Origin of the sequence: Ensifer sp. LC384 (assembly GCF_001695865.1) — a bacterium.
Taxonomy (GTDB): Bacteria; Pseudomonadota; Alphaproteobacteria; order Rhizobiales; family Rhizobiaceae; genus Ensifer.
Genome location: NZ_MBST01000056.1, coordinates 223,960 through 280,015 on the forward strand (window position 1 = coordinate 223,960; position 56,056 = coordinate 280,015).

54 protein-coding genes (2 of these 54 running past the window's edge) are annotated in these 56,056 nt (G+C 62.6%); 26 read left to right on the top strand and 28 right to left on the bottom strand.

The genetic code is table 11. The features are described 5' to 3' along the window. The 6 genes from BC363_RS28670 to BC363_RS28695 form a co-directional block, all read left to right on the top strand. Positions 1-397: the 3' portion of a F0F1 ATP synthase subunit delta gene (locus tag BC363_RS28670; RefSeq protein ID WP_065780744.1), read on the top strand. It extends 170 nt beyond the left edge of the window; only the last 397 of its 567 coding nucleotides appear in the window; its start codon lies beyond the left edge, outside the window; it ends in the stop codon at positions 395-397. Next, positions 397-1,926 carry a F0F1 ATP synthase subunit alpha gene (gene atpA / locus BC363_RS28675; protein WP_025425066.1) on the top strand — a complete coding sequence of 510 codons (1,530 nt, stop codon included), beginning with the start codon at positions 397-399 and terminating at the stop codon, positions 1,924-1,926. The genes BC363_RS28670 and atpA overlap by 1 nt, the downstream gene beginning before the upstream one ends. A gap of 27 nt (positions 1,927-1,953) precedes the next feature. After that, complete coding sequence (locus BC363_RS28680) at positions 1,954-2,835, top strand: F0F1 ATP synthase subunit gamma (protein WP_065780746.1); 882 nt, start codon at positions 1,954-1,956, stop codon at positions 2,833-2,835. A gap of 24 nt (positions 2,836-2,859) precedes the next feature. Next, positions 2,860-4,374, top strand: a complete 1,515-nt coding sequence (gene atpD, locus BC363_RS28685; RefSeq protein WP_065780748.1) for a F0F1 ATP synthase subunit beta — start codon at positions 2,860-2,862, stop codon at positions 4,372-4,374. A 125-nt stretch (positions 4,375-4,499) separates the two neighbouring features. After that, on the top strand, positions 4,500-4,904 hold the full coding sequence (locus BC363_RS28690) for a F0F1 ATP synthase subunit epsilon (RefSeq protein ID WP_065780824.1): 405 nt from the start codon (positions 4,500-4,502) through the stop codon (positions 4,902-4,904). A gap of 288 nt (positions 4,905-5,192) precedes the next feature. After that, positions 5,193-6,620 carry a mannose-1-phosphate guanylyltransferase/mannose-6-phosphate isomerase gene (locus BC363_RS28695; RefSeq protein ID WP_065780752.1) on the top strand — a complete coding sequence of 476 codons (1,428 nt, stop codon included), beginning with the start codon at positions 5,193-5,195 and terminating at the stop codon, positions 6,618-6,620. A 149-nt stretch (positions 6,621-6,769) separates the two neighbouring features. Here BC363_RS28695 and BC363_RS28700 read toward each other — a convergent pair whose 3' ends face one another. Beyond that, a complete protein-coding gene (locus BC363_RS28700) occupies positions 6,770-7,873 on the bottom strand; it encodes a saccharopine dehydrogenase family protein (protein ID WP_065780754.1) in 1,104 nt (367 codons plus the stop codon). A gap of 126 nt (positions 7,874-7,999) precedes the next feature. On the opposite strand from BC363_RS28700, the gene BC363_RS28705 reads away from it, so the two are divergent. Further along, the gene (locus BC363_RS28705; RefSeq protein WP_065780755.1) at positions 8,000-8,431 is read left to right on the top strand and encodes an Lrp/AsnC family transcriptional regulator; all 432 of its coding nucleotides are present in this window, start codon (positions 8,000-8,002) and stop codon (positions 8,429-8,431) included. Positions 8,432-8,543: 112 nt separating this feature from the next. Here BC363_RS28705 and BC363_RS28710 read toward each other — a convergent pair whose 3' ends face one another. The 3 genes from BC363_RS28710 to BC363_RS35650 are packed head-to-tail and all read right to left on the bottom strand — an operon-like array spanning position 8,544 to position 9,828. Continuing rightward, positions 8,544-9,464, bottom strand: a complete 921-nt coding sequence (locus BC363_RS28710; protein ID WP_065780756.1) for a DUF6030 family protein — start codon at positions 9,462-9,464, stop codon at positions 8,544-8,546. Further along, the gene (locus tag BC363_RS35645; RefSeq protein WP_202618632.1) at positions 9,461-9,613 is read right to left on the bottom strand and encodes a hypothetical protein; all 153 of its coding nucleotides are present in this window, start codon (positions 9,611-9,613) and stop codon (positions 9,461-9,463) included. The genes BC363_RS28710 and BC363_RS35645 overlap by 4 nt, the downstream gene beginning before the upstream one ends. Beyond that, positions 9,613-9,828 carry a LysR family transcriptional regulator gene (locus BC363_RS35650; RefSeq protein WP_065780757.1) on the bottom strand — a complete coding sequence of 72 codons (216 nt, stop codon included), beginning with the start codon at positions 9,826-9,828 and terminating at the stop codon, positions 9,613-9,615. Before BC363_RS35650 ends, BC363_RS35645 begins: the two co-directional genes overlap by 1 nt. 99 nt (positions 9,829-9,927) lie before the next feature. On the opposite strand from BC363_RS35650, the gene BC363_RS28720 reads away from it, so the two are divergent. Next, complete coding sequence (locus tag BC363_RS28720) at positions 9,928-10,179, top strand: hypothetical protein (RefSeq protein WP_065780758.1); 252 nt, start codon at positions 9,928-9,930, stop codon at positions 10,177-10,179. 23 nt (positions 10,180-10,202) lie between these two features. Here the strand turns inward: BC363_RS28720 and BC363_RS28725 are convergent, their stop codons facing one another. From BC363_RS28725 to BC363_RS28740, 4 genes are read right to left on the bottom strand one after another with little or no spacing between them, the layout of a single operon-like run. Beyond that, positions 10,203-11,054 (bottom strand): metal ABC transporter permease, encoded by an 852-nt coding sequence (locus BC363_RS28725; RefSeq protein WP_065780759.1) that lies wholly within the window; start codon positions 11,052-11,054, stop codon positions 10,203-10,205. Continuing rightward, positions 11,051-11,911 (bottom strand): metal ABC transporter permease, encoded by an 861-nt coding sequence (locus tag BC363_RS28730; protein ID WP_065780760.1) that lies wholly within the window; start codon positions 11,909-11,911, stop codon positions 11,051-11,053. The genes BC363_RS28725 and BC363_RS28730 overlap by 4 nt, the downstream gene beginning before the upstream one ends. Then, positions 11,908-12,843 (bottom strand): manganese/iron ABC transporter ATP-binding protein, encoded by a 936-nt coding sequence (locus BC363_RS28735; RefSeq protein WP_065780761.1) that lies wholly within the window; start codon positions 12,841-12,843, stop codon positions 11,908-11,910. The genes BC363_RS28730 and BC363_RS28735 overlap by 4 nt, the downstream gene beginning before the upstream one ends. Further along, the gene (locus tag BC363_RS28740; RefSeq protein ID WP_065780762.1) at positions 12,840-13,745 is read right to left on the bottom strand and encodes a metal ABC transporter substrate-binding protein; all 906 of its coding nucleotides are present in this window, start codon (positions 13,743-13,745) and stop codon (positions 12,840-12,842) included. Before BC363_RS28740 ends, BC363_RS28735 begins: the two co-directional genes overlap by 4 nt. Before the next feature lie 121 nt (positions 13,746-13,866). Here BC363_RS28740 and BC363_RS28745 point away from each other — a divergent pair, with 121 nt between their 5' ends. Continuing rightward, positions 13,867-14,295 carry a Fur family transcriptional regulator gene (locus tag BC363_RS28745; protein WP_053249270.1) on the top strand — a complete coding sequence of 143 codons (429 nt, stop codon included), beginning with the start codon at positions 13,867-13,869 and terminating at the stop codon, positions 14,293-14,295. 65 nt (positions 14,296-14,360) lie between these two features. Here BC363_RS28745 and BC363_RS28750 read toward each other — a convergent pair whose 3' ends face one another. Both BC363_RS28750 and BC363_RS28755 read right to left on the bottom strand, forming a co-directional pair. After that, positions 14,361-15,272, bottom strand: coding sequence for an EamA family transporter (locus BC363_RS28750; RefSeq protein ID WP_065780763.1), 912 nt, complete (start codon positions 15,270-15,272; stop codon positions 14,361-14,363). 160 nt (positions 15,273-15,432) lie between these two features. Continuing rightward, a complete protein-coding gene (locus tag BC363_RS28755) occupies positions 15,433-16,917 on the bottom strand; it encodes a nucleobase:cation symporter-2 family protein (protein ID WP_065780764.1) in 1,485 nt (494 codons plus the stop codon). 383 nt (positions 16,918-17,300) lie between these two features. Here BC363_RS28755 and BC363_RS28760 point away from each other — a divergent pair, with 383 nt between their 5' ends. Then, a complete protein-coding gene (locus BC363_RS28760) occupies positions 17,301-17,762 on the top strand; it encodes a hypothetical protein (RefSeq protein ID WP_141690466.1) in 462 nt (153 codons plus the stop codon). A 54-nt stretch (positions 17,763-17,816) separates the two neighbouring features. Here the strand turns inward: BC363_RS28760 and BC363_RS28765 are convergent, their stop codons facing one another. After that, positions 17,817-18,728 (bottom strand): LysR family transcriptional regulator, encoded by a 912-nt coding sequence (locus BC363_RS28765; protein ID WP_065780766.1) that lies wholly within the window; start codon positions 18,726-18,728, stop codon positions 17,817-17,819. A 160-nt stretch (positions 18,729-18,888) separates the two neighbouring features. Between BC363_RS28765 and BC363_RS28770 the strand changes: the two genes are divergently transcribed. Beyond that, complete coding sequence (locus BC363_RS28770; protein WP_065780767.1) at positions 18,889-19,254, top strand: antibiotic biosynthesis monooxygenase; 366 nt, start codon at positions 18,889-18,891, stop codon at positions 19,252-19,254. Between the two features lie 110 nt (positions 19,255-19,364). Beyond that, a complete protein-coding gene (locus tag BC363_RS28775; RefSeq protein ID WP_244519969.1) occupies positions 19,365-20,585 on the top strand; it encodes an MFS transporter in 1,221 nt (406 codons plus the stop codon). A gap of 104 nt (positions 20,586-20,689) precedes the next feature. On the opposite strand, the gene BC363_RS28780 is transcribed toward BC363_RS28775, so the two are convergent. The 8 genes from BC363_RS28780 to BC363_RS28815 all read right to left on the bottom strand — a co-directional run bounded on the left by BC363_RS28780 (position 20,690) and on the right by BC363_RS28815 (position 29,126). Continuing rightward, positions 20,690-22,411, bottom strand: coding sequence for an ABC transporter substrate-binding protein (locus BC363_RS28780; RefSeq protein ID WP_065780768.1), 1,722 nt, complete (start codon positions 22,409-22,411; stop codon positions 20,690-20,692). A gap of 79 nt (positions 22,412-22,490) precedes the next feature. Beyond that, entirely contained in the window at positions 22,491-22,772 is a 282-nt protein-coding gene (locus BC363_RS28785; RefSeq protein WP_065780769.1) for a DUF2160 domain-containing protein, read from the bottom strand. A gap of 12 nt (positions 22,773-22,784) precedes the next feature. Beyond that, on the bottom strand, positions 22,785-23,609 hold the full coding sequence (locus tag BC363_RS28790) for a carbohydrate ABC transporter permease (protein WP_053249279.1): 825 nt from the start codon (positions 23,607-23,609) through the stop codon (positions 22,785-22,787). Between the two features lie 21 nt (positions 23,610-23,630). Continuing rightward, entirely contained in the window at positions 23,631-24,497 is an 867-nt protein-coding gene (locus tag BC363_RS28795; RefSeq protein WP_065780770.1) for a sugar ABC transporter permease, read from the bottom strand. Between the two features lie 2 nt (positions 24,498-24,499). Beyond that, complete coding sequence (locus BC363_RS28800; RefSeq protein WP_065780771.1) at positions 24,500-25,570, bottom strand: ABC transporter ATP-binding protein; 1,071 nt, start codon at positions 25,568-25,570, stop codon at positions 24,500-24,502. Between the two features lie 21 nt (positions 25,571-25,591). Then, the gene (locus BC363_RS28805; protein WP_065780772.1) at positions 25,592-26,662 is read right to left on the bottom strand and encodes an ABC transporter ATP-binding protein; all 1,071 of its coding nucleotides are present in this window, start codon (positions 26,660-26,662) and stop codon (positions 25,592-25,594) included. Between the two features lie 51 nt (positions 26,663-26,713). Continuing rightward, positions 26,714-28,231, bottom strand: a complete 1,518-nt coding sequence (gene glpD / locus BC363_RS28810; RefSeq protein WP_065780773.1) for a glycerol-3-phosphate dehydrogenase — start codon at positions 28,229-28,231, stop codon at positions 26,714-26,716. 130 nt (positions 28,232-28,361) lie between these two features. After that, positions 28,362-29,126: a DeoR/GlpR family DNA-binding transcription regulator gene (locus BC363_RS28815; RefSeq protein ID WP_065780774.1), complete on the bottom strand. Its 765-nt coding sequence runs from the start codon at positions 29,124-29,126 to the stop codon at positions 28,362-28,364. A gap of 174 nt (positions 29,127-29,300) precedes the next feature. On the opposite strand from BC363_RS28815, the gene BC363_RS28820 reads away from it, so the two are divergent. From BC363_RS28820 to BC363_RS28850, 7 genes are all read left to right on the top strand, one after another. After that, entirely contained in the window at positions 29,301-30,068 is a 768-nt protein-coding gene (locus BC363_RS28820) for an SDR family oxidoreductase (RefSeq protein WP_065780775.1), read from the top strand. 10 nt (positions 30,069-30,078) lie between these two features. Next, on the top strand, positions 30,079-30,975 hold the full coding sequence (locus tag BC363_RS28825; protein WP_065780776.1) for a LysR family transcriptional regulator: 897 nt from the start codon (positions 30,079-30,081) through the stop codon (positions 30,973-30,975). Between the two features lie 169 nt (positions 30,976-31,144). Further along, positions 31,145-31,624, top strand: a complete 480-nt coding sequence (locus BC363_RS28830) for a formate dehydrogenase subunit gamma (protein WP_065780777.1) — start codon at positions 31,145-31,147, stop codon at positions 31,622-31,624. Between the two features lie 5 nt (positions 31,625-31,629). Then, positions 31,630-33,186 carry an NADH-quinone oxidoreductase subunit NuoF gene (locus BC363_RS28835; RefSeq protein WP_065780826.1) on the top strand — a complete coding sequence of 519 codons (1,557 nt, stop codon included), beginning with the start codon at positions 31,630-31,632 and terminating at the stop codon, positions 33,184-33,186. 11 nt (positions 33,187-33,197) lie between these two features. After that, positions 33,198-36,077: a formate dehydrogenase subunit alpha gene (gene fdhF / locus BC363_RS28840; protein ID WP_065780778.1), complete on the top strand. Its 2,880-nt coding sequence runs from the start codon at positions 33,198-33,200 to the stop codon at positions 36,075-36,077. Positions 36,078-36,082: 5 nt separating this feature from the next. After that, positions 36,083-36,937 carry a formate dehydrogenase accessory sulfurtransferase FdhD gene (gene fdhD, locus BC363_RS28845; RefSeq protein WP_065780779.1) on the top strand — a complete coding sequence of 285 codons (855 nt, stop codon included), beginning with the start codon at positions 36,083-36,085 and terminating at the stop codon, positions 36,935-36,937. After that, positions 36,927-37,157, top strand: a complete 231-nt coding sequence (locus BC363_RS28850; RefSeq protein ID WP_065780780.1) for a formate dehydrogenase subunit delta — start codon at positions 36,927-36,929, stop codon at positions 37,155-37,157. Before fdhD ends, BC363_RS28850 begins: the two co-directional genes overlap by 11 nt. A 351-nt stretch (positions 37,158-37,508) precedes the next feature. On the opposite strand, the gene BC363_RS28855 is transcribed toward BC363_RS28850, so the two are convergent. From BC363_RS28855 to rocF, 4 genes are all read right to left on the bottom strand, one after another. Then, positions 37,509-39,293: a PAS domain-containing methyl-accepting chemotaxis protein gene (locus tag BC363_RS28855; RefSeq protein ID WP_065780781.1), complete on the bottom strand. Its 1,785-nt coding sequence runs from the start codon at positions 39,291-39,293 to the stop codon at positions 37,509-37,511. Between the two features lie 448 nt (positions 39,294-39,741). Further along, a complete protein-coding gene (locus tag BC363_RS28860) occupies positions 39,742-40,221 on the bottom strand; it encodes a chemotaxis protein CheW (RefSeq protein ID WP_025425030.1) in 480 nt (159 codons plus the stop codon). A gap of 299 nt (positions 40,222-40,520) precedes the next feature. Beyond that, the gene (gene rocD, locus BC363_RS28865) at positions 40,521-41,726 is read right to left on the bottom strand and encodes an ornithine--oxo-acid transaminase (protein ID WP_065780782.1); all 1,206 of its coding nucleotides are present in this window, start codon (positions 41,724-41,726) and stop codon (positions 40,521-40,523) included. 25 nt (positions 41,727-41,751) lie between these two features. Next, positions 41,752-42,675, bottom strand: coding sequence for an arginase (gene rocF, locus BC363_RS28870; RefSeq protein WP_065780783.1), 924 nt, complete (start codon positions 42,673-42,675; stop codon positions 41,752-41,754). A 140-nt stretch (positions 42,676-42,815) separates the two neighbouring features. Between rocF and BC363_RS28875 the strand changes: the two genes are divergently transcribed. After that, on the top strand, positions 42,816-43,250 hold the full coding sequence (locus BC363_RS28875) for an Lrp/AsnC family transcriptional regulator (protein ID WP_065780784.1): 435 nt from the start codon (positions 42,816-42,818) through the stop codon (positions 43,248-43,250). Between the two features lie 113 nt (positions 43,251-43,363). Further along, positions 43,364-43,861, top strand: a complete 498-nt coding sequence (locus BC363_RS28880) for a VOC family protein (RefSeq protein WP_065780785.1) — start codon at positions 43,364-43,366, stop codon at positions 43,859-43,861. 37 nt (positions 43,862-43,898) lie between these two features. On the opposite strand, the gene BC363_RS28885 is transcribed toward BC363_RS28880, so the two are convergent. Further along, entirely contained in the window at positions 43,899-44,690 is a 792-nt protein-coding gene (locus BC363_RS28885; protein WP_065780827.1) for an APH(3') family aminoglycoside O-phosphotransferase, read from the bottom strand. A gap of 198 nt (positions 44,691-44,888) precedes the next feature. On the opposite strand from BC363_RS28885, the gene BC363_RS28890 reads away from it, so the two are divergent. The 3 genes from BC363_RS28890 (at position 44,889) to BC363_RS28900 (ending at position 46,083) form a co-directional block, all read left to right on the top strand. Then, the gene (locus BC363_RS28890) at positions 44,889-45,353 is read left to right on the top strand and encodes a MerR family transcriptional regulator (protein WP_065780786.1); all 465 of its coding nucleotides are present in this window, start codon (positions 44,889-44,891) and stop codon (positions 45,351-45,353) included. A gap of 78 nt (positions 45,354-45,431) precedes the next feature. Then, a complete protein-coding gene (locus BC363_RS28895; RefSeq protein ID WP_065780787.1) occupies positions 45,432-45,674 on the top strand; it encodes a hypothetical protein in 243 nt (80 codons plus the stop codon). A gap of 10 nt (positions 45,675-45,684) precedes the next feature. Beyond that, complete coding sequence (locus BC363_RS28900) at positions 45,685-46,083, top strand: hypothetical protein (RefSeq protein ID WP_065780788.1); 399 nt, start codon at positions 45,685-45,687, stop codon at positions 46,081-46,083. Positions 46,084-46,225: 142 nt separating this feature from the next. On the opposite strand, the gene BC363_RS28905 is transcribed toward BC363_RS28900, so the two are convergent. The 4 genes from BC363_RS28905 to BC363_RS28920 all read right to left on the bottom strand — a co-directional run bounded on the left by BC363_RS28905 (position 46,226) and on the right by BC363_RS28920 (position 54,439). Further along, the gene (locus BC363_RS28905; RefSeq protein ID WP_065780789.1) at positions 46,226-50,401 is read right to left on the bottom strand and encodes a translocation/assembly module TamB domain-containing protein; all 4,176 of its coding nucleotides are present in this window, start codon (positions 50,399-50,401) and stop codon (positions 46,226-46,228) included. Positions 50,402-50,514: 113 nt separating this feature from the next. Then, entirely contained in the window at positions 50,515-52,428 is a 1,914-nt protein-coding gene (locus BC363_RS28910; protein ID WP_065780790.1) for an autotransporter assembly complex family protein, read from the bottom strand. Between the two features lie 281 nt (positions 52,429-52,709). Next, positions 52,710-53,939 (bottom strand): MFS transporter, encoded by a 1,230-nt coding sequence (locus BC363_RS28915; protein WP_065780828.1) that lies wholly within the window; start codon positions 53,937-53,939, stop codon positions 52,710-52,712. A gap of 242 nt (positions 53,940-54,181) precedes the next feature. Beyond that, the gene (locus BC363_RS28920) at positions 54,182-54,439 is read right to left on the bottom strand and encodes a glycine zipper family protein (RefSeq protein WP_065780791.1); all 258 of its coding nucleotides are present in this window, start codon (positions 54,437-54,439) and stop codon (positions 54,182-54,184) included. A 436-nt stretch (positions 54,440-54,875) separates the two neighbouring features. Between BC363_RS28920 and BC363_RS28925 the strand changes: the two genes are divergently transcribed. Together BC363_RS28925 and BC363_RS28930 are read left to right on the top strand one after the other, a co-directional pair. Then, positions 54,876-55,364 (top strand): (2Fe-2S)-binding protein, encoded by a 489-nt coding sequence (locus tag BC363_RS28925; protein ID WP_065780792.1) that lies wholly within the window; start codon positions 54,876-54,878, stop codon positions 55,362-55,364. A gap of 83 nt (positions 55,365-55,447) precedes the next feature. Next, on the top strand, positions 55,448-56,056 hold the start of the coding sequence (locus BC363_RS28930; RefSeq protein WP_065780793.1) for a xanthine dehydrogenase family protein molybdopterin-binding subunit. Its footprint extends 1,740 nt past the window's final position; 609 of the gene's 2,349 nt are visible here — the first part of the coding sequence; the start codon lies at positions 55,448-55,450; its stop codon lies beyond the right edge, outside the window.

Below are 56,056 nucleotides of genomic sequence, written 5' to 3' on the forward strand. Positions count from 1 at the left end.
CCCCGTCTTTTCTGCCGACGACCAGTTCAAGGCCATTTCGGCGATCGTCGCCAAGGCCGGTATCTCTGGTATCGTCGGTAACTTCCTCAAGGTTGTTGCGCGCAATCGCCGCCTCTTTGCGCTGCCGGGCATGATCAAGGCGTTTCGCCTGATCGCCGCGCGCCACCGGGGTGAAATCTCCGCCGACGTAACGTCGGCCCATGCGCTCACCGCAGCGCAGGAAACTGAATTGAAGGCGACGCTCAAGGGCGTCACCGGCAAAGACGTGGCGGTCAACGTCACCGTCGACCCGTCTATTCTTGGAGGTCTGATCGTCAAGGTCGGGTCTCGCCAGATTGACACTTCCCTTCGCACCAAACTCTCTACCCTTAAGCTTGCACTGAAAGAGGTCGGCTGATGGATATCCGCGCCGCGGAAATTTCCGCAATTCTTAAAGATCAGATCAAAAATTTCGGCCAGGAAGCAGAAGTCTCCGAAGTCGGCCAGGTGCTTTCCGTCGGTGACGGTATCGCCCGCGTCTACGGCCTCGACAATGTTCAGGCAGGCGAGATGGTCGAATTCCCGGGTGGAATTCGCGGCATGGCGCTGAACCTCGAAGCCGACAACGTCGGTGTCGTTATTTTCGGTTCGGACCGTGACATCAAGGAAGGCGACACCGTTAAGCGGACCGGCGCCATCGTGGACGTTCCGGTTGGTCCGGAACTGCTCGGTCGCGTCGTCGACGCGCTCGGCAACCCGATCGACGGCAAGGGCCCGATCAACGCCAAGCAGCGCTCGCGCGTTGACGTCAAGGCTCCCGGTATCATTCCGCGCAAGTCGGTGCATGAGCCGATGTCGACCGGCCTCAAGGCCATCGACGCCCTCATCCCGGTTGGCCGTGGCCAGCGCGAGCTCGTCATCGGCGACCGCCAGACCGGCAAGACCGCGATCATTCTCGACACGATCCTCAACCAGAAGGCCATTCACGACAATGGTCCGGAAGGCGACAAGCTCTATTGCGTCTACGTCGCAATCGGCCAGAAGCGTTCGACGGTTGCCCAGTTCGTGAAGGTTCTGGAAGAGCGTGGCGCTCTTCAGTACTCGATCATCGTTGCGGCGACCGCATCCGACCCGGCTCCGATGCAGTACCTCGCTCCGTTCGCGGGTTGCGCGATGGGCGAATACTTCCGCGACAACGGCAAGCATGCCCTGATCGGCTACGACGACCTGTCCAAGCAGGCCGTTTCCTACCGTCAGATGTCGCTCCTGCTGCGCCGCCCGCCGGGCCGCGAAGCTTACCCGGGCGACGTTTTCTACCTGCACTCCCGCCTGCTCGAGCGCGCTGCAAAGCTCTCGGACGACAACGGTGGCGGTTCGCTGACGGCTCTGCCGGTCATCGAAACGCAGGGCAACGACGTTTCGGCGTTCATTCCGACCAACGTGATCTCGATCACCGACGGCCAGATCTTCCTTGAAACCGACCTGTTCTACCAGGGCATCCGCCCGGCCGTTAACGTCGGTCTGTCGGTTTCGCGCGTCGGTTCCGCCGCGCAGATCAAGGCGATGAAGCAGGTTGCCGGCTCGATCAAGGGCGAACTCGCTCAGTACCGCGAAATGGCGGCCTTTGCGCAGTTCGGCTCCGACCTCGATGCCGCTACGCAGCGTCTGTTGAACCGCGGTGCACGCCTGACCGAACTCCTGAAGCAGCCGCAGTTCTCGCCGCTGAAGACGGAAGAGCAGGTCGCTGTCATCTTCGCAGGCGTCAACGGTTACCTCGACAAGCTGCCGGTCAACCAAGTCGGCAAGTTCGAGCAGGGCCTGCTTTCGTACATGCGTTCGGAAGGCAAGGACATCCTGGAAACCATCCGCAAGGACAAGGCGATCTCCGACGACGTCAAGGGCAAGCTGAAGGCTGCAATCGACAGCTTCGCCAAGTCTTTCGCCTGAGCGGATTTCATTTAGGACGGATAACGGATGCCTTCACTTAAGGATCTGAAGAACCGGATCGCCTCCGTCAAGGCGACGCAGAAGATCACCAAGGCGATGAAAATGGTCGCCGCGGCGAAGCTTCGGCGTGCGCAGGAGGCGGCCGAGGCCGCCCGGCCTTACTCGCAGCGCATGGCTGCCGTTCTCGCCAACATCGCCCAGGCGGTTGGCGCGGACGACGGTGCGCCGCAGCTGATGACGGGCACCGGCAAGGACGACACGCATCTTCTGGTCGTCTGCACGGCCGAACGCGGTCTTTGCGGCGGCTTCAACTCGCAGATCGCCCGCCACGCTCGCGACCACGTTCGCAAGCTGCTTGCCGCCGGCAAGACGGTGAAGATCATCTGCGTCGGCAAGAAGGGCTTCGATATTCTGCGTCGCGAATACGCGTCGCTGATCATCGATCGTGTCGACCTGCGTGAGGTCAAGAAGATCGGCTTTGAAAACGCCGACCAGATTGGCCACAAGGTCATCGCGCTCTTCGAAAAGGGCGAGTTCGATGTCTGCACGCTGTTCTATTCTGAGTTCAAGTCCGTTATCGCCCAGATTCCGACGGCACAGCAGCTGATCCCCGCTTCGGCCGGCCCGGTCGCAGTGGAAGCATCGGATGCTTCGGCCGTCTACGAATATGAGCCGGACGCGGGCGCGATCCTGAGCGACCTCATTCCGCGCAACATTTCGGTGCAGATCTTCCGGGCCCTGCTCGAGAATGTCGCCGGCGAAATGGGCGCAAAGATGAGCGCGATGGACAATGCGACGCGCAATGCTGGTGAGATGATCAACAAGCTGACGCTGAACTACAACCGTCAGCGCCAGGCTCAGATCACCAAGGAACTCATTGAAATCATCTCGGGCGCGGAAGCGCTCTAAGGTTACGAGAAGAGGGTAAGGATAATGGCTAAGGCAGCTACCCCGAAAGAAACCGCAGCGGCGAAGAAGCCGGCTGCACCGAGGAAGGCAGCTTCCGCCAAGACCGCCGTTGCGGCAGCCGGCGCTGTCGGTCGCGTAACGCAGGTCATCGGCGCCGTCGTCGACGTTGCGTTCGACGAAGGCCAGCTTCCGCAGATCCTGAACGCACTGGAAACCGACAACAACGGTAACCGCCTCGTTCTCGAAGTCGCGCAGCACCTCGGCGAAAACGCCGTCCGCACGATCGCCATGGACTCGACCGAAGGTCTCGTCCGCGGCCAGCCGGTCACCGATACCGGTGCACCGATCACGGTTCCGGTTGGCGACGAAACGCTCGGCCGCATCATGAACGTCATCGGCGAGCCGGTCGACGAAGCCGGTCCGCTCGTCACGTCGGGCAAGCGCGCCATCCACCAGGACGCGCCGTCCTACGTCGAGCAGTCGACGGAAGCGCAGATCCTCGTCACCGGCATCAAGGTCGTCGACCTTCTCGCGCCTTACGCAAAGGGCGGCAAGATCGGCCTCTTCGGCGGCGCAGGCGTCGGCAAGACCGTTCTCATCATGGAACTGATCAACAACGTCGCCAAGGCGCACGGTGGTTACTCGGTGTTTGCTGGCGTGGGTGAACGCACCCGCGAAGGCAACGACCTTTACCACGAAATGATCGAGTCCGGCGTTAACAAGCACGGCGGCGGCGAAGGCTCCAAGGCGGCCCTCGTTTACGGCCAGATGAACGAACCGCCGGGCGCCCGCGCTCGCGTCGCTCTGACCGGTCTGACGATCGCTGAAGACTTCCGCGACAAGGGCCAGGACGTTCTGTTCTTCGTCGACAACATCTTCCGCTTCACCCAGGCAGGTTCGGAAGTGTCGGCTCTGCTCGGCCGTATTCCTTCGGCCGTGGGTTACCAGCCGACGCTGGCGACCGACATGGGTCAGATGCAGGAACGCATCACCACGACGACCAAGGGTTCGATCACCTCGGTTCAGGCCATCTACGTTCCGGCCGACGACTTGACCGACCCGGCGCCGGCCACCTCGTTCGCCCACCTGGACGCAACGACGGTTCTGTCGCGCTCGATCGCTGAAAAGGGCATCTACCCGGCCGTTGACCCGCTCGACTCCACGTCGCGCATGCTCGACCCGATGATTGTTGGCGAAGAGCACTACGAGATCTCGCGCAAGGTCCAGACGACCCTGCAGCGTTACAAGGCTCTCCAGGACATCATCGCCATCCTGGGCATGGACGAACTGTCTGAAGAGGACAAGCTGGCCGTCGCGCGCGCTCGCAAGATCGAACGCTTCCTGTCGCAGCCGTTCTTCGTCGCCGAAGTCTTCACCGGTTCGCCGGGCAAGCTCGTTGCTCTCGAAGACACGATCAAGGGCTTCAAGGGCCTGGTCAACGGCGACTACGACCATCTTCCGGAAGCCGCCTTCTACATGGTCGGCTCGATCGAAGAAGCGGTCGAAAAGGCCAAGAAGCTGGCTGCAGAAGCCGCTTGATAGCATCGTAAGCCTCGGCGCAGAGATGCGCCGAGGCTTTCATCCTGCGTTCCGCCCTTGGCGGAGCAGGGAAGACATGCACAGCCTGCCACCTCAGGTGGCGCGCCCACGAGAAGTGAATGGTCATGGCCGACAGTTTCAATTTTGAGCTTGTTTCCCCCGAGCGCCTGCTCCTCTCCGAGAAGGTGACGGAAGTCGTCATCCCGGCGACCGAGGGCGAGATGACCGTGATGGCCAATCATGCCCCGACAATGACGACGGTCAAGCCCGGCGTCGTCACCGTGAAGACGGCTGACGGCAAGGCCGAGCGGTTCGCCGTCTTCGGCGGCTTTGCCGACATCCTGCCGACCGGCTGCACCTTGCTTGCCGAATCCGCCGTGCATGTCGACGAACTCGACCGCACTGCGCTTGAAAAGCGCATCGAGGCGGTTCGTGCCGAACTGGAAGGCGCCGGCGACGAGAAGAAGACGCGCGTCGAACAGTTCATCGCCGAACTGACGAAGCTCGGGGAAATCGTGATCCCGGCCTGAAAGGGACATCCCGACGGGAAGAACCAATGAAAAAGCCCCGCCTTCGAGCGGGGTTTTTTTGTCGGCTGCGGGCGCCTGCGATAGGGGCGGCATCGCCAGGTTCACCGGCACCTCCCCACGGGGAAAACGATGCCCAGGCTTCAAACGCTGCAGCGTCGTTCGTGCGTCAGATCTGACGCATTGCGCTCGAACCTTCGAAGGCCGTTTGAGCGTGCCGACTGTTTCAGGCATTCTTTAGCATCCGTCCTGTATTGAGGGACTATCGTACCATGCACGCAGAGGCTTGCTATGACGTCTAAGATCGTTCCCGTGATCATGGCGGGTGGAAAAGGTACACGCCTGTGGCCGCTGTCGCGCTCGGGTGCGCCGAAACAGTTCCTGCAGATCCTGTCGGACCGGTCGCTGTTCCAGCAGACGCTCGAACGGGTGCGGGATGAGCGCCTCTACGAGCCGGCGATCATCGTCACCAACAGCGATTTCCGCTTCATCGTTGCCGAACAGGCGCGGGCCGTCGATGCTCCGCTAAGCGACATCCTGCTCGAGCCGGTCGCCCGCAACACGGCGCCTGCATTGGCCGCCGCGGCCTTCGTCGTGCTCGCCCGATACGGCGAAGCGGCGATCATGCAGGTGCTCGCCTCCGATCACGAGATCGATGCCGGAGCGGTCTACATCGATTGCATGCTGCGTGCGCAGCAGGCGGCGGGCGCCGGCGAGTTGGTGACCTTCGGCATCACGCCGACGGAGCCGGCGACCGGCTATGGCTATATCGAGCTTGGCGAGCCGTTGCCGGCGGGCGCCAACCGGGTTGCCCGTTTCGTCGAGAAGCCGGATCGGGCCAAGGCGGAAGCAATGCTGGCCACGGAGCGTTATCTCTGGAACTCCGGCATGTTCATGCTGCCCGTCAAAGTGTTCCTCGATGAGATGCAGCTCCATGCGCCTGAGGTCTATGCCGCGACCGAGGCGGCCGTCGGGGGCGCCAGCAAGGATCTTGATTTCAGCCGGCTGGAGGCAAAAGCCTTCTCCAAGGCCCCGGATATTTCGGTCGACTATGCGGTCTTCGAGAAGACGGCCCGGGCAGCCGTCGTTCCATCCTCATTCGCCTGGTCGGACTTGGGCAGTTGGGATGCGGTTTGGAAGACCGGCCGCAAGGACGGTGACGGCAATGTCGTGACCGACCGGGCGACGGTGTCGAACACACGCAATTCGCTGGTGCTCTCGCGTGATATTCACCTCGCTGTCCAGGGGCTTGAGGATATCGCCGTGATTGCCAGCGAGGATGCCGTTTATGTCGGGCGGCTGGAAGACAGCCAGAGCGTCGGAAACATCGTCAAGGTGCTCGCACGCTCGCAGGTAACCTCCGGGCTTACGCAGGAGCACCCGACGTCCTACAGGCCCTGGGGAGCGGTGTCCTCGGTCTCCAGCGGCGAGCGTTACGAAGTCAAGCGGCTGAAGGTTAGCCCCGGCAAGAAGATCTCGCTGCAGAAGCATCACCACCGCGCCGAGCACTGGATCGTCGTGCGTGGCACGGCCGAGATCACCATGGCCGGCGAAACGCGGCTGCTGCACGAAAACGAGTCGGTCTACATCCCGCAAGGAACCGTTCACCGGCTGCACAATCCCGGCAAGATCCCGCTGGAGCTGATCGAAGTTCAAACCGGCTCCTACCTCGGCGAGGACGACATCATCCGCATCGAGGATGAATTCGGCCGGACGTAAAGCCCACCGCGGCGGTCGGAGCGTTATGGCGCGGCTACATCATGGCCGACGCGCCACCGAGGGCCCGATCGTCACCATGACGCCCACCGCATAAAAAATGCCCGGGCGGAACCCGGGCATTAAAGTCAGCGCAATCGAACCGAGTGGTCTCAGCCGGCGACGCGCTCTGCCTCGCCCTTCTGGGCGTAGTAGTGACCGAAGCGGTTCGCGAGGAAGGTATCGAGAGCGATGTCTTCCTGGCGAACGAAGCCCTTGGATGCGATCTTGCCATTGGCCAGCAGATCGAGCACGGCGCAGATGCTGCCGGCGGTGGTGATCTGGATACCGCTCTGCATGCGGCCGGCGACAACGCCGCTATAGACCTTGTTGGCGTAGGTTTCCTGGATCAGGCGACCTTCGCGGAAGCCCGAAACCGTCACGAAGATCACGACGACGTCCTGGGTGGTGGTCGGCAGCGCGTTTTCGAAGATGTCCTTGAGGACTTCGCGACGGTGACGCAGGCCGAGGTCGTTCAAGAGCGCCTTCATGATGGCGGCATGGCCGGGGTAGCGGATCGTCTTGTAGTTGAGGGTACGGACCTTGCCCTTCAGCGATTCGCAGAGCGTACCGAGACCGCCGGAGGTGTTGAAGGCTTCGTAGGTCACGCCGTCGAGCGAGAATTCTTCGCGCTCTTCCATCGCCGGCACTTCGATCAGGCTGCCTTCGACGATCGCTTCGCAGGGCTCGATGTACTCGTTGATGACGCCGTCGGTGCTCCAGGTCAGGTTGTAGTTGAGAGCGTTCGACGGGTACTGCGGCAGTGCGCCAACGCGCATGCGCACGCTTTCGAGCGTTTCGAAGCGGCTGGCGAGATCATTGGCGACAATCGAGATGAAGCCCGGTGCAAGACCGCATTGCGGGATGAAGGCGGTGTTGGCCTTGGCAGCGATCGCCTTGACCTGGCGGGTGGATTCGACGTCTTCGGTCAGGTCGAGGTAGTGGATGCCGGCTTCGGCGGCGGCTTCTGCAATGGCAACCGTCAGGTGGAACGGTGCGGCGCTGAGAACGGCGAACTTGCCGGAGAGCAGGGCGACGAGCGCCTTCTTGTCGCCGATATCGACGGTCGCCGTCGTGATGGCGGCGTGCTTCTCGATCTGGCCCAGCTGCTCGGCGCTGCGGTCGGCAACACAGACGCTGTAATCGCCGGTGTGCGCGAGCATGCGAGCAATGGTGGAGCCGATCTTGCCTGCTCCGATGACGACGATGTCCTTCATGACTTTCCCCCAGGGTATGAAATGTGTTTCAGGCCCCATTGTCCGGCGGGACGCTGTTGATTTGAAGCGCTAATATGACTAAATCGCCTATAGATATTCGGCAGATTGCCCATATGGACCGACGAAATGCAGATTACCGACAAGGATCGTGAGCTTCTCGCAGTGCTGAGCGAAAACGCCCGCATGCCGACCGCAACGATCGCCCGCAGGCTCGGCCTGTCGCGAACGACCGTGCAGGCGCGCATCGAGCGGCTGGAACGCGAGGGGGTGATCGCCGGCTATGGCGTCCGGCTGTCGGAGAGCTATGAGAAGGGTCTGGTCAAGGCGCATGTGCTGATCACCATCGCGCCAAGGGCGCTCAGCCGCGTGACCCCGGAGCTTGCCGCCATCCGCGAGATCCGCAGCCTGCATTCGGTCAGCGGCAGCTTCGATCTGATTGCCGTCGTCGCGGCCGCCTCGATCAGCGAACTCGATCTGCTGATCGATCGCATCGGCGAGATCGATGGCGTCGACCGCACGCTGTCATCGATCATCCTCTCGACCCGGATCGATCGCTGAGCCTACTGCATAATTCCTTAAATCGGATCCGATTTAAGGATCAAATTATGCAGCAGTTTCATAGTGCTACAGCGTCCTTTGCGCGTCATATTTGACGCGCGGCGCTGTAGGGTCACGGTTTTGCGTCAGTGCCTGCTTTCGCCGGGCTCGCTTCAGGATCGCGGTCTTCGGGGATCTTCGCCGGCCCATTCCAAGCCGTCGGTCCGAGGACGAAGTTGCGCGTGTCGACCTGGCCGTAGGCGAGCCATTTATCCCTGTCGAAGTAGAGTTCTGCGATGCTCTTCGGGCGCGCGCGTGCAGGCTGGTTGGCGAGGAAATTGTAGCGGGCCGTCGTCTCGTCCGTTTCGCGCTTGAACTGCACGCGGCTGCCGAAGCGCTTTACGTCGAATTCCTTCAGCGCCTGGATCTGGAGCGCAATGCTGCCGCCATCGGCCCAGCGGACGTGATCGAGGAAAACCGACGCGGCTCGCGCGGCGCTGGTGGTGACCGCCTGCGCATCTTCCGGGCGCTCGATGTTGAGCTTGACGCGAAACGAGGTGATCTCCTCCTCGCCGCTGCCCTTGATGAAAATGAAGATCGACGAGGTCTTGTCGACCCCTGGGCGCGGAAAGGACACCAGCGAGGAGCATTCCCATTGGCCACGTTCGCCGGCGCTCGACTTCCATTCGAGTTCGCGGAAGCCGGCCGCGCGCAGCTCATCGCAGAGCGCGCGGGGATCGCTGCGGATCACCCGCAGGAACTGCTGTTCCGGCGTCTGCAGATCCTGGAAGGTCCAGACCGGCAGGGCGACGTGGGGCGGCTGTCGCTTGACGCGAACCTCCGGGGCTTGCTCCGGCGGCTTTCCGGCTTCGAGGAACGTAGTCGGAAGATCGAGCGCCCTCAGCAACTGCTTCAGGTTCCTTTGCCCGTTGGCAAGCAGAACGGTTGCCAGGATAGCCATCACAATCAACGCAAAGGCGACGAGAAAGAAGACGATGCCCGTGCGGCTCGGTTGTTTCGGCGGTGTCGTCGCCTTGACCCGTCCGCCGCTCATGTCGATTTTTCGAGTGCAGCATGCAGGCGCCGCACCGCGTCCCTCGATGGCTTTTTGCGGGGCAGGCCGAGATAGGTCAGCGCTTCCGCCTCGAGGCCGCGCGAAGCGAGATAGTCGGGCGATGCGACCGGCGACAGTTCCTCTGCCATCAGCGGCGACAGGTGCCAGTGGGGATGGTCGCCCGTACGCGCTGAAACAGCCGCTCGCCCTGCTGCGTCAATTCCAGGTTCTTGCCGCGGTGGCTGCCGGCGGCCCGGGTGATGTTGAGCTCGCGACCGGCACGGGAAAAATTCATATGCCGGCTGGCCGCGTCGAAAACGCGAAAAGCCTCCAGCGGTATGCGGTCGAGCAGCCGGTGTTCCATGATCTCAGGTTATCAAAAAAGCCGAAAATTCCGTGGATCTGAAAATATCAGATTGTGATGCAGGGTAAAGCGATCATCCCGTGGTGACAGGAAGACGACTTGTCCTTCTCCATTTCCTTCATTCCCGAAATCCGCCTGGCAGCCAATATCCATACGACCATCGGCGCGGCGGCCAAAGTACCGGGCGTGCTCGTCCTAATACCAACCTGCGCTGATATTGACCTCTTGCGTGGGACCGTATGCGGTCATCCGGCGACGAGCGGACCTGAGAGCGATGCCTTGGCATCGGTCGAGGATTGCGACGCTGCCGGTGGCCGACACACGGCCCACCCGAAGGGCCCGGCGCAATAGGTCAATATCAGCGCAGGTTGGTATTACTCGACCGTCGTTCGCTGCGCCTCGATGCGGGCCGTCCGCCAGGACGACCAGAGGAAAGCGATGAGGAAGATCACGGTCATCAAAAGCACGATGGTCGGCGCCGGGGCGCTGTCGATGAAGAACGAGAGATAGACGCCTGAGAACGAGGCGACGGTTGCGACCAGCACCGCCACGATGAGCATGCTGCCCATGGTGCGGGTGATGAGAAACGCGATGGCGCCGGGGGCGATCAGCATGGCGATGGCAAGGATCAGGCCAACGGCCTTCAGCGCGCCGACGATCGTCAACGACAGGATCGCCAGCAGCCCATAGTGCAGCCAGTTGACGCGCAGGCCGACAGCCTTGGCCTGTGCCGGGTCGAAGGCATGCAGCAGGAAATCCCGCCATTTCACCGCCAGGATGCCGGTCACCACCAGCGCGATCAGGCCGGTTTCGACGATGTCGGGCCAGCCGATGCCGAGCATGTCCCCGAAGAGGATATGGTCGAGGTGCACATCGCTCTGGATCTTGGTGTAGAGCACCAGGCCGAAGCCGAACATGCCGGAGAACACCACGCCCATCACCGTATCCTGCTTGATGCGGCTGTTTTCCTTGAGGTAGCCGGTCAGAAGCGCGCAGGACATGCCGGCGGCAAAGGCGCCAACGGCGAGCGGCAGACCGATGATGTAGGAAATGACGACGCCGGGGAAGACTGCGTGCGAGATGGCATCGCCCATCAGCGACCAGCCCTTGAGCACTAGGAAGCAGGAGAGCAAGGCTGTCGGGATCGCGACCAGAGCCGAGATCAACAGCGCGTTGCGCATGAACTCGAACTCGAGGACGGCAAGCAGCAGGTCGAGCGAGATCATTGCGTGACCTCCAGGGCTTCGGCGCTGCGCCTGCGGGCAGCCAGCAATCCGTGCTTCCGCGCAAAGACGAAGGCAAAGAGGAAGATCAGCGTCTGCAGCACGATGATGATGCCGCCGGTGGCGCCATCGAGGAAGTAGCTGAAATAGGCGCCGAAGAAGCTGGTGAGCGCGCCGATCGCGACGCTGATGACGATCAGCCGCGGAAAGCGGTCGGTAAGCAGATAGGCCGTGGCGCCCGGTGTCACCACCATGGCGATGACGAGGAAGGCGCCGACCGTCTGCAGGGCTGCGACCGTGCAGGCGGACAGAAGCGTGAAGAACAGCACCTTCAGGAAGGTCGTCGGGATACCGATCGAGCGGGCGTGGCTCTCGTCGAAGAAGGTGACCATCAGGTCCTTCCACTTGGCCGTCAGGATGATCAGCGAGATCACGCCGATCAGCGCGAGCTGCAGCGTGTCGGCAGGCGTGATCGCGAGAATGTTGCCGAGCACGATCGTCTGGATGTTCACCGAGGTCGGCGACAGCGACACCATGAACAGGCCGAGGCCGAAGAACGAAGTGAAGATCAGTCCGATGATGGTATCTTCCTTCAGCCGGGTGCGCTGGTTGAGAAACAGCATCACACCGGCGGCAAGTCCGCCGGAGAAGAAGGCGCCGAGCGAGAAGGGCAGGCCGAGCATATAGGCGCCGGCAACGCCCGGAACGATCGCGTGCGAGAGCGCGTCGCCGATCAGCGACCAGCCTTTCAGCATCAGATAGGACGACAGGAAGGCGCAGACGGCACCGACCAGTGCGCTTACCCACATGGCGTTCAGCATGTAACTGTAGGTGAAGGGCTCGAAGAGCGTGGCGATCATTGGCCGTTCGCCTCCGGATCGGTCTCGAGCTTGGCCGGCTGCGGCACCATGTGGTTCTTGTCGCCGTACATCACCAGCGGCCGTTCGTCGTCGCTGATGACGGACAGTTGCCGCGGGTCCGCGTCGTCATGCAGGCTATCACCGCCGAGCACGAAGTGGCGCAGCACGCCGCCGAAGGCGAGTTCGAGGTTTTCTCGAGTGAAGGTCGTTTCCGTCGGGCCGTAGGCCAGCACAGTGTTCTTCAACAGCACCGTGCGGTCACAGAATTCCGGCACGCTGCCGAGATTGTGGGTCGAGACCAGCATGACGCGACCCTCGTCGCGCAAGCCGATCAACAGCCGGATGATGGCGTCCTCGGTCTTGACGTCGACGCCGGTGAAGGGCTCGTCAAGCAGGATCACGCGGCCATCCTGGGCAAGGGCGCGGGCGAGAAAGACGCGTTTCTTCTGACCGCCGGAGAGTTCGCCGATCTGGCGTTTGCGGAAGTCGCTCATGCCGACACGGGCAAGCGCTGCCTCCACCGCCTCATGGTCGGCCTTCTTCGGGATGCGCAGCATGTTCATATGGCCGTAGCGGCCCATCATCACCACGTCTTCGACCAGAACCGGAAAGTTCCAGTCGACCTCCTCGGCCTGCGGCACATAGGCGACGAGGTTCTTTTTCAGCGCCTCCTGGACGGAAAGGCCGAGGATGGAGATCTCCCCGCGGGCCAGCCGGGCAAAGCCCATGACCGCCTTGAAGAGGGTCGACTTGCCGCTGCCGTTGACGCCGACAAGTGCTGTGATCGTGCCGGTCGGGATCTCGAAGGAGGCATCGCGAAGCGCGCGGTGGCCGTTGCGATAGGTCACGGTCGCGCCGGAGACGCGGATGCCGCTGCCTGCATCCCCGGAGGCGGTTTGCGGGGCGGAGCGGGGCTTCACCTGAAGGTTCATTGCGAAAGGCCTTTCGCGATGGTTTCGGACGTCACGCGCAAGAGGTCGATATAGGTCGGTACCGGACCGTCCGCTTCGCTCAAGGAATCAACATAGAGCACGCCGCCGTATCTTGCGCCGGTTTCCCGCGCCACCTGCTGCGCCGGGTCGGGCGAAATCGTGCTTTCTGAAAAGACGACGGGGATGTTGTTGGCACGTACGGCGTCGATGACCTTGCGCACCTGCTGCGGCGTGCCCTGCTGGTCCGCGTTGATCGGCCAGAGATAGAGTTCCTTCAGGCCGAAGTCGCGGGTGAGGTAGCTGAAGGCGCCTTCGCTCGAAACCAGCCAGCGCTTGTCCTCGGGGATCTTGCCGATCTCGGCGCGGATCGGGGCGATCGCCGCCTCGATCTTCTGCTTGTAGGCTTCTGCGTTGGCCTTGTAGGTCTCTGCATGACCAGGATCGTATTTGACGAAGGCGTCGCGGATGTTGTCGACATAGATCAGCGCTGCCGAGGGCGACATCCAGGCATGCGGGTTCGGCTTGCCGCTATAGGGGCCTTCCGCGATCCCCATGGGCTCGACGCCTTGCGAAACGACGACGCCTGGCACGTCGTCGAAATTCTGGAAGAATTTTTCGAACCAGAGCTCGAGGTTGAGGCCATTCCAGAGGATCAGCTTGGCATCATGCGCCTTCAGGATATCGCGGGGCGTCGGCTGGTAGTTGTGGATCTCGGCACCGGGCTTGGTGATGGATTCGACGACTGCCGCGTCACCTGCGACGTTCCTGGCCATGTCGGCGATCACCGTGAACGTCGTAACGGCCTTGAACTTTTCCTGTGCGTAAGCGGCACCCGGAACGAGCGCGAAGGCTGCCAATGTCGTTGCCGCAACCAGGATCGCGCGTCTCGTCTGATCGATCATTCCATTCTCCCCGATAGTGTCGTTCACAGGACTAGGGGAATGATTTGCATAAGTCAATGCACATGAGAAGCATTCGCAACTGGCTATTTTCAAACTTATCGCCCTTGGCTAGTGTAGCACCATGAAACAGAACAAGAATCGCGTTGAAGAGCTGGAGGGCGTCCTGAGGGACGGTGGTGTACGTGTGACGCGGCAGCGTGCGGCAATCCTCAAGATTCTCGCGACCGCCGAAGACCACCCGGATGCGAGCGAATTGCACCGGCGCGCCAAGGAGATCGATGCAACCGTTTCGCTGTCGACCGTCTACAGAACGCTGTCGGCGCTGGAGCAGCAGGGCGTCATCCATCGCCACGCGTTTGAAAGCGCCACCGCCCGTTTCGAGACGGCCGACGCTCCGCATCACGATCACCTGATCGACATCGACACCGGCGCGGTGATCGAGTTTCGCTCCGACAAGATCGAGCAGCTGCAGGCGGAGATCGCCGCCGAGCTCGGTTACGACCTGGTTCGCCACCGGCTGGAGCTCTATTGCCGCAAGCGCAAGGACTGATCGCCCCTGCTTATGCTGAAGGCGCAGCGGTCCATCGCTGCGCCTCTTCGGTTCCGGCCTTGAGGTTAGCCGCGATCGACGAGGGCAGGCCCGGCCCGGCGCGCCGGGATGGTCATGGCGGCAACGCCGATGACGACGCAGGCAAGGCCGATCCAGATCGTGTCCGACAATCTTTCGCCGAGGAAGAGCACGCCGATGGTCACCCCGACGGGGACGCGCAGGTAGGCCTGCGCCGTGGCGCCGACGGAACCGAGTGTCTGGATCAGACGGAAGTAGATGGCGAAGGCCAGCGCCGTCGAGAACACGGCCAGGCAGACAAGCGCGATCATGGAATGAGCGGAAGGGGCAAGCGTCCATGGCTGGTCGATCACCAGGCTTGCGGGGATGAGAAGCACTGCGCCGGCAAGAAGCGAGCCCGCGGCCGGAACCATCGGGTCGAGACCCCTGAAGCTCTTGCCGAAGATGGCGGCGCCGGCATAGCAGACGGTCGCGAACACCACGGCAAGCTGCGCCAGCAGCTCGTCGCCGAGACCGCCGAAGGCCTCCACGCCGATGATCAGGCTGATGCCGGCCATGCCTGCCACCACGCCAATCAGCTTCCTTGCCGATGCCGCCTCGTGGCGGGTGATCAGCGCCGTCAGCAGAAAGGCGAAGATGGGTGTCGCCGCATTGAGGATCGCGGCGACACCGGCATCGATCGTCTGCTCTGCCCAGGCGATCAGGGTGAAGGGGAAAACGCTGTTGAGGCAGGCCTGGAACAGGAAGCGTCTCCATGTGGCCGCGTCGCGCGGCAGCTTCACGCCGCGCCAGCGAAGGACGGCGAGCAGAATGGTACCGGCGATCAGCGTGCGGGCGGCGATCAGCGTTACCGGCGGAATGGTTTCGACGCCGATCTTGATGAAGGTGTAGGACGCGCCCCAGAGGGTTGCGAGCAGGGCGAGCAGCAGAAGCTCGAGGGTGAGGTTGGGCCTGGCCATGGTGGTCGGATCCTTCGGGGCGTGTTCGTTGCCCTGTTTCTACCGTGCCGCTACCGGCCGATGCTTCGCTGGCGATCGAAGTGTCGGGGGTTTCGGAATGGCCCAAAGGCAAAGCCCCGGCCTGCTTGCAAAGGCCGGGGCTTGATCGTCTTGAGCCGGCTCAGTGACTGTCGGCGAGCCTTGCCGCGTTGATCGAGGCGGAACGCTCGACGCTCAATCCGTTGAAGAAAGCGTTGAGCACGACCGCCGAGATCGAGGCGAGCACGATGCCCGATTCGATGATCGGGTGGATCGCATGCGGCATCCACATCAGGAAGTTCGGCGCAATCAGCGGGATCAGGCCGAAGCCGACCGAAACGGCGACGACGAACAGGTTGTTGCGCGACGACTTGAAATCGACGGTCGACAGGATGCGCACGCCGGTGGCTGCCACCATGCCGAACATCACCAGGCCGGCACCGCCGAGCACGAAGGTCGGGACCGCCTCGACCAGCGCGCCCATCTTCGGGATCAGACCGAGCACGATCATGATCACGCCGCCCATGACGCAGACATAGCGGCTCTTGACGCCGGTGACGCCGACAAGCCCGACATTCTGCGAGAAGCTGGTGTAGGGGAAGGTGTTGAACAGGCCGCCGATCATCGTGCCGATGCCGTCGACGCGAAGGCCGGCCGTCAGCTGCTGCTGCGACACTTCCTTGTTGGTGATTTCGCCGAGCGCCAGGAACATGCCGGTCGATTCGATCATGACCACGATCATCACCAGCGACATGGTCGCGATCAGCACCGGGTCGAAGATCGGCATGCCGAAGCGCAGTGGCGTGACGACGGCAAACCAGCCGGCATCCGCCACCCGATCGAAATGCATCATGCCGAGTCCGGCGGCAAAGACGCAGCCGATGACGATGCCGGTGAGGACCGCGATGTTGCTGATCAGCCCGCGGCCGAAACGCGCGACGACCAGAATGGAGATGAGGACGAAGGCGGCAAGCGCCACATGGCTTGGTTCGGCATAGATCGGGTTGGGAACCGTGGCGCCAAGCACGACGCCGTCGGGAACGGCCGGGCCACCTGATGTGGCGAGCTTCTTCAGTTCGGCCAGCCATTCGGCGTGGGTCGGATCGACCAGCTTCGGTGCCGTCGGGCCGAAGGGATTGCCGAAGATCCAGTTGACGCCGACGCGCATCAGCGTCACGCCGATCACCAGAATGATGGTGCCGGTGACGATCGGCGGGAAGAACCGCAACAACCGCCCCATCAGCGGGGCGAGCAGCAGTGCGACCAGGCCGGCGCCGATGATGGCGCCGAAGATCAATCGGGCGCCCTCCTGACCCGGTGTCATCGTTGCCATCGACACCATCGGGCCGACGGAAGCGAAGGTGACCCCCATCATGACGGGAAGGCGGATGCCGACGCTGCGGGTAATGCCGAGCGACTGGATGATGGTGACGAGACCACAGACGAAGAGATCGGCGGAAATCAGGAAAGCGACGTCCTGGGGGCTGAGCTGCAGCGCCCGGCCAACGATCAGCGGAACCGCGACGGCGCCGCCATACATGACAAGTACATGCTGGATCCCGAGGGTCGCGAGCTTGCCGACGGGCAGCTTCTCGTCCACCGGGTGTATGCTGGATGCGTCGCTCATGGTTACTCCTCCCATCACGTCGACCAATCCGTTTCCCCCGTCCTCCAACAGGGGAAAGGGCATCTTTGGTGCCGAGACAGAATGCCGCAAGCGCAACCAGGGAGTAAACACTTTCGGGAATCCGGGGGGAATGGATGTCAGCAAAGGGAAGGCTGCGGCACAATCCCACTGCATAATTCCTTAAATCGGATCCGATTTAAGGACAAAATTATGCAGCAAGTTTAAAGCGTTACAGCGTCCTCAGCGCGTCATATTTGACGCGCGGCGCTGTAGCGGAAAAAGGCGCGGCCGGATGCAACGTTGCCGCAATGAAGCGCAGGCAGTGTGCACCGGTATCGAGGCGAACACTCGCCTCCGCACGAGTGTCCATGGAATTGCGCTATATGAGATTTTCGTTGCCTGCTGGCATGTTTGGCCGTCTGGTCGGCGCACTGATTGCCGTTGTTGTTGTTCTATGGCCGCTCGGCGCCCGCGCTGAGGCGGAAGACTTTCCGGGGCAGTGGCGACAAACGGTGTCGAACGCCGGCACCTGCGAGACCTGCTGGCTGGCGATCAAGCAGCAAGGGCCCATCCTCAAGGTGTCTTCCAACAATGGCTGGTTTGCCTTTGCCCATGCGGACCTGAAAACCGGTTCCACGACTGCGACCGGCATCGGCCGCTGGAGCGAGGATGTCAGCGGTCACTATGGCGGCAAGCCATTCGACGTCCGCTTCGTCATCGTCGACAAGCAGCTCTACCTCGACATGATCGTGCTGATGGACGATGGCACGAAACAGGCGATCAGGGCGATTTTCGACAAGGATCGACCGGGCAAAACCGCTCGTCGGGTGATGGCGAAATCGTAGAATGTCGCGGCGGTTCCGCGGCCGCTTCCAGTCGAAACCAGCCTTCGCTTCCGGTCAAGCCGGTTCCGATGCCCCTCCATTGGCCGGGAAGAGATTGGCGGCCATGAAGTCGACGAAGACACGCAGTTTCGGCGAGAGATGTCGGCTGGACGGCCACAGGATCCTGTAGGTGCCGCAACGGCGCAGCCGGTTCTCCAGAACCGATACAAGCGCGCCCTCGCGCATCTGCCGTCTGACCGTGAAGTCCGGAAGGCAGGCGATGCCGAGTCCTTCCTCCGCCATGTGGATCAACGGCTCCAGGGCGTTGGAGACGGCCGTTACCGGCACAACGACGTTCAATGCGGCGCCATCCTGCACCAGCGGCCATGGTTCGAGCTTACCTGTCGATGGAAAGCGATGGTGCAGGCAGTGATGGCGGTCGAGATCCTGTGGCGTCGCCGGCATGCCGTGTTTCTCGAAATAGGCGGGTGAAGCGACCAGATAGGGGTGAAAGGTGCCGAGCTGACGGGTCATCAGTCTGGAATCGCCGATCTCCCCGCTGCGCACGACCGCATCGAAACCTTCCTCGATGACGTCGACCATGCGGTCGGAGAAATCGAGATCGATCTCGACCTCCGGATAGGCGCGCATGAAGGCCGTCAGCGTCGGCATCAGCAGCATGCCGGCCATCGGCAGGCTGACGCGCAGCTTGCCGCGCGGGGCCTCTTGGCTCTGAACCAGCTCGGCCTCGGCCGCCTCGATCTCGCCAAAAATCCGCCGGCAGCGTTCGAGAAACAGCGTGCCTTCCGGTGTCAGCGTGATGCTGCGCGTGCTGCGATGAAAGAGACGAACGCTTAGGCGCTCCTCCAGCCGAGCAATCGCCTTGCCGACGGCGGAGGGGGAAACGCCGAGCTGGGTCGCAGCCTCCGTAAAGCTGCGGGCGTCTGCCGCCTGCACGAAAGCATTGAGTGCACCAAGGCTGTCCATTCGTCGTCCTCGTCCGTCGTTTGGGATTATGGATATTTCTGTCCGATATCTTCGGAGCTGTAGCGCATTTTTCTCCGATTGGAAGCTGGCCATAGTCCGCCTGCCCGACACACCGCGTTCGTGACGCGCGAAAACACCGTCGGCGAAAGAAGGAGAAAACATGCAGCAGCCACTTTTGGCCGGTTTCCGCGCGGGTCCGGAACCGACCGTCTTCATCGTCAATGTCATCCACGCCCACCCGGGCAAGCAGGAAGAGGCGTTTCGCCTGATCCAGGATGTCGTGAACTACGTCGCCGAGCGCAAGGATGGCTTTCTCTGGAGCAACCTGTCCAAGAGCACCGACGGCAGGACGGTGGTCAATATCGAAGCGATAGCCGGCGAAGGAAATGTCGAGGAGTTCTTCTCCGATGCGGTGTTCCTCGAAAAATTCAGGGCGCTGAATTCGGTCTCGACCTGCGAGTTTCACACCTATCGCGTCGATGACCTCGTGCTCCCCAAGCGCGCTGCGCTCGCAGCATCGGCCTAGATGAGATCGCCGCCCGCCTTGGCCGGCGGCGAACTCCTTGCACGTGCCGCCATCCCGCCATTGCCGTCAAGACAGGCGTCCTTGGCGAGCCATCCTGAAAGATAGATTCCATGCAATCCAACGACTGCGCGCTTCCGGTTCCGCAGGAAGCGGCACAGATGCCCGTCGCCGCCGCCGGGGCCAGGCTGCCGCTTTCGGCACTGCTCGCGCTTGCGACCGCCGGGTTCATCACCATCCTCACGGAGGCGCTGCCGGCCGGCCTGTTGCTGCAGATCAGCGCCGATCTCGGCGTCTCGCAATCCCTGGCCGGCCAGATGGTGACGATCTACGCGATCGGTTCGCTGGTCGCCGCCATCCCGCTCGTGGCGCTGACGAGGACCTGGCGCCGGCGGCCGCTGCTGATCGCGGCGATCTCCGGATTTGCCGTGGTCAATACGGTGACCGCGCTCTCAAACGACTATGCCGTGACGATGGTGGCGCGCTTCCTTGCCGGTGTCTTTGCCGGGCTGCTCTGGGCGCTTGCAGCCGGTTATGCGAGCCGCATGGTGCCGCCACACCAGCAGGGACGGGCGATCGCCATCGCCATGCTCGGGGCGCCGGTGGCGCTCTCTATCGGCATTCCCGCAGGCACCCTGCTTGGAGCCATGACCGGCTGGCGCCTGACCTTCGCTCTCCTGAGCGTCATGACCGTCCTGCTTGTCGGCTGGGCCCTGTGGGTGCTTCCCGACTTTCCGGGGCAGCGTGCAGAACGACGTCTGGCGCTCGCATCGGTGTTTCGATTGCCTGGGATCCGACCGGTGCTGTTCGTGATGTTTGCCGTCGTTTTCGCCCACAATATCCTCTACACCTACATCGTGCCGTTCCTGGAGCCATCGGGCTTGGGTGGGCGAGCGGACTGGATCCTGCTTGTTTTCGGCATCGCGTCGCTGGTCGTCATTCCTGTCATTGGGGCACTCGTCGACAGGCATCTGCGTTCGTTGGTGCTGACGAGCATGACGCTGTTTGCGGCAGCCTCGCTGTTGCTTGCCTTCTTCGGCGACCAGCCAGCCGCGGTCTGTCTCGGTGTTGTCGCCTGGGGCCTCGCCTTCGGCGGCGCGCCGACCCTGTTCCAGACCGCTTCGGCAAAGGCCGCCGGCGCGGAAGCGGATGCGGCACAGTCGATGATCGTCACGGCCTGGAATGCGGCGATGGCCGGTGGCGGTTTGGCTGGCGGTCTGCTGCTCGACAGCATCGGCGCGACGATCTTTCCGACGGCCCTGCTGGCGATCCTGCTCCCGGCCTTGATCGTGGCGTGGGCTGGCCGGCATGGATTTCCGCCTCACTCCCGGTGATTTGCCTTCCTGGCAATAAAAAACCGAGGCCGTTGCCGACCTCGGTGCCGCATCTCCTGTAATCGGCCGCCCGTTCGCACGGGCGGCCGTCGTCTTGGGCTTTTTTACTTCTGCCAGCTCTTGACCAGTTCGTCGTAGTTGACGGTCTGGGGCTGGTCCTTCTCGTTCTCGACCTTCAGCTGCGGAGCGAGGTTGCCCTTGGAAACGGCATCCTTGTTCCAGTATTCGAGGTCGTGTTCCTCGGCCAGCTTCGGACCGATATCGCCCTGGATACCCGCGCGTTCCAGGCGCTGCAGCACCTTTTCCTGCTCGCCGCAAAGCGAGTCCATGGCTTCCTGGGCGGTTTTCGCGCCGGAAGAGGCATCGCCGATCGCCTGCCACCAAAGCTGTGCGAGCTTCGGATAGTCAGGAACGTTCGTTCCGGTCGGCGACCATTGCAGGCGGGCCGGCGAACGGTAGAACTCGATCAAACCGCCGAGCTTCGGAGCACGGTCCGTGAAGCTCTTGTGGTCGAGCGTCGACTGACGAATGAAGGTCAGGCCGACATGGCTCTTCTTCACGTCGACGGTCTTCGAGGTCACGAACTGCGCGTAGAGCCATGCGGCCTTGGCGCGGTCGTCGGGCGTCGACTTCAGAAGGGTCCAGGAACCGGCGTCCTGGTAACCGAGCTTCATGCCGTCCTTCCAGTAGACGCCGTGCGGGCTCGGCGCAAAACGCCACTTCGGCGTGCCGTCCGCGTTCACGACCGGCAGACCTTCCTTGACGAAGTCGGCGGTGAAGGCGGTGTAGGTGAACATCTGCTGGGCGACTTCGCCCTGCGAGGGGACCGGACCGGATTCCGAGAAGGTCATGCCCTGGGCCGGCGCCGGCGCATAGGCCTTCATCCAGTCGAGGTACTTCTGGATGGCGTAGACCGCGGCCGGGGCGTTGGTGTCGCCGCCGCGTGCAACGCAGGAGCCGACCGGGCGGGAATTCTCGTCGACCTTGATGCCCCACTCGTCGACCGGCCTGCCGTTGGGGATGCCCTTGTCGCCGTTGCCGGCCATCGACAGCCACGCGTCGGTGAAGCGCCAGCCGAGCGAGGGATCCTTCTTGCCGTAGTCCATGTGACCAAAGACCTTCTTGCCCTCGATCTCACGGCCGGTGAAGAATTCGGCAATGTCCTCATAGGCCGACCAGTTGACCGGAACGCCAAGATCGTAGCCGTACTTCGCCTTGAAGTCCGCCTTGTTCTTCTCGTCGTTGAACCAGTCGTAGCGGAACCAGTAGAGGTTCGCGAACTGCTGGTCGGGAAGCTGGTAGAGCTTGCCGTCCGGCGCGGTCGTGAAGGACTTGCCGATGAAGTCGTCGATATCGAGGTTGGGGTTGGTGACGTCCTTGCCTTCATTTGCCATGAAGTCGGTCAGGCTGCGGGCCTGCTGGTAGCGCCAATGGGTGCCGATCAGGTCCGAGTCGTTGATGTAGGCGTCATAGACGTTTTCGCCCGACTGCATCTGCGTCTGCAGTTTTTCGACGACGTCGCCTTCGCCGATCAGATCGTGGGTGACCTTGATGCCGGTGATGTCGGCGAAGGCCTTGGCCAGCGTCTTCGATTCGTATTCATGGGTGGTGATCGTTTCCGAAACGACCTTGATGTCCATGCCGGCAAAGGGCTTTGCCGCATCGACGAACCACTGCATTTCCGCTTCCTGAGCGGCGCGGTCGAGCGCGGACATGTCGCCGATCTCGCTGTCGAGGAACTGTTTTGCCTCGTCCATGCCGGCAAAGGCCGAGCCGGTAAAGGCCAGCAGCATTGCCGCCGTCGTTGTCAAAAGGTGCCGTCGCATAATTTCCTCCCTTTGGGTTTTGCGATTGCGTTCCATTGCAGTTTCGAGGGACCCTTCCCGATCCCTCAGTCCGTTCACATCACACGTAGCGGAAGACGCCGACGGCATAGACCACCGAGAGGGCGAGAGCCCACCAGAGGTTCGGTCCGCCGAGGCCGAGCCACGCGAGGTGAATGAAGGCGCTGCCGAGCAGCGATACGAAAAGCCTGTCACCACGCGTCGTCTCGAAGCGCAGGATACCGACGCGCGGGTTGCCGCCCGGCGAGACATATTCCCAGACGGCCATGCTGACGAGCAGCAGGGCGATGGTGATGAAGAACAGCGCCGTCGGCAGCGTCCATGCCATCCATGAGAAATTCATGACGAAGCTCCTTTAGACGCGGCCGAGGGCGAAGCCCTTGGCGATGTAGTTGCGCACGAAATAGATCACGAGCGCGCCAGGGATGATGGTGAGCACGCCGGCCGCAGCCAGCACGCCCCAGTCGAGGCCGGAGGCGGAGACGGTGCGGGTCATGATCGCGGCGATCGGCTTGGCGGCCGTGGTCGTCAGCGTGCGGGCGAGCAGCAGTTCGACCCAGGAGAACATGAAGCAGAAGAAGGCCGCGACGCCGATGCCCGAAGCGATCAGCGGCGTGAAGATCTTCACGAAGAACCGCGGGAACGAGTAGCCGTCGATATAGGCGGTCTCGTCGATCTCCTTCGGCACGCCGGACATGAAGCCTTCAAGGATCCAGACTGCCAGTGGCACGTTGAACAGGCAGTGCGCGAGTGCCACGGCGATGTGCGTATCGATCAGGCCGAAGGCCGAATAGAGCTGGAAGAACGGCAGGGCGAAAACGGCCGGCGGCGCCATGCGGTTGGTGAGCAGCCAGAAGAACAGGTGCTTGTCGCCGAGGAAGCGGTAGCGCGAGAAGGCGTAGGCTGCCGGCAGCGCTGCCGCAACCGAGATCACCGTGTTCATGACGACGTAGATGATCGAGTTGATATAGCCCTTGTACCAGGAGGGGTCGGTGAAGATCACCATGTAGTTGCGCAGCGTCGGATTTTGCGGCCAGAGCGAAAACGTGCTGAGGATCTCGCTCGTTTCCTTGAAGCTCATGTTGACGAGCCAGTAGATCGGCAGCAGCAGGAAGACGATGTAGATCGTCGGAACCAGCCAGGACAGGCGTTGCGAAAGTGGTGTCTTTGTCGTGTGCATTTGTTTCTCCTCCCTCCCGGCTCAGCTCTGCGCGTCGCTCGTGGTCATCACGGTGTAGAAGATCCACGAGAGCAGCAGGATGATGAGGAAGTAGATGATCGATAGGGCTGCCGCCGGACCGAGGTCGAACTGGCCGATGGCCATCTTGACGAGGTCGATCGACAGGAAGGTGGTCGAGTTGCCGGGGCCGCCGCCGGTAACAACGAAGGGCTCGGTGTAGATCATGAATGAGTCCATGAAGCGCAGCAGGAAGGCGATCAGGAGCACGCGCTTCATCTTCGGCAACTGGATGTAGCGGAAGACGGACCAGCGCGATGCGCCGTCGATCTTGGCCGCCTGATAATAGGCGTCGGGGATCGAGACGAGACCGGCATAGCACAAGAGCACGACGAGGCTCGTCCAGTGCCAGACGTCCATGACGATCAGCGTCACCCAGGCATCGATCGGGTTCTGCACGTAGTTGTAGTTGATCCCCAGCGCTTCCAGCGTGTGGCCGAGCAGGCCGATGTCGACGCGGCCGAAGACCTGCCAGATGGTGCCGACGACGTTCCACGGGATCAGCAGCGGCAGCGCCATCAGAACGAGGCAGACCGGCACGCCGAGGCCCTTCTTGGGCATGTTGAGCGCAATGATGATGCCGAGCGGGATTTCGATCGCAAGGATGATCGCCGAGAAGATCAGGTTGCGGGTGAGCGCATCCCAGAATCGGTCGGAGGTCAGCACGTCGACATACCAGTCGGTGCCGGCCCAGAAGAACTCATTGTTGCCGAAGGTGTCCTGAACCGAATAGTTGACCACCGTCATCAGCGGGATCACCGCCGAGAAGGCGACGAGCACCAGAACCGGCAGAACCATGAACCAGGCTTTGTTGTTCCAGGTCTTTTCCATGATCAGGCCTCCCCGCCGACGCGCCAGGAATCGGCGTAGATGTTGATGGCCTTCTGATCGAAGGCGATGCGCGGTTCGGCCGGAATCTCACCGTCCTCGTCGAGGATGATCGAGATCGGCTGGTCCGCGAAGCGGGCGCGCACGATCTTGTGACGGCCGATATCCTCGACCTTGCTGATCGCAACCGGCATGCCCTCGCGGCCGATCGACACGAATTCCGGGCGGATGCCGAGTTCGGTCTTGGCGCCGGACTTGATCTCGGGCCGGAAATTGAGTGCGATGGTCTCGCCGCCGATCGTCGCCGTGCTGCCGTCGATCTTGGCCGGCAGCACATTCATGCCCGGCGAGCCGATGAAATAGCCGACGAAGGTGTGGCGCGGCCGCTCGAAGAGCTCGGCCGGCGTGCCGATCTGCACGATCTGGCCGTCATACATGACGACGACCTTGTCGGCGAAGGTGAGCGCCTCGGTCTGGTCATGGGTGACATAGACCATGGTGAAGCCGAATTGCTTGTGCAGGCGTTTGATCTGCGAGCGCAGCACCCATTTCATTTCCGGATCGATGACGGTCAGCGGCTCGTCGAACAGGATGGCGCTGACGTCGGAGCGCACGAGGCCGCGACCAAGCGAAATCTTCTGTTTCTGGTCGGCCGTCAGCCCTTGCGCCTTTTTGCCCGCCCAGCCACCGAGGCCGATCATCTCGATGATTTCCTTGACGCGGCGATCGACCTCGGTCTCCGGCACATGCCGGTTGCGCAAGGGGAAGGCGAGATTGTCGTAGACGGTCATCGTGTCGTAGATGACAGGGAACTGGAACACCTGGGCGATGTTACGGTCCTGGGTGGACAGATGCGTCACGTCCTTGCCGTCGAAGAGAATGCGTCCTTCCGACGGATTGATCAGGCCTGAAATGATGTTGAGCAGCGTGGTCTTGCCGCAGCCGGACGGGCCGAGCAGCGCGTAGGCGCCGCCGTCGTTCCATTCATGATGGACTTCCTTGAGCGCGTAGTCGTTTTCCGACTTCGGCTTGGCGCCATAGGCGTGGCGGATATGTTCGAGATCGATGCGTGCCATGTCTTTCCTCCCAGCGCCCCCTCAGGCCGTTTCGCCGATCGCGCGCCCATCCGGCCCGAAGGCCATCAGGTGGCGGATATCGACGAAGACCTCGAGGGTCGCGTCCGGTTCGATGTCGTGAATGCCCGACGCCAGCATGACCCAGCGCGCGCCGGAAAAGCCGACGTGGATGAAGCTTTCGGAGCCTGCGATTTCCGAGATTGCCGTCGTTACCGTCAGTGGCGTCGCGCCGTCGAAGGGGTTGTCGAACGACAGGTGATGCGGCTGGAAGGCGACCGTGCAGGGGCCGTCCGCCAACGCCGAGAGGTGAGCGGGGACCGAAAGCACGCGCTTGCCGTCGAGCACGAAGATCGAGCCTGACTTGACGAGTTCGATCGTGTTCAGCGGCGGATCGGCGAAGGTGCGTGCCGTCACCAGGTCGACCGGGCGGCGGTAGACGTCGATGGTCTTGCCGAACTGGGTGATGCGGCCCTGGCTCAGCGCAGCGGTATTGCCGCCGAGAAGCAGCGCTTCGGAAGGTTCGGTGGTCGCATAAACGAAGATCGCGCCGGAGGCTGAGAAGATCTTCGGCAGTTCCTCGCGCAGTTCCTCGCGCAGCTTGTAGTCGAGGTTGGCGAGCGGTTCGTCGAGCAGCACGAGATCGGCATTCTTGACAATGGCGCGCGCCAGCGCGGTGCGCTGCTGCTGGCCGCCGGAAAGGCTGAGCGGCGTGCGGTCGAGATAGGGCGTCAGCTTCAGCAGTTCGGCGGCCTTGCGCACTTCACGATCGATCGTGGCGGCGTCCGAACCCTTGATGCGCATCGGCGAGGCGATATTGTCGTAGACGGTCATCGACGGGTAGTTGATGAACTGCTGGTAGACCATTGCCACAGAGCGCTTCTGTACGGGCAGGCCGGTGACGTCGGTGCCGTCGAAGATCAGCGAACCGGAGGCCGGCTTGTCGAGGCCGGCCATCAGCCGCATCAGCGACGTCTTGCCCGAGAGGGTCGGGCCGAGCAGCACATTGAGCGACCCCCTCTGCAGCACAAGATCGGTCGGGTGGATATGCGTCTCCCCACCCACGACCTTGGATATCTTCTTCATTTCAAGCATTGAATTCTCCGGTGTTCCACCCAGCCATCGGCATTCCAGTATGCGGGGTCCTCAGGCGGCTGCGTTCGCCGCGCCCCGCATGTATTCCTCCAGCGCCGCCGCCTCGCCGGGCGTCAGCTTCAATCCCAGTTTGGTGCGCCGCCACAGCACGTCCTCGGCGTGCCGGGCCCATTCCTCAGCGATCAGCCACTTCACTTCCGCTTCATAGAGGTCGGCGCCGAAACGGTGGCCAAGGGCTGCCTCGTTCGACGCAGACCCAAGTAGCGCGGAAGCGCGCGTGCCATAGAGGCGTACCAGTCGGCGCACATGGCCGGCGGCAAGGAAGGGGTAATTCTTGTGAAGCCTGGCGACTTCGTCGGCATAGCCCTTGGCCGGAAAGTCCCCGCCCGGCAGTGTCGAGCCGGCAGTCCACTTCGCGCCCTTGACGCCGATGGCCTCGCCGATCTTTTCGAGCGCGGATTCGCTCAGGCGACGATAGGTCGTCAGCTTGCCGCCGAAGACGTTGAGCAGCGGTGCCGCCGTCTTGTAGCCTTCGACGCGAAGAACGTAGTCGCGGGTCGCTTCCTGCGCCTTGCTGGCGCCATCGTCGAACAGTGGGCGGACGGCGGAATAGGTCCAGACGATGTCGTCCTTCGCCACCGGCTCGAGAAAATATTCGCTCGCCGCCCTGCAGAGATAATCGACTTCGGCGTCGCTGATGCGGACTTCGGCCGGATTGCCGGTATAATCGCGGTCGGTGGTGCCGATCAGCGTGAAATCGTCCTCGTAGGGGATGGCAAACATGATCCGGCCGTCCGGATTCTGGAAGAAATAGGCGCGCGGATCGTTGAACTTCTTGCGCACGACGATGTGGCTGCCCTGGACCAGGCGAACGTTGTGGACGTCGTTCTTGCCGAGCGCGCCTGCGAGCACCGCATCGACCCAGGGGCCTGCGGCATTGATCAGCATGCGCGCCCTGATCTGCCGGCGCTCGCCGGTCGCTGCGTTTTCCGTTTCGATCGCCCAGTTGCCGTTGTCGCGCTTTGCCGAGACGACGCGGGTGCGCGCCATGATCTGGGCGCCGCGATCGGCGGCATCACGGGCATTGAGCACGACCAGTCGGGCGTCGTTGACCCAGCCGTCGGAATATTCGAAAGCCTTGGCGAACAGCCGCTTGAGCGGCTTTCCGGCCGGGTCACGCGTCATGTCGAGCGTGGCCGTCGCCGGCAGCAGCTTGCGGCCGCCGATATGGTCGTAGAGGAACAGCCCGAGGCGGATGAGCCAGGCCGGGCGGGGCCCACCCTTGTGATAAGGCAGAACGAAGCGCATCGGCCAGATCACGTGCGGGGCCATCGCCCACAGCACTTCGCGCTCCATCAGCGCTTCGCGCACCAGGCGGAACTCGTAGTGTTCGAGATAACGCAGGCCGCCGTGAATGAGTTTGGTGGAGCCGGAAGACGTGCCGGAAGCAAAGTCTTTCATTTCCGCAAGGGCGACGGAGTATCCGCGGCCGGCTGCATCACGCGCGATACCGCATCCGTTGATGCCGCCGCCGATAACGAAGACGTCGAAGATTGCCTGCTCTGCCACTGCTGTTTCCCCTCCACATTTCGCAATGCACAAATTGGTGCGATCGCGAAAGCGAAATCAGTTAAAGCGAAAACAGATCGAATGTCAAACGAATGTTGCTCGAATCTCAGAACAGTCTAAAACGCCGCCTTCAAGCCTCGGTTTCGATCAGCCGAACATCGTGCTCGGCGCAGATTTTCCGTACATTATCAATCAGACAGCGGTCGGTGATGAAGGTCTGAACCTGGGAGATATGGCCGATGCGAACCGGCGCCGTTCTTTCGAATTTGGTCGAGTCGGAAACGAGGATGACATGGCGGGCATTGGCGATGATCGCCTGGGCGACTTTCACTTCGCGAAAATCGAAATCGAGCAATGCTCCGTCATGGTCGATGGCCGAGGCGCCGATGACCGCGAAGTCCACCTTGAACTGCTTGATGAAGTCGACCGCCGCCTCGCCGACAATGCCGCCGTCGGAGCCGCGAACGACGCCGCCGGTGATGACCACCTCGATCGAGGGGAAGACGCGCAAGTGGTTGGCGACGTTGATGTTGTTGGTGATGACCATCAATTCCTTGTGGTCGAGAAGCGCTTCGCCGACGGCTTCCGTGGTGGTGCCGATGTTGATGAACAGCGAGGCGTTGTCGGGGATGAGGGCAGCGGCGGCCCTGCCGATCGCCTGCTTCTCCGGTGCGGCGATCTGCCGGCGAGCATCGTATTTGACGTTTTCCTTGCCGCTCGGGAAGATCGCGCCGCCGTGGATCCGGTTCAGGATCTTGGCGTCGCAGAGGTCGTTCAGATCCTTGCGGATGGTTTGCGGCGTCACCGAAAAGCGCTGCGCCAGTTCCTCGACGAGCACGCGTCCTTCGTTCTTCGCCAGTTCCAGGATCTCCGCCTGTCGGGCCGTCAGATACATTCCGAAACCTCCCCGTTTTCGTTTTTTTTCATAATATGCAAAAACGAAAGCTGTGCAATTTCAGAAATCGGCGTTTGTCGCGAATCTGCTTTCGTCGTCGGCTATGTCGATTGCGCACGTTGCAATCGCCCCGGCGATAGGCGACTTTGACAACTACGGGAAGAGGGAAAAGACATGTTTCATCCGGCCTTGTTCAGAGGCATGAATGTGGTGGTGACCGGTGGCGGACGCGGCATCGGCCTTGAGGTGGCGCGCCAGTTCCTCGACTGCGGCGCCCATGTGTTCGTCCATGCCGGCCGATCGGTCGGCGACCTGCCGGATTTTCTGGAGACGGCGGTGATGGAGGGCAGGGCGCATGTGGCCGCTGCCGACTTTCTGGCGCCCGGCGGTGTAGATGGTCTGGCGGAAGAGATCTGCAGCCGGTTCGAGCACGTCGATATCCTCATCAACAATGCCGGCACGATGGTCGGCCGCTTTCCAGCCGCGGAGCTGACGGACGAGCAGTACCGCACCGTCGTTCAGCTCAATCAGACCTCGGTGGTCGAGATGACGCGCGCCCTGCTGCCGCACTTGCGCAAGGGCACCCATCCGGCGATCGTCAACACCGTGTCGATTTCGGCGCTGACCGGTGGCAGCGCCGGCTCTTCGATCTACTCGGCAACCAAGGCGTTCGTCTCCACTTATTCCAAGGCGCTGGCGCGCGAACTGGCGCCGGAAGGCATAAGGGTCAATTGCGTTTCGCCCGGCACCATCACCACCGAATTTCACGAGCGTTACTCGTCGCCGGAGAAACTGGAGGCGACGCGCAAGACGATCCCGATCGGCAGGCTTGGAACCGCTGAAGACTGCGCGCCGGCCTATCTCTTCCTCGCCTCCCATGCGCTCGCCGGCTACATCACCGGACAGGTGCTGGAGGTCAACGGCGGCCAACTGATCACGTGAGATCCCGGCGATGATCGACAAGCTCGAGATGTTCCTTGTTCTGGCGCGCGAAAGACACTTCGGCCGGGCCGCGCTCGAATGCGGCGTGACGCAGCCGACGCTGTCGGCGGCGATCCGCCAGCTTGAAGAACAGCTCGGAGTCATGCTTGTCAGCCGCGGTTCGCGCTTCCAGGGGCTGACCCCGGAGGGGCAGCGGGTTCTGGAATGGGCGCGGCGCATCGTCGGCGATGCCCGCACGATGCGCGAAGAAATGCGCGCGGCGCGCAAGGGCCTCTCCGGCCATATCCGGCTTGCGGCGATCCCGACGACGCTTGCCATGGTGCCGATGATCACCGCGCCGTTCCAGGAGAAGCATCCGGATGTGACGTTCTCGGTGCTGTCGACCACGTCGCTGCAGATCCTGGCACTGCTCGAAAACCTCGAGATCGATGCCGGACTGACCTATCTCGAGAACGAGCCCCTGGGCCGGGTTACCAGTGTTCCCCTGCAGATCGAGCGATATCACCTCGTAACAGCCGCCGGAACGCCGCTTTCCGATCGCGAAACCGTGACATGGAAGGAGGTTAGCAACATTCGGCTTTGTCTATTGACCGCCGATATGCAGAACCGCCGCATCATCAACCAGCATCTTTCCGAGGCCGGCGTCATCGCTCGGCCGACCCTCGAATCGAATTCGATGATCGTGCTTTTCTCCCATGTGCGTACGGGTCGCTGGGCGAGCATCATGCCGTTTAACGTCGCGAAATCATTCGGCTTTCACGAAGATATCAGGATGATCCCGATCGTCGAGCCGGATGCCCACCACACGGTTGGCCTGGTTGCGACGCATCGTGAACCATTCACGCCGCTGGTGTCAGCGCTTTTGCACGAAGCGCGCATTCTCGGCGAGCGGAATCAGGTTCAATAGGTTTTTTCTATCGACCAACGAAACAGCCTTATTGACCCTCTCGGCCAGACGGGCGAAGCTTTTCACTCATGGGCGAGGGCGTGGAGGAAACGACCTGCCCAGGCGATGCCAATTCGACTGGGCGATCCGCACAAGGGCCGCCGCAGCCGCGAGCCGGGAGGGCTCCCGTGTGAACATTCACCAGCCGCGTGCCGACGTCACCGGGCGCACGCTTGCGATCGTCGGGGAACTGAAGGGGCTCGAAGGGCCGCTGCTGCCGATCCTGCACGAGATCCAGCACGAGTTCGGATACGTGCCGCAGGACTGTCTGCCTGTGATCGCGCGGGAACTCAACCTGTCGCGCGCCGAAGTCTATGGCGTCTTTTCCTTCTATCATGACTTTCGCGAGCATCCGGCCGGTCGCCATGTGCTGAAGCTCTGTCGCGCCGAGGCCTGCCAGTCGATGGGCGGCGATCAGCTGGCCGAGCGCGCCAAACGCCTGCTCGGCATCGACTTTCACGAGACGACGCCGGATGGCGCGGTGACGCTGGAACCGGTCTACTGTCTCGGGCTCTGTTCCTGCGCACCCTCAGCGATGCTCGACGGGGAGGTGCATGCCAGGGTCGATGCCGACGATCTCGAAGCTCTCGTCGCGGAGGCCCGCCGATGACGACGATGACGACGAAGATCTACATTCCCCAGGATGCCGCAGCACTGGCGCTCGGCGCCGACAAGGTGGCAAAGGCGATGGAGGAGGCGATCGCCGCGCGCGGCCTTGACGCGACCATCGTGCGCAACGGTTCGCGCGGGCTGCACTGGCTGGAGCCACTGGTCGAGGTGGAAACCCCTGAGGGCCGCGTCGCCTATGGACCGGTCAAGGCGCGCGATGTCGCCTCGTTGCTTGACGCCGGGCTTGTTACGGGCGGCAACCATGCGCTCTGTCTCGGGAAGACCGAGGATATTCCGTTCCTGAAACAGCAGACGCGGCTGACCTTTGCGCGCTGCGGCGTCATCGATCCGCTGTCACTCGACGATTACCGCGCGCATGGCGGCCTTCGCGGACTTCAGAACGCCATTGCCATGGAGCCGATGGCAATCGTCGCCCAGGTGACGGATAGCGGTCTTCGCGGCCGTGGCGGTGCCGGCTTTCCGACCGGCATCAAGTGGAAGACCGTGCTGGAAGCGGCGGGCACACGCAAATACATCGTCTGCAACGCCGATGAGGGCGACAGCGGCACCTTTGCCGACCGGATGATCATGGAGGGCGATCCCTTCGTGCTGATCGAAGGCATGGCGATATCAGGCATCGCGACAGGCGCCACGAAGGGCTTCATCTACACCCGATCCGAATATCCGCATGCGATCGCGACGATGGCCGAGGCGATCGAGATCGCGCGCGCCGCCGGCGTGCTCGGGCCATCGGTGCTCGGTTCGGGACGCGCCTTCGACATGGAGGTGCGTACCGGTGCCGGCGCCTATGTCTGCGGCGAGGAAACGGCGCTCCTGAACAGCCTTGAGGGCAAGCGCGGCATCGTGCGGGCCAAGCCGCCGCTTCCCGCCCACAAGGGCCTGTTCGACTGTCCGACCGTGATCAACAACGTCATCTCGCTCGCCTCGGTTCCCATTATCATGGACAGGGGCGCCGCCTTCTACCGCGACTTCGGCATGGGTCGCTCGCGCGGCACGATCCCGATCCAGATCGCCGGCAACGTCAAGCACTCCGGCCTGTTCGAAACCGCCTTCGGCCTGGCCCTCGGCGAGATCATCGATCATATCGGCGGCGGAACGGCAAGCGGTCGGCCGGTCAAGGCGGTGCAGGTCGGCGGTCCGCTCGGCGCCTATTTCCCGCGCGCGCTGTTCGACACGCCGTTCGACTATGAAGCGTTTGCCGCGAGGGACGGGTTGATCGGCCATGCCGGCATCGTCGTCTTCGACGACACCGCCGACATGCTGAAGCAGGCTCGCTTTGCCATGGAATTCTGCGCGATCGAGAGCTGCGGCAAGTGCACGCCCTGCCGCATCGGCTCGACCCGCGGCGTCGAGGTGGCGGACAAGATCGCCGCCGGCATCGAGCCGGAGAAGAACCGCGAGTTGCTCGCCGACCTCTGCAACACCATGAAGTTCGGTTCGCTCTGCGCGCTCGGCGGGTTCACGCCCTATCCCGTCGTCAGCGCCATGACGCATTTTCCGGATGATTTCAAACCGGCTCCGCTTGTCGAAGCGGCGGAGTGAAGAGGAAGACCATGTCTCTCATTCATGAAATCGACTATGGCACCCCGGCCTCCCGCTCCGAAACCATGGTGACGCTGACGATCGACGGCCGCGAGGTCACGGTGCCCGAGGGTACGTCGATCATGCGCGCGGCGATGGATGCCGGCATCGAGGTGCCGAAGCTCTGCGCCTCCGACATGATGGACGCCTTCGGGTCATGCCGGCTCTGTCTCGTCGAGATCAAGGGCCGGGGCGGCATGCCGGCCTCCTGCACCACGCCGGTGGCACCAGGGCTCGAAGTTTCGACGCAGACCCCACGCCTGAAGGACGTGCGCCGCGGGGTGATGGAACTCTATATTTCCGACCACCCGCTCGACTGTCTGACCTGTGCGGCCAACGGCGACTGCGAGCTGCAGGACATGGCCGGTGCTGTCGGCCTTCGCGACGTTCGTTACGGCTATGAAGGCGACAATCACGTCAAGGCGCGCAACAACGGCGAGATCAACGCCAAATGGCTGCCGAAGGACGAATCCAACCCCTATTTCACCTATGATCCGGCCAAATGCATCGTCTGCTCGCGCTGTGTGCGCGCCTGCGAGGAAGTGCAGGGCACCTTCGCGCTGACGATCGGCGGCCGTGGTTTCGACAGCCGCGTTTCCGCCGGCATGGCCGAAGACTTCATGTCGTCCGAATGCGTCTCCTGCGGCGCCTGCGTCCAGGCCTGCCCGACGGCGACGCTGACGGAAAAGTCGGTGATCGAGATCGGCCAGCCGGAGCATTCCGTCGTCACCACCTGCGCCTATTGCGGCGTCGGCTGTTCCTTCAAGGCGGAGATGCGCGGCGAAGAACTGGTGCGCATGGTGCCATGGAAGGACGGCCAGGCCAACCGCGGCCATTCCTGCGTCAAGGGCCGGTTTGCCTATGGCTACTCGAACCATGGGGATCGCATCCTCAACCCGATGATCCGCGAAAAGATCTCCGATCCCTGGCGCGAAGTGACCTGGGACGAGGCCTATGCGCATGTCGCCGCCGAGTTCCGGCGTCTCCAGTACCAGTATGGCCGCGATTCCGTCGGTGGCATCACCTCGTCGCGCTGCACCAATGAAGAGACCTATCTGGTGCAGAAGCTGGTGCGCGCCGGCTTCGGCAACAACAATGTCGATACTTGCGCCCGCGTCTGCCATTCGCCGACCGGCTATGGCCTCGGTCAGGCCTTCGGTACATCGGCCGGCACGCAGAATTTCGATTCGGTCGAGTTCACCGACGTTGCCGTGATCATCGGCGCCAACCCGACGGATGGCCATCCGGTCTTCGCTTCGCGGCTGAAGAAGCGCCTGCGTGAGGGTGCCAAGCTGATCGTCATCGATCCGCGCCGCACCGATATCGTGCGCTCGCCGCATATCGAAGCATCCTATCACCTGCCTCTGCAGCCCGGCACCAACGTCGCCATTCTGACGTCGCTGGCGCATGTGATTGTCACCGAAGGGCTTGCCAACGAAGCCTTCATTCGCGAGCGGTGCGACTGGTCGGAATACGAGGACTGGGCAGCCTTCGTTGCCGAGCCCTATCACAGTCCGGAAGCGACCGAAGCCTATACCGGCGTCCCGGCCGATCTGGTGCGTGGAGCGGCACGGCTCTATGCCACCGGCGGCAACGGCGCGATCTACTACGGCCTTGGGGTGACCGAACACAGCCAGGGCTCGACCACCGTCATGGCGATCGCCAACCTCGCCATGGTCACCGGCAATATCGGCCGCCCGGGCGTCGGCGTGAACCCGCTGCGCGGCCAGAACAACGTGCAAGGCTCCTGCGACATGGGTTCCTTCCCGCACGAGCTGCCGGGCTATCGGCACATTTCCGACGATGCGACGCGCGAGACTTTCGAGAAGCTCTGGGGTGTGCAGATCTCCAACGAACCGGGCCTGCGCATCCCGAACATGCTCGATGCCGCCGTCGACGGCACGTTCAAGGGCATCTATATCCAGGGCGAGGACATCCTGCAGTCCGATCCGGATACCAAGCACGTGGCCGCCGGCCTTGCGGCGATGGAGTGCGTCGTCGTGCACGACCTCTTCCTCAACGAGACCGCCAACTACGCCCATGTGTTCCTGCCGGGTTCGACCTTCCTCGAAAAGGACGGCACCTTCACCAATGCCGAGCGCCGCATCAACCGTGTGCGCAAGGTGATGACGCCGAAGAACGGCTATGCCGACTGGGAGGTTACCCAGAAACTGGCGCAGGCGATGGGCCTCAACTGGAACTATCGCCATCCCTCCGAAATCATGGATGAGATTGCCGCGACGACACCGAGCTTTGCGCTCGTCTCCTACGACTATCTGGATAAGATGGGCTCCGTGCAGTGGCCCTGCAACGAGCAGCATCCCGAGGGTTCGCCGATCATGCACGTCGACGGCTTCGTGCGCGGCAAGGGCAAGTTCATCCGCACCGAATATGTCGCGACGGACGAGCGCACAGGTCCGCGCTTCCCGCTGCTTCTGACCACCGGCCGTATTCTCAGCCAGTACAATGTCGGCGCCCAGACGCGGCGCACCGACAATGTCGTCTGGCATGCGGAGGACCAGCTGGAAATCCACCCGCACGATGCCGAGCAGCGCGGCATCCGCGATGGCGACTGGATCAGGCTTGCCAGCCGCGCCGGCGAGACGACCTTGCGCACGCTGATCACCGACCGGGTGGCGCCGGGCGTCGTCTACACCACCTTCCACCACCCGACGACGCAGGCGAACGTCATCACCACCGACTTCTCCGACTGGGCGACCAATTGCCCGGAATACAAGGTGACGGCGGTTCAGGTGATGCCGTCCAACGGACCGTCGGACTGGCAGCAGGATTATGACGAACAGGCGCGGCAGTCGCGCCGGATCGCCGGCAAGCTGGAGGCGGCGGAGTAGCCTCCATGTCCGGGCCATCAACGCCGAAATTCTCAACGTCGAAAACCGTGCCCGAAGCCGCCCGTCGCAATGGGGCTTTAAGGGACGGCTCTCGTGTTGTCCCGGAGGAGACGCCGGTGGCTTTCACCTTTGGCGGCTCGACCCATGCGGTGATGATGGCGACACCCGGAGACCTCGAGGACTTTGCCGTCGGCTTCAGCCTGACCGAGGGCATCATTACCGATCCGGGCCAGATCGAAGCGATCGAGCCTTTTGCCGACGAGGTTGCGGACAATCTCGGCATCGACCTGCAGATCACGCTCAGGGACGAGCAGAACGACATGCTGCGCCTGCGCCGCCGCCACATGGCAGGCCCCGTCGGATGCGGACTTTGCGGCATCGAATCGATCGAGCAGGCCGTGCGGCCGACGCCCGACGTTTCGGCATCGACGCTTCGTCTTTCGCAGGATGATGTGGTCAAGGCGGTCGCGCTCCTGAACGGCCAGCAGCCGTTGCACTTCGAAACGCGCGCCGTGCACGGCGCCGCATTCTATGTGCCGGGCAAGGGATTGATCGCCGTGCGCGAGGACGTCGGCCGCCACAATGCGCTGGACAAGCTCGTCGGTGCGGCAGCGCGTGCCGGTTTCCGCGGATGCGACGGCGCCGTCGTCGTCACCAGCCGCGTTTCCGTCGAGATGGTCCAGAAGACCGCCGTTGTCGGCAGCCCTGTCATCATCGCCATCTCGGCGCCGACGGCGCTTGCGATCCGCACGGCGGAGGCAGCGGGCATGACGTTGATCGCGCTGGTGCGCGGCGACGAATTCGAGATCTTCACCCATGCCGAACGCATCAAGTCCGGAGCCGTCGCCGATGTCGCATGACACCAATGCCAAGCTGATCTACATGGCGAACCAGATTGCCACCTTCTTCAAGAGCCAGCCGCAGGATGAAGCCGCCCAGGGCGTTGCGACGCATATCAACAAGTATTGGGAGCCGCGCATGCGGCGAAAGCTGTTCCAGCATATCGACAGCGGCGGCGAGGGCCTGAGCCCACTGGTGCTTGAAGCGGCTTCGAAGATCAAGCGCCCGGAAGCGGCTTGAGGACTGCGTCGATCGCAGCCGGCGTCGCGGCGGGACTGCCGCACTTTACCTCGTGCCATACTGCATAATTTTGCCCTTAAATCGGAATCGATTTAAGGGCAAAATTATGCAGCAACTCAAAGTGTTACAGCGACCTTTGCGTGTCTAAATAGACGCGCGGCGCTGTAGGTTCCAGATCGCTGGATAAGAAGCTGGTCGCGACTGGCGCTGCTCGCACTTCCAGATGCATTGATGACGTGTGTTGTCGAAGTGCGATCTTGGTGCTCGGCCTGATGCCAGAAAGATTTAGGGGAAGGCGGCGACCGGTCGCCGCCTTCCCCCATTCCTGAGCGCGGGGTGCAGGGATTGCGCTCAGAAATTCTGCCATCCATCGTTTGATGGTGCGACGGCAAGGGCCTGTCGTTGTCCGCCGCGCATGGCGCGGGCGGTGGCGTGAAGTCGTGTTGTCTGCTGGCGGTCGTCAGCGTGACGCTGCGTCTCGATCGTCGCCGGTTCCTGCCCGATGCGGAACTGTCTGAGCAGGGTGTGCAGGGCTTCCGCCTCGCGCGACATGTTGTGGCTTGCGGCGGTGCTTTCCTCGACCATCGCGGCATTCTGCTGGGTCGCCTGATCCATGGAATTGACCGCCTGGTTGATCTCCTTCAACCCCGTCGATTGCTCGCGTGCGGCCTCGACGATGGCCGAGACGTTGAGATTGATCTCCTGGACCTGGACCAGGATTTCCTCGAGTGCCGCTCCCGTCTGCCCAACGAGCGAGACGCCGTTCTTGACGTGGTCGCTGGAGGTGGTGATCAGCGCCTTGATCTCCTTGGCGGCATTGGCCGAGCGCTGGGCGAGTTCTCGCACTTCCTGGGCGACGACGGCAAAGCCCTTGCCGGCTTCACCGGCGCGTGCCGCCTCGACGCCGGCGTTCAGTGCCAAGAGGTTGGTCTGGAAGGCGATGTCGTCGATGACGCCGATGATGTTGGAGATCTCGCGTGACGATTGCTCGATCTGGTCCATCGCGCCGATCGCGTTCTTAACGACATTGCCGGAGCGTTCGGCGCCCGCCTTGGTCTTGGCCACCAGCCCGCCCGCTTCCTCGGCGCGTCGGCTGGAGTCGGCGACGGTCGTGGTGATCTCATCGAGAGCCGCTGCGGTTTCCTCCACCGAGGCGGCCTGCTGCTCGGTGCGCTTGGAAAGATCGTCGGCGGACGAGCGGATCTCGCGGGCTCCAGCGGCGATAGCGCTGGCATTGTCTCCGACGGTCTGCATCGCCCGGCGGAGCCGATCGATCGCGCCGTTGAAGTCGGTGCGGACCGATTCCATGCTGGGAACGAACGGTGTCGGCAGGCCATGGGTGAGGTCGCCTTCCGCCAGCGCCTGCAAGCCGATGCCAAGTGCCTTGATTGCGCCCATGCGCTCACTGACGTCGGTTGCGAACTTGACGACCTTGTAGACCTTGCCGCTCGGATCGCGGATCGGATTGTAGGCCGCCTGGATCCAGATTTCCTTGCCGCCCTTGCCGTAGCGCACGAACTCGTTGGAGATGAATTCGCCGGCGGCCAGCTTCTTCCAGAACTCGGCATACTCGGTGCCGCGCACATAGTTCGGTTCGCAGAACATGCTGTGATGCCTGCCCTGAATTTCCTGGAGGCTGTAGCCGAGAGCATTGCAGAAGTTCTCGTTGGCCGTGAGGATTTCGCCGGCGGGAGTGAACTCGATCACCGCCTGCGATCTCGATATGGCATCGAGCTTGCCGCCATCCTCGTTCGCCTTGATCTTGGCGGCGGTGATGTCGCTGGCGAATTTCACGACCTTGTAGGGCTTGCCATTATGAAGGACAGGATTGTAGGTCGCCTGGATCCAGATTTCGCGGCCGTCCTTGGCGATGCGCTTGTAGGCGTTGGCGTCGAACTCGCCACGTCCAAGCCGCGCCCAGAAATCGCGATATTCCTGCGTCTGCACATAATCCGGCGCGCAGAACATGCGATGGTGCTGACCGACGATTTCCTGCAGGTTGTAGCCGAGCGCCTGGCAGAAGTTTTCGTTGGCCGTCAGAATTTTTCCTGTGAGATCGAACTGGATCATGGCCTGCGACTTTGAAAGCGCGGAGACGATCTGTCGTGAATCCAGGCTCTGCCCGAAAGAGAACATGATTACCCTCTGGTTTGGTTTTTGTTGCTTCAAACCGGAAAGCCGGGTCTTCGTTCTTGTGCTGTCGACAGGGCGTGCGGGGCCAAGAGCGGCGCAGGCTCCGGGGACAAGGACAAATGCCGGCTTGCCGAAAATTGTCTGGTCCGTCGTCCGCCGGCCCGATCAGGGTCAGCGTTTTCTTGCTTCGAGGGGGAGTTCGAACTCGTGGGCCTTCATGCCCATGACGTCTTGCTTATGCAATCTAGATTAGTATCATGATTGTTAAGCGTGTGTTAAAATAGCAATTATCAAATCTTAGTTGTGAAAACTCGTATTCTGTTTCTAGGTTGAATTAGCAATTCATCGTTTAGGAATCGACGGCTGCGCCCGGAAACCGCATTGTCCGGACGTGAAAAGGCCGCCTTGCCCCGACGGCAAAGCGGCCTTGATGCGACCCAGGATTTGTTGTTTAGGCGGCCATTTCTTCGACTTCGCGTTCCTTGAACATCCGGGCGAGGTTGAGGAAGCAGATCATGCCGTTCTCGTTGGCGATGATGCCTTCGGCAAAGCTCTTGTCGAAGGAGGCAGTCACTTCCGGAACCGGTTGCACCTGGTTGCCCTGGACGGTGAGGATGTCGGAGACACGGTCGACGACCAGGCCGATCACCATGTTGTGCACCTCGGCGACGACAATGGCGCTGCGCTCATTGGCCGTGGTCGATTTCATCCCGAGCTTGTGGGCAAGGTCGATGATCGGGATCACGGTGCCGCGCAGGTTCATCACGCCGATGACCTCGGGCGGCGAATGCGGAATGGGGGTCGAGGGGGCCCAGCCGCGGATCTCACGGATCGTGGTGGTCTTGACGCAGAATTCCTGATCGTGGAGGCGGAACGCGATGATTTCCAGCGTCTCGCCGTCGAAACCAGCCGTCCTGAGTGTGCTTGTCATCGAAGGTCCTTCCAGCTTTCCGGTCGACGCCACCAAAGGCGCGACACCGCCAAACTCGTTGCATCTCCGTGCGGTGCGGTCGCGGCAGGCGCGGCCATTGAGCCGATGGGGAGAGTTTTCAAAAGTCCGCCGACGACATCCGGCGGGGCGCAGCTGCATCATGCGCGGAGGAACCGCTTTGCGCTTTGGGAAAGGACTATAGGCCGGGATTCGTTAAGACTTGCTTTTGCAAGTGCTTAAAGACCTTGCGCCCCGGCTGATGCCCGGGCGCAAGGAAAAGCGGAATCGATCCGAGAGGATCAGGCGGAGGCGAGAACCTTGGCGAACTGTTCCACCGCCCAATCGACCTGTTCGGCGGTGATGACCAGCGGCGGCGCGATGCGGATCGTGTCGCCATGGGTATCCTTGGCAAGGATACCGAGCTGCTTCAGCGCCTCGCAGTACTTGCGGGCGCCGCCGGCTTCCGGCACCAGCTCGACCGCCAGCATCAGGCCACGACCGCGAACTTCCTTGATGATGTTCGAACGGATGTCGGTCAGGCCCTTCTGGAAGCGTTCGCCCATGCGCGCCGAGTTCTCGATCATGCCTTCCTCGGTGAGTGCCTTCAGCGCCGCGCGGGCGATGGCGCAGGCAAGCGGATTGCCGCCGAAGGTCGAACCATGCTGGCCGGGCTTGAGCACGCCGAGCACTTCCGAGTTCGAAAGCACGGCCGAGACCGGGTAGAAACCGCCGGAGAGCGCCTTGCCGATCAGCGTCACGTCGGCTTCGATGCCCTCATGTTCTTCGGCAAGCAGCTTGCCGGTGCGGCCGAGACCGGTCTGGATCTCGTCAAGGATCAGCGTAATGCCATGCTTGGTGCAGAGTTCGCGGACGGTCGAGAAATAGCCGACCGGCGGCACGATGACGCCGGCTTCGCCCTGGATCGGCTCGACCAGGAAGGCAACGGTGTTTTCGGTGATCGCGGCGCGGAAGGCGTCGATGTCCCCGAAGGGGACGATCTCGAAGCCCGGCGCAAACGGGCCGAAGCCGGTGCGGGCGTCCGGGTCGGTCGAGAAGCCGACGATGCCCATGGTGCGGCCATGGAAGTTGTTGGAGCAGACGATGATCTCGGCCTTGTTATCGGCGACGCCCTTGACCTCGTAACCCCACTTGCGCACCGCCTTGACGGCGGTCTCCACGGCTTCCGCGCCCGAGTTCATCGGCAGCACCTTGTGCGAGCCGGTGAGTGCCGCGATCTCTTCATAGAAATGTGCGAGCTGGTCGTTGCGGAAGGCGCGCGAGGTCAGCGTCAGCTTCTGCGCCTGCTCCATCATCGCCTGGAAGATCTTCGGGTGGCAGTGGCCCTGGTTGACGGCGGAATAGGCCGACAGGCAGTCGAGGTAGCGATTGCCTTCCATGTCCCAGACATAGACGCCTTCGCCGCGCGAAAGCACGACGTCGAGCGGTTTATAGTTGTGCGCGCCGAGCCGGTATTCGGTTTCGATCAGGTCTGCCGTGGTGTTCATCCGTCGTCCTCCGTTGTTTTCTATCTCAGGCGCTTCGGGTCGGGCGGTCAAGGACGCGGCGGCCGAAAAGGCTCGCCGTCAGCTCGACCAGGACACGCGCGCTCTTGCCGCGATCGTCGAGGAAGGGGTTCAGCTCGACGACGTCGAGGGAGGAGACGAGATCGCTTTCCCAGAGCATTTCCATGATCAGGTGCGCTTCGCGGAAGGTGGCGCCGCCCGGAACCGTGGTGCCGACGCCCGGTGCCAGCTCGGGATCCATGAAGTCGACGTCGAGGCTGACATGCAGCAGGCCGTTGGCCGAGCGCACTTCATCGAGGATATGACGCATGATGTGCGCCATGCCGAGCTCATCGACTGCACGCATGTCGTAGACGCGCACGCCATGTTCGGCGATCTCTTCGCGTTCGCGGTCGTCGACCGAACGGATGCCGACCTGGAAGACCTTCGTCGGATCGACCATCGGCCGGTCCGCGGGCAGGATCGGGGTGAACTCGGCCTTGCCGCAGAAGAAGGCGACCGGCATGCCGTGCATGTTGCCCGACGGCGAGGTTGCCGGCGAATTGAAGTCGGCATGGGCGTCGAGCCAGAGCACGAACAGCGGGCGGGCGACTTCGGCGGCGTAGCGCGCCATGCCGGAAACGCTGCCCATCGACAGGGCGTGATCGCCGCCAAGGATGATCGGGAAATGGCCCTTGCGCACGGTGTCGTGGACCGAATCGTGCAGCGCGCGGGCGAAGGCGGCGACGATCTGCAGGTTGTTGGCGCCGGAGTGGTTGGCGAGGTCACGCGCCGGCAACGGCTTGACGTCGCCTTCGTCGTAAACCGTGTGACCGAGGTCGCGCAGAACCGTGTCGATACCGGCAATACGAAGCGCCGTCGGGCCCATGGCCGCGCCGCGTCGTCCAGAGCCTTCCTCGATGGGTGCGCCGATCAGCGTGATGGTCGTCATATCCGCCCTGTTCCTTCCTGATGATTCCCGTGAGTTGCGCGGATTATCGTCAAAAGGCGTGACAGCAAAAAGATGGAAAACTGTCGATTGGAAAGATAAGATCGACAGATTGCCAAGTCCAATTTTACAAAGTGAGAGCTATGGACGACCTCGATCAGGCGCTGATCAGTGCCTTGCGCCAGAATGCCCGCCTGCCTGTTTCGACGCTTTCGGCGCGCACCGGCGTATCTCGCGCAACCGTTGCCGCGCGCATCGACCGGCTGGTCGCTAACGGCACGATCGCCGCCTTTACCATTCGCACCGGATCGGAAATCCCGGCGTCCGGCGTGCGCGCCGTGGTGATGATCGAGGTTCACGGCAAGATGGCCGACCGGGTTGCCGAGCAGTTGCGCGGCTTGCCCCAGGTCAGGGCCTTGCACAGTACCAACGGCCGCTGGGACTTCATCGCCGAACTTGAGGACCGCGATTTGGTGTCGTTCGACGAGACCTTGCGGCGGATCCGGCTGATCGACGGCATCACCGTGACGGAGACGAACATCCTGTTGAAAACGAGCAAGCTGACGGGCGCATTTTAGCGACTTCTTTCCACGTCGCGGCAAGCGTGAAAAAGCGCGTTGCGAGCCAATTGTTCTTGATTTGTTCTCGTCTTTGTATATGATGTGCGCCTCACCCGAGATTGGAGGATGTCATGGTCATCAATGGCGGCAGGCTGGCCGATCGGCAGATCTGTGTGAAGCTTTTTGTCAGGCATGGCGATGAGGACCGCGCCATTGCCTTTTATCGCGATGTGCTGGGTGCCGAACTGGTGCAGCGGCACGAATGGCCGAGCGGTATCCTGACCAGCGCCGACCTCAGGATCGGCGAATCCGTCTTCCGGATCGCCGGCGCCAATCCGCGCCGGGACGCCGAGCCGAAGCTTGGCGGGCCGAGATCGCCGCATGCGCTTGGCACGACGGCGGTCATTCTCGAACTGCATGTGAAAGATGTCGACCGGGTCATCGGCCGGGCGATCGGTGCGGGTGCCGCGCTCAGAAACCCGGCCGAGACGCTGTCGACCGGAGACCGCGTCGGCGCCTTCATCGACCCGTTCGGCCATATCTGGGCGCTGTTCAACGCCATGGAAGACATCGACATGGGTGATGCGGATATCATCGATCTTGATATCGAGGCCCGCGACGCCGCATAAGGCGGCGCGGGCCACCTTGCGTTCGCTTTCCGCGACGTCAGAAAAATTCGTCGAGAAGGCAATAGAAGTCGAGTTTTTCAGGATCGGCGCGGCGGATGCCGTAGAGATCGAGAAACGGCTGTACCCATTCCTCCCCGAGATTGTAGGCAATGCTGCGGCAGGTCAGTGCGAGATCCTGATAGGGGTCGGCGACCCCCAGGCGGCTGCAGTCAATGAAGCCGGCGAAGCGACCATCCCTGACGATGATGTTTGGAAGGCAGGCGTCGCCATGGGTGACGACCAGCTTTCCCTCCCGCGGGATCCTGGCCTGAAGCTCGACGAACAGTTCTTCGGCGGTCTTGCCGAGACGCTCCGCGTCGAAGTCGGTCTCGTCGACTATTCCTGCGTCCGCCCTGAGCTTGGCGATGGCGATACGCGCGCCGATCCGGTGATCGAACGGACAGGCATCGACATCGAGCGCATGCATGCGGCGCAGCGCCTCGGCAATGAGGACAATCTGCTCCGAAGCAAGAAGGGTGCCGGAGGCAAGATCAACACCGTCGACAGCCTCCATCAGCAACCAGTTCTGTCGTGCATGCACCTCGCGGGCAACGATGCGCGGGCAGGGCATGCCGTGCCTGCCCAACCATTCGAGCCGTTCGGCCTCATCGACAAGTTCGTCAAAGGGGCCGGTCTCTTCGACCTTGAGCACCAGGGGCGGGCGGTCTTTGGCGTCGAACAGGAAGACGCTCGATTCCGACTGGCCAAGGCTATCCTTTCGCCAGTCATAACCTTTAAGCAGCGGTGCCAGTCCCGGCGGAAGATCGATATCGAGAAACTGAAGAGACAAGGATTCACCTGAAAATACGAGTTGTGCTGAAAATGCATCCTGTGCGCGAAAGAGCATGTAGGGACGGCATTGTGCAGAATCCATGTCAACCCGACCCAGGCGCGATCGCCCTGCGCGAAATCTTGATGCTACCCACACAAAATACCGCTTGAGCCGAACCTAAGGTCATACCTTAGAAGACAGTTCCAGGAGGCTTCCATGAGCGACAAGCGAAACCATGACCCCCTTTTGTCCGCTGCCGAATGCGCCGATCGTCTTGGTCTTACCGTGCGGGCGCTGCGCGTCTACGAGGATCGTGGCCTGATCGCGCCGCGCCGGACGGAAAAGAACTGGCGGCTCTATGGCGGCGCGGAAATCGCCCGGCTGACCGAAATCCTCGCATTGAAGCGTCTCGGCCTCAGCCTGACCAGGATCACCATCCTGCTTGCCGAGGCCGCACCGGACCTCGGTCAGACGCTGACGATACAGCAATCCGCGCTCGTCGATCTGCGCGACCGGGTCGAACACAGCCTGTCGCTGATCGGTGCGGCGCTGCAGAAGATATCGAGCGGTCAGGCCGTCTCGATCAATGAACTCATCACTCTCGCCAAGGAGACCAAGATGACCGACCTGTCGCCGGATACCGTCGCATGGCGACGCTACAGCGCCGCGCGTCAAATATGACGCGCAAAGGACGCTGTAACACTTTAAACTTGCTGCATAATTTTATCCTTAAATCGGACCCGATTTAAGGATAAAATTATGCAGTATGAGCAGGCGCGACCCCGAACGGAGGTTCGTTTCGATCCCGAAAGGCATGGCTCTGTGGTGGGCGATTTTCAATTCGAGAGCGGCGACGTGCTCTGCATAACCCGTCGCGACGGCGGATTGATGGCTCAACTTGCCGGACAGAGCGCCATCGAAATCTACCCGGAAACGGAGGACGTCTTCTTCTACCGGATCGTTCAGGCGCAGCTTTTCCTTCAGCCGCAACGAGCGTGGTGACGCGGAAAGTGTGGTTCTGCACCAGGGCGGCTACGAACAGACGGCGAAGCGCATCGATGAGACGAAGGCGCGCGCCGCTGCCGACGACCTGGAGAGGCGGGTGAAGAACAAGATCCCGTTTCGGAACAACGAGGCACTGCTTCGTCGCATCATTGCCGAGCACCAGCGCGGCGAGCCCGACTACGACGCAATGACGCCGCCGCTTGCTGCCCTGGCGCGCGAGCAGGCGCCGGTCGTCAAGTCGGAGTTCGACCGTCTGGGCTTGCTGCAGGGCGTGGCGTTCAAGGGCGTGCTGCAGGAAGGCTCGGATGTCTATGATGTGCGGTTCGACAAGGGGACGCTGGAATGCGGTCTGACGCTTGCCCCTGATGGCAAGCTCAGCGGTATCTATTTTCGCCCGGCGCTGTAACGAGCGGGCTGCGATGCGGCCCCGAGCGTTCGCAGACGGAAGCAATGACGAACAAGCCCGCGGATCGTTTTCGATCCGCGGGCTTGTTCGTTGTCGCGAAATCAGCAGGGTCTGCCGGGGCAGGCATTGGTGGCGCGCCTCCTCAATATTCCTTTTCGAAGAAGATGCCGCCCGATGCCGAGCCGTCGCCGGCGGCCGAGCCCTTCAGCTTGACGCCCCTGCCGACATCGAGATTGATCACAGCTTTGCTGGAGCTTGAATCCGAGCCCTGCTGCAGTTCGATATAGGTGCGGTCGTTGAGATACTTGCCTGCACGCACCGAGGCGCCGCCGTTCTCGTCGGTGGTGACGTCGAGATCGTCGACGCCGAGCTTGTTGCGCAGGCCGTCGAGCAGCGAGGTCGAGCCGCCGCCTGCCAGCTGGCTGACGGCAGAGGCAAGCTGGGCAATCTGGAACGCCGAGAGGTTGGAGAGCGAGCGGTTGAAGATCAGCTGCGCCAGGATCTCGTCCTGGGGCAAAGCGGGTGACGACGAGAAGGTGATCTGCGGGTTGTTGGCAAGACCGGCGACGTTGACGGTGATGGTGGTCGCGCCGGCGGTCGATGTCGCCTTGAGATCGAGCGTCGGGATCAGGTCGCCGCCAAAACCGATGGTGCCATCGGTAAAGGTCAGGCGCTTGCCGAGGATTTCCAGACGGCCGCGGCGCATCTCGAAACCGCCGGAGATGGTCGGCTGCACCGCCGTGCCGCGGATCGTCAGATCGCCGCCGAGCTCGGCATCAATGCCGCGCCCGCGCACGAAGACCTGGTTGGCGGTGACGCCGAGATCGAAGGCGATGACGCCGCTGGCATTGGCGCCTGCCGGCTTCTCGTCCTTGCGCAGGTCCTTGGCCATCTGCTGCACCTTGGCCGGCGCGTTCTTGTGCTTGATGTCGATGGCCGAAAGCGAGGTCGGCAGCTTCTCGGGAATGGTAATCGCCGCCTTGCGGATCGTCACCTTGCCGCCGAGCGTCGGCGTGGCAACCAGCGGGCCCGTCAAGGTCATCTCGCCGGCAAGCTGCGCGTTGAACAGTGTGCCGTCGACATAGCTGGCGTTGTTGAGCCGGATCGTCAGGTTGGCGGGGAAGCCGGAGCCGGGAACGGTGCCGACCGTGCCGGTGACCTCGACCGAGCCGCCGGTTGCAAGGTTGGCGGAAAGCTTGGAGATCGTCGCCTGCTTGCCGTCGAGCGCGACATTGGCCGTCAGGTTGTTGAGCGCGAGGTTGCGCCGGACGTCGACGAGGCGTCCGCCTGATGTGGTGATCGTGCCGGCAATCTGAGGCGCCTTGGCCGAACCCGATATCGAGAGATCGACGGCAGCCTGCCCCGTGAGCGTGAAGCCCTGCTGGGCCATCAGGTTGGCAACGAGCGCGAAGGGCACATTGCCATTGAACTTCATGGCGATCGGCATGTTGCCGCCGATGTCGACGGTGCCGCCGCCCTTGAAGGCAAGGCCACCGGCGCCGGAGAGGGTGGTGTCGAGCGTCACACGGTTGTTGACGAACTTGCCGGCGGCCGAAATGTCGAAGGCGCCGACGCCGGCGGTGCGCGCTGCGGTCAGCGAAGCGCCCGACCATTTGAGGTTATAGGCGACCACCGGTGCTGCCGCCGTTCCGTCGATGTCGACGGTGCCGCCGATCGCTCCTTCCGCGCCGAGACCCGGGGCGAAGGCGTTGACCAGGGCTGCCGGCAGGGCGTTGAGCTTCGCGGTGATATCAAGCTTTTGGCCGGCAGTGCCGCTCACCGCGATCGTGCCCTTCGATGCCTGGATCGTGAGAGCATTCAGGCGCACGGTGCCCTTCTCGATTGCGATCACGGTCGGCGCCGCGAGCTTCAGCGCAATCCGCTTCGGCGTGGCGCCGAAAGAGGAAAGACGGATTTCCGTGCGACCGCCCGAACTCGTCAGATCGCCCTTGGCCGTTAGCGGCCCGCCATCATATTTGCCGTCGATGGCAAAGCCCGTCTTGCCCGCCTGCTGGGTGAAATCGAGGCTCAACCCAGAGACCCGGTTGGCCCCCTGGGCAATCGTCTCCGCCCGGACGCTGCCCTTGATCGCCAGTGCCGAAAGGTCGGCAATGGTGATGTCGGCCGTCGGCTTGGCGATCGTCAGGTCGTCGCGCTTGATGCCGCTGCCACCAGCTTTGAGAACGATGGAGGTGATTCCGTTGGTCGTCCGGATAGCTGCCGATCCCGAGAGGTCGCCGGAGGCCTTCTGGCCGACCATCGCGGCAAGCAGCCCGAGGTCAGGGAGATTGAAGTCGACGGTGCCATCGGGTTTGAAGTCGGGGGTGAAGTTGATTGCGCCGGTCAGCGTGTTCTCACCGATCTTGGCTTCAAGCACCGGGATCGATGTGCGGCCATCCCTGGAGACGACGTCGGCACGCACGTCGATCGGCTGGCCGTCGAGTGCGCCGGTTGCCGTCAGCTTGGCCTGCGGGCTGCTCTGGTTGGCGGTGGCGTCGGCGTTGATCGTCAGGTCGCTGAGCGTGCGGCCGGCGAGCGTCGCGCCGCTCGAGGACAGCTCCGCCTTGATGCCAAGCTCGGCGAGTGGTCCGGTCACGGCGGCGGTGAAATCGGCCTTGCCCTTGGCGTCGGCCAGCAGTTTGCCGAGATCCGGCAGAACGCCCTTGAGGTCCGCGGTCAGATTGCCGTCGGCAAGCGCGACGGAGCCGGCAGCCTCGATCGTCCCGGATTTGAGATCGATATTCTCGACGGTGACGCTGCCGTTGGCGCCCGTCTTGAGGCTTCCCGCAAGCGCGATAGTGCCGTCGAATTTTTCCGCGGCTGCCGGCGGCAGGGCGGCTGGGACCGTAAAGAGCTTGAAGGTTGCCGCAACGGTGTTGGTCTCGCGGGAGAAGGCGCCTTCGACCGTGCCGCCGATGCTGGGGCTTTCGAGCGTCACCGGCGCAAAGGCGATGCTGTCCTCGGCAACCGAGATATCGCCGACGATCTTCATCGGCGCCTGGACCAGCCGGGCGAGATCGGCATTGTCGAAGCCGGCCTGACCGACCTCGATCGTCGTCTTGATCGGACCCGCCTGTGTCGCCAGGTTGAAGCCGTCGCTCCGGGCCGACAGCTTGATGGCGCCGAGCGCCACGTCCGGCAATGCCACGGAGGCCACATCGGCCGCCACGTCGAGGATTGCCGACTGAGCGTCGCCGATCAGCGACAGATTGACGGTGTTGATCAGGGTGCGGGCTTCGCCCTTTTCCAGCGGCCAGCGGAAGTCGATGGCGCCGTTGGTGCCGGCGAGCCTTGCCTGCAAATTGTTCTCGCCCTTGCTGTCGAAGGTGCCGAAGGCAGCGAAGGCGAGCGCACCGGTCGCCACATGCCCCTTGTCGACGCGCACCATGCCCTTGCCGTCGAAGACGGCAGCGAGATCAATGCTGGTCTGACCCTCGAACATCGGCCGAAGTGCCGGCGGCATCAGCGAACCGAAGCCGCCGCCGCCCGAAAGCGTGAGCCGGTGCATGCCATCGGCCGTCTGGACATGGCGGCCGTCGAGCTTGAGGATCTCGGCGCCGTCGAGCGCCGCCGTGCCGGTTCCGGTCCAGTCCGAAAGCGGCCCTTCGCCGGTCACCTTGATATTGACGGCGGGTTCGTTCGGCAGGCGCAGCAGCTTGGCCAGCACGCCATTGGCGGGCTCATCGACGGTCGCCTCGAGCTTCAGCTCGTTGCCGGCCGGATTGAAGACGATGTCGGCAACGGCGCGGGCCTCGGGCCGATCGCGCTGTGCTGCCGTTAGCCCGAGTGCGATGCTCTCGTTGGTGGCATTCACCTTGCCGCTCGCCGTCAGGAACTGGTCCTCGCCGGCGATCGCCTTGCCGATGACGATTTCCTTCAGATCAATCGCGTCGATCTTGACGTCGACCGGCAGCGCGAAGGTCGAACGCACCTCCTTGGTTTCCGTCGAAGGTACGGGCAGGCGCTCGACGCGGATAGAGCCGGCCGATATCGCCGCGGCGTCGAAGCGGAAGGAGAAGAGGGCTGCGGGCGACCAGTTGAGCGAGAGGTCGCGAACCTCCGCATAGATGCCTTCGCCATCGAACAGCGTCACGCTGCCGGCGGTAAACTGGCCGGTCAGGAGCGGGCTCGGGTCGGCAATCCGGACGATCTGGTCGGGGGTCGCTGCATATTTCTCGATCGCCCAGGCGACAAGGCGGGCGCCGGGTGTCGTGAAGCTCACGAAGGCGACGAGAAGAAGGGCTGCGACCGCGAGAGCGCCAAGCACATAGAGGCCAAAGCGCAGCGTCGCGCGAAGAAAGCGGACGACCTGATTCATGATCTACCCATAACGCAACTTGCGCCGCTGCGGAATCTTTGGAGACCGAAACTCCAGGCGATTGGGTGAAATTTAGCGGCTATTGCGTAGAAATCGGCTGGAGCCGGTGCGGATCAGAAGGATTGGCCGATACCGGCATAGATGCCGTAGCTGGTGCCGCCGGGATATTTGTTGAGCGGCATGGCCACGTCCAGACGGATCGGCCCGAACGGCGTCTGATAACGAAGGCCGATGCCGGCGCCGGCGCGAATGTCGGAGAAATCAGGCGTGGTGCTGGTTGACACCGTGCCGGCGTCGATGAAGGGAGCGATGCCGATCGTGTCGGTGATGGCGATGCGTGCCTCCACCGAAGCGTTGACATAGGAACGCCCGCCGGTCAGGTCGTTGTTGCTGTTGCGCGGGCTGATCTCCTGGTAGGAATAGCCGCGCACCGAGCCGCCGCCGCCGAGATAGAAGCGGCGGTTTGCGGGAATGTCGGCAAGGCCGTCGCCGCCGACCAGCACGCCAGCACCGATCTTGCCGGCAAGAACGAAGCGCTTCTCGTCGCCAAGCGCGTGATAACCCGAAGCGGACGCCTCGAAGGACGAGAAGAAGGTCTGGCCCTTGATCTCGTAGCTTGGCTTGGCGTTGATGAGCGCGCGGTAGCCCTCGGTCGCGTTCAACTTGTCGTCGCGGGTGTCGCGCACATATTCGAGCGGAATGGCGGCGGTCAGGTAGGAGTTCGAGCCGAAGGCGTCGTCGACATCCGCCCAGCTCAACTCGCCGCCACCGGAAAAGGTGTCTGTCGGCGACAGCTCGAAGGTAGCACCTGCCGCACCGGTCAGGATCTTGGCGCGATAGGCGTCCGGATCCTGGATGTTGGCCTTGAGGCTTGCCGTAAAGGTCGAGGCCGGACCGAAGGCGCCCGGCTTGGCAAAGAGGATGCCGGCGGAATAGTCGAGCTTGTCGAGCTCCTGGGTCTCGCCGATGCGGTCGATCGAGCCTTCGACACGCAGCGATTCCGCCTGGCCGAACAGGTTGCGATGGCCCCAATAGCCCGAAAGCCCGAGGCCATCCGTGGTCGAGACCTGGGCGCCGAAGCCGAAATAGCGATGCTTGCCCTCGGACACCTCGATCTTCATCGGAATGGAGCCATCGGGCGAAAGCGTGTTGGCTTCCTTGATGGTCACGCTCGAGAATACGCCGAGCTGGCGCAGCCGCTCGGAAGCCCTGCGGATGTCCTCGGGCGAATAGGGGCGGCCTTCGTTGAGGCGCGAATAGTCGCGCACGAAACCGGGATCGACGGTCTTGGTTCCGGAAACGCTGACCTCGCCGACGGGCGCCACCGGCCCGCTTTCGGCTGATATCACCACGTCGACGGTCGAATCCGCGTGATCGGCAACGACGCTGCGCTCGGTCAGCTTGGCAAGCGGCCGTCCCTGCTCGCGCAGATCGTTGACGACTTTTTCGCCGGCCTTGATGATCCGCGTCGAATCCGCCCTTGTTCCGAGCGCGAGATCGTAGTCGGCTGGGTTGAGACCGGCGGCATCGCCTTCGAACTTGACCGAGCCGAGCGAAAACACCGGGCCCGGCGTAACGTTGACGGTGACGGGTATGGCCTGGCCGTCGGGGAAGGCCGGATCGGGCGGCAGGCTGTCGATGTCCTGGCCGTTGATCCGGATTGCGACCGTGCCGCCGTAACGCGCCTTCTCATAGAGTGCGGCCAGCAGGCGGTCGCGGTCGTCGCGGGCGCGGATCGCAAGGCCAAGGTTGCCGGAAACGGGTTTTTCCTGGCCCTGGACCAGCTGCGAGCTGTTCTCCAGCGCCTCTTTCAGTTCCTTGTCGTCGGTGCCGGCGTCGAAGGTGAGGGTATAGTTGACCGGGTCGATGACCTGGGCTTCGTCCTCGTCGCCCTCGAAAAACTTCATGCCGAAGATCTTGAACGCATAGGCCTTGGTGGCGGACATGGGGCCGAGCGCGCACGAGACGGCAACCGCAAGCGCAGTCGCTGCCTTCCAGTACGCAATACTCGACCGTGGTGGGGACATTCGCTTCCGCATCCCGTCTTAAGGCGACCCAATACAAACTGCCTTCATATGCGGCGGGGGTCACTATTGCATGCCTAAGGTTTTCCATCTGTTAACGATGACGGCCGCCCGCATCCACCCCCGAGGCCCGGATTCCGCGTCGATTCCTTTGAAAAAGAGCCGGAATGTTGTCAACGCAGCACAAAATCCGGGCGCCTCGGCCAGGATGTCGGTGGCGGCGCGAGGCTCTCGGTCGCCGTTTGCAGGGCGTCGAATGGTTGCGTCGAGGCAACTCCACCAGGTCAGGCGGCCTCGGGCAAGGCCCGCAGCCTGGGTACCTGGGAAACGAGGATCACCAGAAACTGGACGAGGAAACCGACTGTGGCGACCAGGAGGCAAGCCTTGACGCCGAAGTGAGTGGCGACGATGGCGCCGATCACTGCGCCAATCGGTCTTGCGCCGAACGTGGCCGTGGTGATGAAGGCCGAAACCCGCCCAAGCATTGCGTTCGGGGTGATGGCCTGCCTGAGCGTGAGGGTCGCAATCGACCAGAGAACCGGCCCCGCGCCGAACAGAAAGAAGCTCAATCCGGCAAGGGTGCCGAAGGGAAACCACACCGTCAGCAGCATCACCACGGCCGCGAGGAGACCGCCGAGCGGACCGAGCGCGATCATGACGCCGAACGGGATACGGTGCGCAAGGGCAGGGGCGGCATAGGCTCCGATCATCATCCCGGCTCCATAGATGCCGAGCGTGATGCCAACCCCCGTTGCCGTCAGCCCGAGCGTCTGGACGGCATAGGCGACATAGACTGCCTGCAGCACGAACCAGGATGTGTTGAACACGATCGCGGTGACGAGTATCGGCCGCAGGAGCGGATGGCCGGCGAGGAAACGCGCGCCTTCGATCAGATCGTGCAGCAGTTTGCGTTGTGGCCGGGTCGATTGCTCCTGTTCGCTGAGGCCGGAGAGCAAGACGACAGCGAGAAGGGAAAGCGTGGTGGCCGCGACATAGGCAAGCGAGGTGCCGGTCGAGGCAACGATCGCCCCGCCGATCGCCGGCCCTCCGGAATAGGCGAGGCTGCGGGCAAGTTCCAGCCAGCGATTGGCGTCGGCGAGTTGGGCGCGCGGAACGATGGCGGGGATCAGTGCCGGTGCGGCGACATTGTAGCAGACCGTTCCGATCGCGCCGACAAAGCCCATGATCGCCAGAAGCGCCAGGGTGAGGTGGCCGCTTGCCATCAAAAACAAGGTGGTGACGAGGGACGACGCGCGCAGCACTTCGGAGAAAACCATGAGGGTTCGCCGCGAGGCGCGATCGACGAGCAGGCCGGCCGGTATCGACAGCAGTAGAAACGGCAGCGTCTGGGCCATCTGCAGCCAGCCGGTTTCGGCCGGGCCAGCCGAAAGCAGAAGAACGGCAGCGAGTGGCGCTGCCGCCAGGGCGATCTGCTCGGAGAACTGCGCAAACAGGTTGGACCAGGCGATGCGCTTGAAAGCGGACGGCAGGGTGGCGGCAGGCGGTTTCGGCATGGAAATGTCCTCGATCATGCTGTTTCGAGGCACCTGACAGGATTGCGCTACCGCGAGCCACCCAGTTCCTGCGTCACCGCATTTGGTGTGACTGCTGGGCTCAGAATTTGACCGTCAGATTGATGAGAGGGGCAGGAAAACGAAAAACCCCTCACGGCAGGCGGCCATGAGGGGTGGTGTCTCGTCCGCTCCGTTACTCGACAGGCGGACGTCATGTCGATGTTATCGACTGTCCCGGCGGCTTAGCGCGGGCAGGAGTCGATGTAGCGGCGGCCGTAGCGGTCGCGGTAGTAGCACTGGCCCGGCTGTTCGGTGACATTGCCGATGACCGCGCCCGAGACACCGCCGATGGCAGCACCGACAGCAGCACCACGGACGTCGCCGGTGATCGCGCCGCCGATGATCGCGCCCGAAACGGCGCCGATGCCAGCACCCTTTTCAGTCTGGGTGCAGCTTGCAACCGACAAGGCAACCAGCACAAGTGCGATGGCTTTCTTCATTGTTGTTCTCTCCGATCTCTACGGATCTCAGCCTGTCGCCTCGTCCGTCCCTTACGTGATTGGCGCAAAGACGAGATGTCTTTCACCACTTGAACTTGCAATTTCAGAAAATAAACCGGCCGCTGTGAAAGTCTACAGGAGGTCCGGCGGATTCTCTTCGCCGCCAACATAATGATATCGTTCCTGAACGGGACATGAAGGCGCCATTCCGGCCAACACAACCATCACGCAAATTTTTTATCGCACCTAGCCATCGGATGGTTGCGACATTCCAAAAAAAGACAATGATACAGACAAGCCACGAGTATCCGGAGGAGCGGGTCTCGAGGCGAAGGGCATCGATAGCAGTTGGCGCGTTTCTCAAGTCGCGTGGACAGATCATCACCCGGCTTACCGTTCGCGCTCGTGTTGGCATTGACCCACCCGGAGGAGCGAAATGGCGAAAATTACAATGACGGTCAACGGCCGTCAGGTGAGCGGTCAGTGCGATGACCGGACGTTGCTGGTGCATTTCATTCGCGAGAACCTTGGACTGACCGGCACCCATGTCGGCTGCGACACGTCGCAATGCGGCGCCTGCGTCGTGCATATGGACGGAATGTCGGTCAAGAGCTGTTCCACCCTCGCCGCGCAGGCGGCGGGCTCTGAGATCACCACCATCGAAGGGCTGGCCGCAAATGGCGAGTTGCATCCGGTGCAGGCGGCCTTCAAGGCCAATCACGGCCTGCAATGCGGTTTCTGTACCCCCGGCATGGTGATGACGGCCGTCGACATGATCCGCCGACATGGCGGTCAGCTCGATGAGGCGACCGTACGCGCCGAGCTCGAAGGCAATATCTGTCGTTGCACCGGCTACCACAACATCGTCAAGGCGATCCTCGCGGCCTCGGCCGAGATGGGCGGTGCGCGCGTCGCCGCCGAATGACGTCCGGCCCGCGGCGATGACTTCTCGCCGCGATCACATTTCACCGCAGGACTTTCGCTGGATATCTCGGGAGGAGATCGGCAATGGGCGTTGAAGGTATTGGCGCGCGGGTGGCGCGCAAGGAAGACAAGCGGTTCCTGACCGGTAAGGGACGCTATACCGACGACATGTCGGTGCCGGGCATGAAATATGCGATCTTCGTGCGCAGTCCCTATGCGCATGCGAAAATCAGGTCGATCGACGCGGCGGCGGCCAGGGCCATGCCCGGCGTGATCGACGTGCTCGACGGCAAGCAGCTGCTCGCCGACGGTATCGGCAATCTCATCTGCGGTTGGATGATCCATTCCAAGGACGGATCGCCGATGAAGATGGGCGCCTGGAGGCCGCTCGCGCATGAAACGGTGCGGTATGTCGGCGATGCTGTCGCCATCGTCGTTGCCGACAGCATCGCCGAGGCGAAGGATGCGGCCGAAGCCGTCGTTGTCGACTACCAGGAACTGCCCGTCGTCACCGATGCGACGAAGGCGCTGGAACCGGGCCAGCCGCAGCTGCACCCGGAGGCGCCGAACAATCTGATCTTCGACTGGCAGATCGGCGATCCCGCCGCCACCGACAAGGCGATCGCCTCGGCGGCGCATGTGACCGAGATCACCATCCACAACAACCGCCTGTCGCCAAACCCGATGGAGCCG

What these genes read in the sequence shown, in the direction of transcription:
- atpA (WP_025425066.1), top strand. Translation starts at nt 397, where the DNA reads ATGGATATCCGCGCCGCGGAAATTTCCGCAATTCTTAAAGATCAGATC.
- BC363_RS28680 (WP_065780746.1), top strand. Translation starts at nt 1,954, where the DNA reads ATGCCTTCACTTAAGGATCTGAAGAACCGGATCGCCTCCGTCAAGGCG.
- atpD (WP_065780748.1), top strand. Translation starts at nt 2,860, where the DNA reads ATGGCTAAGGCAGCTACCCCGAAAGAAACCGCAGCGGCGAAGAAGCCG.
- BC363_RS28690 (WP_065780824.1), top strand. Translation starts at nt 4,500, where the DNA reads ATGGCCGACAGTTTCAATTTTGAGCTTGTTTCCCCCGAGCGCCTGCTC.
- BC363_RS28695 (WP_065780752.1), top strand. Translation starts at nt 5,193, where the DNA reads ATGACGTCTAAGATCGTTCCCGTGATCATGGCGGGTGGAAAAGGTACA.
- BC363_RS28700 (WP_065780754.1), bottom strand. Translation starts at nt 7,873, where the DNA reads ATGAAGGACATCGTCGTCATCGGAGCAGGCAAGATCGGCTCCACCATT.
- BC363_RS28705 (WP_065780755.1), top strand. Translation starts at nt 8,000, where the DNA reads ATGCAGATTACCGACAAGGATCGTGAGCTTCTCGCAGTGCTGAGCGAA.
- BC363_RS28710 (WP_065780756.1), bottom strand. Translation starts at nt 9,464, where the DNA reads ATGAGCGGCGGACGGGTCAAGGCGACGACACCGCCGAAACAACCGAGC.
- BC363_RS35645 (WP_202618632.1), bottom strand. Translation starts at nt 9,613, where the DNA reads ATGGCAGAGGAACTGTCGCCGGTCGCATCGCCCGACTATCTCGCTTCG.
- BC363_RS35650 (WP_065780757.1), bottom strand. Translation starts at nt 9,828, where the DNA reads ATGGAACACCGGCTGCTCGACCGCATACCGCTGGAGGCTTTTCGCGTT.
- BC363_RS28725 (WP_065780759.1), bottom strand. Translation starts at nt 11,054, where the DNA reads ATGATCTCGCTCGACCTGCTGCTTGCCGTCCTCGAGTTCGAGTTCATG.
- BC363_RS28730 (WP_065780760.1), bottom strand. Translation starts at nt 11,911, where the DNA reads ATGATCGCCACGCTCTTCGAGCCCTTCACCTACAGTTACATGCTGAAC.
- BC363_RS28735 (WP_065780761.1), bottom strand. Translation starts at nt 12,843, where the DNA reads ATGAACCTTCAGGTGAAGCCCCGCTCCGCCCCGCAAACCGCCTCCGGG.
- BC363_RS28740 (WP_065780762.1), bottom strand. Translation starts at nt 13,745, where the DNA reads ATGATCGATCAGACGAGACGCGCGATCCTGGTTGCGGCAACGACATTG.
- BC363_RS28745 (WP_053249270.1), top strand. Translation starts at nt 13,867, where the DNA reads ATGAAACAGAACAAGAATCGCGTTGAAGAGCTGGAGGGCGTCCTGAGG.
- BC363_RS28750 (WP_065780763.1), bottom strand. Translation starts at nt 15,272, where the DNA reads ATGGCCAGGCCCAACCTCACCCTCGAGCTTCTGCTGCTCGCCCTGCTC.
- BC363_RS28755 (WP_065780764.1), bottom strand. Translation starts at nt 16,917, where the DNA reads ATGAGCGACGCATCCAGCATACACCCGGTGGACGAGAAGCTGCCCGTC.
- BC363_RS28760 (WP_141690466.1), top strand. Translation starts at nt 17,301, where the DNA reads ATGAGATTTTCGTTGCCTGCTGGCATGTTTGGCCGTCTGGTCGGCGCA.
- BC363_RS28765 (WP_065780766.1), bottom strand. Translation starts at nt 18,728, where the DNA reads ATGGACAGCCTTGGTGCACTCAATGCTTTCGTGCAGGCGGCAGACGCC.
- BC363_RS28770 (WP_065780767.1), top strand. Translation starts at nt 18,889, where the DNA reads ATGCAGCAGCCACTTTTGGCCGGTTTCCGCGCGGGTCCGGAACCGACC.
- BC363_RS28775 (WP_244519969.1), top strand. Translation starts at nt 19,365, where the DNA reads ATGCAATCCAACGACTGCGCGCTTCCGGTTCCGCAGGAAGCGGCACAG.
- BC363_RS28780 (WP_065780768.1), bottom strand. Translation starts at nt 22,411, where the DNA reads ATGCGACGGCACCTTTTGACAACGACGGCGGCAATGCTGCTGGCCTTT.
- BC363_RS28785 (WP_065780769.1), bottom strand. Translation starts at nt 22,772, where the DNA reads ATGAATTTCTCATGGATGGCATGGACGCTGCCGACGGCGCTGTTCTTC.
- BC363_RS28790 (WP_053249279.1), bottom strand. Translation starts at nt 23,609, where the DNA reads ATGCACACGACAAAGACACCACTTTCGCAACGCCTGTCCTGGCTGGTT.
- BC363_RS28795 (WP_065780770.1), bottom strand. Translation starts at nt 24,497, where the DNA reads ATGGAAAAGACCTGGAACAACAAAGCCTGGTTCATGGTTCTGCCGGTT.
- BC363_RS28800 (WP_065780771.1), bottom strand. Translation starts at nt 25,570, where the DNA reads ATGGCACGCATCGATCTCGAACATATCCGCCACGCCTATGGCGCCAAG.
- BC363_RS28805 (WP_065780772.1), bottom strand. Translation starts at nt 26,662, where the DNA reads ATGCTTGAAATGAAGAAGATATCCAAGGTCGTGGGTGGGGAGACGCAT.
- BC363_RS28815 (WP_065780774.1), bottom strand. Translation starts at nt 29,126, where the DNA reads ATGTATCTGACGGCCCGACAGGCGGAGATCCTGGAACTGGCGAAGAAC.
- BC363_RS28820 (WP_065780775.1), top strand. Translation starts at nt 29,301, where the DNA reads ATGTTTCATCCGGCCTTGTTCAGAGGCATGAATGTGGTGGTGACCGGT.
- BC363_RS28825 (WP_065780776.1), top strand. Translation starts at nt 30,079, where the DNA reads ATGATCGACAAGCTCGAGATGTTCCTTGTTCTGGCGCGCGAAAGACAC.
- BC363_RS28835 (WP_065780826.1), top strand. Translation starts at nt 31,630, where the DNA reads ATGACGACGAAGATCTACATTCCCCAGGATGCCGCAGCACTGGCGCTC.
- fdhF (WP_065780778.1), top strand. Translation starts at nt 33,198, where the DNA reads ATGTCTCTCATTCATGAAATCGACTATGGCACCCCGGCCTCCCGCTCC.
- fdhD (WP_065780779.1), top strand. Translation starts at nt 36,083, where the DNA reads ATGTCCGGGCCATCAACGCCGAAATTCTCAACGTCGAAAACCGTGCCC.
- BC363_RS28850 (WP_065780780.1), top strand. Translation starts at nt 36,927, where the DNA reads ATGTCGCATGACACCAATGCCAAGCTGATCTACATGGCGAACCAGATT.
- BC363_RS28855 (WP_065780781.1), bottom strand. Translation starts at nt 39,293, where the DNA reads ATGTTCTCTTTCGGGCAGAGCCTGGATTCACGACAGATCGTCTCCGCG.
- BC363_RS28860 (WP_025425030.1), bottom strand. Translation starts at nt 40,221, where the DNA reads ATGACAAGCACACTCAGGACGGCTGGTTTCGACGGCGAGACGCTGGAA.
- rocD (WP_065780782.1), bottom strand. Translation starts at nt 41,726, where the DNA reads ATGAACACCACGGCAGACCTGATCGAAACCGAATACCGGCTCGGCGCG.
- rocF (WP_065780783.1), bottom strand. Translation starts at nt 42,675, where the DNA reads ATGACGACCATCACGCTGATCGGCGCACCCATCGAGGAAGGCTCTGGA.
- BC363_RS28875 (WP_065780784.1), top strand. Translation starts at nt 42,816, where the DNA reads ATGGACGACCTCGATCAGGCGCTGATCAGTGCCTTGCGCCAGAATGCC.
- BC363_RS28880 (WP_065780785.1), top strand. Translation starts at nt 43,364, where the DNA reads ATGGTCATCAATGGCGGCAGGCTGGCCGATCGGCAGATCTGTGTGAAG.
- BC363_RS28890 (WP_065780786.1), top strand. Translation starts at nt 44,889, where the DNA reads ATGAGCGACAAGCGAAACCATGACCCCCTTTTGTCCGCTGCCGAATGC.
- BC363_RS28895 (WP_065780787.1), top strand. Translation starts at nt 45,432, where the DNA reads ATGCAGTATGAGCAGGCGCGACCCCGAACGGAGGTTCGTTTCGATCCC.
- BC363_RS28905 (WP_065780789.1), bottom strand. Translation starts at nt 50,401, where the DNA reads ATGAATCAGGTCGTCCGCTTTCTTCGCGCGACGCTGCGCTTTGGCCTC.
- BC363_RS28910 (WP_065780790.1), bottom strand. Translation starts at nt 52,428, where the DNA reads ATGTCCCCACCACGGTCGAGTATTGCGTACTGGAAGGCAGCGACTGCG.
- BC363_RS28915 (WP_065780828.1), bottom strand. Translation starts at nt 53,939, where the DNA reads ATGCCGAAACCGCCTGCCGCCACCCTGCCGTCCGCTTTCAAGCGCATC.
- BC363_RS28920 (WP_065780791.1), bottom strand. Translation starts at nt 54,439, where the DNA reads ATGAAGAAAGCCATCGCACTTGTGCTGGTTGCCTTGTCGGTTGCAAGC.
- BC363_RS28925 (WP_065780792.1), top strand. Translation starts at nt 54,876, where the DNA reads ATGGCGAAAATTACAATGACGGTCAACGGCCGTCAGGTGAGCGGTCAG.